The organism is Kitasatospora sp. NPDC054795, from assembly GCF_053611565.1.
The window spans coordinates 1-56,768 of sequence record NZ_JBSHAP010000029.1 but is presented as its reverse complement, the minus strand read 5'-3'; the positions used below and the strand labels follow the sequence as shown (position 1 = coordinate 56,768).

Annotated in this window: 51 protein-coding genes and 2 pseudogenes (1 of these 53 running past the window's edge); 38 read left to right on the top strand and 15 right to left on the bottom strand. The window is 73.7% G+C overall.

Going from position 1 to position 56,768, the window contains the following annotated elements; all coding sequences use genetic code 11:
* Positions 1-114: the 3' end of a DEAD/DEAH box helicase gene (locus ACWGJO_RS13595; RefSeq protein WP_452183570.1), read on the top strand. Its footprint begins 2,742 nt before the window's first position; 114 of the gene's 2,856 nt are visible here — the last part of the coding sequence; its start codon lies off the left edge, out of view; its stop codon occupies positions 112-114.
* Positions 115-269: 155 nt separating this feature from the next.
* On the opposite strand, the gene ACWGJO_RS13590 is transcribed toward ACWGJO_RS13595, so the two are convergent.
* The 5 genes from ACWGJO_RS13590 to ACWGJO_RS13570 form a co-directional block, all read right to left on the bottom strand.
* Positions 270-620: a winged helix-turn-helix domain-containing protein gene (locus ACWGJO_RS13590; RefSeq protein ID WP_380544592.1), complete on the bottom strand. Its 351-nt coding sequence runs from the start codon at positions 618-620 to the stop codon at positions 270-272.
* The gene (locus ACWGJO_RS13585) at positions 617-1,411 is read right to left on the bottom strand and encodes a hypothetical protein (RefSeq protein WP_452183557.1); all 795 of its coding nucleotides are present in this window, start codon (positions 1,409-1,411) and stop codon (positions 617-619) included. The genes ACWGJO_RS13590 and ACWGJO_RS13585 overlap by 4 nt, the downstream gene beginning before the upstream one ends.
* A gap of 157 nt (positions 1,412-1,568) precedes the next feature.
* A complete protein-coding gene (locus ACWGJO_RS13580) occupies positions 1,569-2,471 on the bottom strand; it encodes a 5'-3' exonuclease (protein ID WP_452183569.1) in 903 nt (300 codons plus the stop codon).
* A 59-nt stretch (positions 2,472-2,530) separates the two neighbouring features.
* Positions 2,531-3,604, bottom strand: coding sequence for a cation diffusion facilitator family transporter (locus ACWGJO_RS13575; RefSeq protein WP_452183556.1), 1,074 nt, complete (start codon positions 3,602-3,604; stop codon positions 2,531-2,533).
* Positions 3,605-3,798: 194 nt separating this feature from the next.
* Positions 3,799-4,527: a gamma-glutamyl-gamma-aminobutyrate hydrolase family protein gene (locus ACWGJO_RS13570; RefSeq protein ID WP_452183555.1), complete on the bottom strand. Its 729-nt coding sequence runs from the start codon at positions 4,525-4,527 to the stop codon at positions 3,799-3,801.
* Between the two features lie 165 nt (positions 4,528-4,692).
* Here ACWGJO_RS13570 and ACWGJO_RS13565 point away from each other — a divergent pair, with 165 nt between their 5' ends.
* From ACWGJO_RS13565 to ACWGJO_RS13550, 4 genes are all read left to right on the top strand, one after another.
* Entirely contained in the window at positions 4,693-6,087 is a 1,395-nt protein-coding gene (locus ACWGJO_RS13565; RefSeq protein ID WP_359905898.1) for a glutamine synthetase family protein, read from the top strand.
* Positions 6,088-6,090: 3 nt separating this feature from the next.
* Positions 6,091-7,470 (top strand): aldehyde dehydrogenase family protein, encoded by a 1,380-nt coding sequence (locus ACWGJO_RS13560; protein WP_452183554.1) that lies wholly within the window; start codon positions 6,091-6,093, stop codon positions 7,468-7,470.
* Between the two features lie 7 nt (positions 7,471-7,477).
* Entirely contained in the window at positions 7,478-8,278 is an 801-nt protein-coding gene (locus tag ACWGJO_RS13555) for a 3-oxoacyl-ACP reductase (protein WP_359905904.1), read from the top strand.
* Between the two features lie 131 nt (positions 8,279-8,409).
* A complete protein-coding gene (locus tag ACWGJO_RS13550; RefSeq protein WP_452183553.1) occupies positions 8,410-9,525 on the top strand; it encodes a DUF2510 domain-containing protein in 1,116 nt (371 codons plus the stop codon).
* Positions 9,526-9,660: 135 nt separating this feature from the next.
* Here the strand turns inward: ACWGJO_RS13550 and ACWGJO_RS13545 are convergent, their stop codons facing one another.
* The 3 genes from ACWGJO_RS13545 to ACWGJO_RS13535 form a co-directional block, all read right to left on the bottom strand.
* Entirely contained in the window at positions 9,661-10,575 is a 915-nt protein-coding gene (locus tag ACWGJO_RS13545; RefSeq protein WP_452183552.1) for a lytic polysaccharide monooxygenase auxiliary activity family 9 protein, read from the bottom strand.
* A gap of 244 nt (positions 10,576-10,819) precedes the next feature.
* Positions 10,820-11,236, bottom strand: a complete 417-nt coding sequence (locus ACWGJO_RS13540) for a hypothetical protein (protein ID WP_380552978.1) — start codon at positions 11,234-11,236, stop codon at positions 10,820-10,822.
* A 62-nt stretch (positions 11,237-11,298) separates the two neighbouring features.
* Positions 11,299-12,522 carry an amino acid deaminase/aldolase gene (locus ACWGJO_RS13535; RefSeq protein WP_452183551.1) on the bottom strand — a complete coding sequence of 408 codons (1,224 nt, stop codon included), beginning with the start codon at positions 12,520-12,522 and terminating at the stop codon, positions 11,299-11,301.
* Positions 12,523-12,624: 102 nt separating this feature from the next.
* Here ACWGJO_RS13535 and ACWGJO_RS13530 point away from each other — a divergent pair.
* A pseudogene (locus tag ACWGJO_RS13530) lies at positions 12,625-13,389 on the top strand (SseB family protein); the annotation flags it as partial.
* A 57-nt stretch (positions 13,390-13,446) separates the two neighbouring features.
* On the opposite strand, the gene ACWGJO_RS13525 reads toward ACWGJO_RS13530, so the two are convergent.
* Complete coding sequence (locus ACWGJO_RS13525; protein WP_380352725.1) at positions 13,447-13,863, bottom strand: DUF1844 domain-containing protein; 417 nt, start codon at positions 13,861-13,863, stop codon at positions 13,447-13,449.
* Positions 13,864-14,338: 475 nt separating this feature from the next.
* Between ACWGJO_RS13525 and infC the strand changes: the two genes are divergently transcribed.
* From infC to ACWGJO_RS13470, 11 genes are all read left to right on the top strand, one after another.
* Positions 14,339-15,097, top strand: coding sequence for a translation initiation factor IF-3 (gene infC, locus ACWGJO_RS13520; protein ID WP_452183568.1), 759 nt, complete (start codon positions 14,339-14,341; stop codon positions 15,095-15,097).
* 142 nt (positions 15,098-15,239) lie between these two features.
* Complete coding sequence (rpmI, locus tag ACWGJO_RS13515; protein ID WP_030055648.1) at positions 15,240-15,434, top strand: 50S ribosomal protein L35; 195 nt, start codon at positions 15,240-15,242, stop codon at positions 15,432-15,434.
* 109 nt (positions 15,435-15,543) lie between these two features.
* Complete coding sequence (gene rplT / locus ACWGJO_RS13510) at positions 15,544-15,939, top strand: 50S ribosomal protein L20 (protein WP_030055649.1); 396 nt, start codon at positions 15,544-15,546, stop codon at positions 15,937-15,939.
* Between the two features lie 98 nt (positions 15,940-16,037).
* Entirely contained in the window at positions 16,038-16,904 is an 867-nt protein-coding gene (locus ACWGJO_RS13505) for a TrmH family RNA methyltransferase (protein ID WP_452183550.1), read from the top strand.
* Positions 16,905-17,019: 115 nt separating this feature from the next.
* The gene (locus ACWGJO_RS13500) at positions 17,020-18,123 is read left to right on the top strand and encodes an ATP-binding protein (protein WP_452183549.1); all 1,104 of its coding nucleotides are present in this window, start codon (positions 17,020-17,022) and stop codon (positions 18,121-18,123) included.
* Between the two features lie 204 nt (positions 18,124-18,327).
* Positions 18,328-19,449, top strand: coding sequence for a phenylalanine--tRNA ligase subunit alpha (pheS, locus tag ACWGJO_RS13495; RefSeq protein WP_188299334.1), 1,122 nt, complete (start codon positions 18,328-18,330; stop codon positions 19,447-19,449).
* Positions 19,449-21,950 carry a phenylalanine--tRNA ligase subunit beta gene (gene pheT, locus ACWGJO_RS13490; protein ID WP_452183548.1) on the top strand — a complete coding sequence of 834 codons (2,502 nt, stop codon included), beginning with the start codon at positions 19,449-19,451 and terminating at the stop codon, positions 21,948-21,950. The genes pheS and pheT overlap by 1 nt, the downstream gene beginning before the upstream one ends.
* Positions 21,951-22,092: 142 nt before the next feature.
* Complete coding sequence (locus ACWGJO_RS13485; RefSeq protein ID WP_452183547.1) at positions 22,093-22,533, top strand: GntR family transcriptional regulator; 441 nt, start codon at positions 22,093-22,095, stop codon at positions 22,531-22,533.
* Positions 22,533-23,459, top strand: a complete 927-nt coding sequence (locus tag ACWGJO_RS13480) for an ATP-binding cassette domain-containing protein (protein WP_452183546.1) — start codon at positions 22,533-22,535, stop codon at positions 23,457-23,459. The genes ACWGJO_RS13485 and ACWGJO_RS13480 overlap by 1 nt, the downstream gene beginning before the upstream one ends.
* Positions 23,456-24,421 carry a hypothetical protein gene (locus ACWGJO_RS13475; RefSeq protein WP_452183545.1) on the top strand — a complete coding sequence of 322 codons (966 nt, stop codon included), beginning with the start codon at positions 23,456-23,458 and terminating at the stop codon, positions 24,419-24,421. The genes ACWGJO_RS13480 and ACWGJO_RS13475 overlap by 4 nt, the downstream gene beginning before the upstream one ends.
* A 121-nt stretch (positions 24,422-24,542) precedes the next feature.
* A complete protein-coding gene (locus tag ACWGJO_RS13470; RefSeq protein ID WP_359905939.1) occupies positions 24,543-25,385 on the top strand; it encodes a chitosanase in 843 nt (280 codons plus the stop codon).
* Positions 25,386-25,462: 77 nt separating this feature from the next.
* On the opposite strand, the gene ACWGJO_RS13465 is transcribed toward ACWGJO_RS13470, so the two are convergent.
* Positions 25,463-26,332, bottom strand: coding sequence for a 3-hydroxybutyryl-CoA dehydrogenase (locus ACWGJO_RS13465; RefSeq protein ID WP_359905942.1), 870 nt, complete (start codon positions 26,330-26,332; stop codon positions 25,463-25,465).
* Positions 26,333-26,638: 306 nt separating this feature from the next.
* Here ACWGJO_RS13465 and ACWGJO_RS13460 point away from each other — a divergent pair, with 306 nt between their 5' ends.
* On the top strand, positions 26,639-27,457 hold the full coding sequence (locus ACWGJO_RS13460) for an SDR family NAD(P)-dependent oxidoreductase (protein WP_452183544.1): 819 nt from the start codon (positions 26,639-26,641) through the stop codon (positions 27,455-27,457).
* Between the two features lie 9 nt (positions 27,458-27,466).
* Here the strand turns inward: ACWGJO_RS13460 and ACWGJO_RS13455 are convergent, their stop codons facing one another.
* Positions 27,467-28,381 carry a polysaccharide deacetylase family protein gene (locus ACWGJO_RS13455; RefSeq protein ID WP_452183543.1) on the bottom strand — a complete coding sequence of 305 codons (915 nt, stop codon included), beginning with the start codon at positions 28,379-28,381 and terminating at the stop codon, positions 27,467-27,469.
* Positions 28,382-28,593: 212 nt separating this feature from the next.
* Between ACWGJO_RS13455 and ACWGJO_RS13450 the strand changes: the two genes are divergently transcribed.
* The 3 genes from ACWGJO_RS13450 (at position 28,594) to ACWGJO_RS13440 (ending at position 30,699) form a co-directional block, all read left to right on the top strand.
* Positions 28,594-29,478 (top strand): SAM-dependent methyltransferase, encoded by an 885-nt coding sequence (locus ACWGJO_RS13450; protein ID WP_452183542.1) that lies wholly within the window; start codon positions 28,594-28,596, stop codon positions 29,476-29,478.
* A 114-nt stretch (positions 29,479-29,592) separates the two neighbouring features.
* Entirely contained in the window at positions 29,593-30,147 is a 555-nt protein-coding gene (locus ACWGJO_RS13445; RefSeq protein ID WP_387693113.1) for an HD domain-containing protein, read from the top strand.
* 45 nt (positions 30,148-30,192) lie between these two features.
* A complete protein-coding gene (locus tag ACWGJO_RS13440; RefSeq protein ID WP_387736205.1) occupies positions 30,193-30,699 on the top strand; it encodes an FBP domain-containing protein in 507 nt (168 codons plus the stop codon).
* 78 nt (positions 30,700-30,777) lie between these two features.
* On the opposite strand, the gene ACWGJO_RS13435 is transcribed toward ACWGJO_RS13440, so the two are convergent.
* Positions 30,778-31,152 carry an RNA-binding S4 domain-containing protein gene (locus ACWGJO_RS13435; protein WP_380549367.1) on the bottom strand — a complete coding sequence of 125 codons (375 nt, stop codon included), beginning with the start codon at positions 31,150-31,152 and terminating at the stop codon, positions 30,778-30,780.
* A gap of 30 nt (positions 31,153-31,182) precedes the next feature.
* Positions 31,183-31,593: a VOC family protein gene (locus tag ACWGJO_RS13430; protein WP_452183541.1), complete on the bottom strand. Its 411-nt coding sequence runs from the start codon at positions 31,591-31,593 to the stop codon at positions 31,183-31,185.
* Positions 31,594-31,719: 126 nt separating this feature from the next.
* Between ACWGJO_RS13430 and ACWGJO_RS13425 the strand changes: the two genes are divergently transcribed.
* The 16 genes from ACWGJO_RS13425 to cobA all read left to right on the top strand — a co-directional run bounded on the left by ACWGJO_RS13425 (position 31,720) and on the right by cobA (position 51,993).
* Positions 31,720-32,886, top strand: a complete 1,167-nt coding sequence (locus ACWGJO_RS13425; RefSeq protein WP_452183567.1) for a methyltransferase — start codon at positions 31,720-31,722, stop codon at positions 32,884-32,886.
* A 93-nt stretch (positions 32,887-32,979) separates the two neighbouring features.
* Positions 32,980-34,008 (top strand): N-acetyl-gamma-glutamyl-phosphate reductase, encoded by a 1,029-nt coding sequence (gene argC, locus ACWGJO_RS13420; RefSeq protein WP_452183540.1) that lies wholly within the window; start codon positions 32,980-32,982, stop codon positions 34,006-34,008.
* Positions 34,005-35,177 carry a bifunctional glutamate N-acetyltransferase/amino-acid acetyltransferase ArgJ gene (argJ, locus tag ACWGJO_RS13415; RefSeq protein ID WP_452183539.1) on the top strand — a complete coding sequence of 391 codons (1,173 nt, stop codon included), beginning with the start codon at positions 34,005-34,007 and terminating at the stop codon, positions 35,175-35,177. Before argC ends, argJ begins: the two co-directional genes overlap by 4 nt.
* Before the next feature lie 188 nt (positions 35,178-35,365).
* Positions 35,366-36,241 carry an acetylglutamate kinase gene (argB, locus tag ACWGJO_RS13410; protein WP_359906023.1) on the top strand — a complete coding sequence of 292 codons (876 nt, stop codon included), beginning with the start codon at positions 35,366-35,368 and terminating at the stop codon, positions 36,239-36,241.
* Positions 36,238-37,479 carry an acetylornithine transaminase gene (locus ACWGJO_RS13405; RefSeq protein WP_452183538.1) on the top strand — a complete coding sequence of 414 codons (1,242 nt, stop codon included), beginning with the start codon at positions 36,238-36,240 and terminating at the stop codon, positions 37,477-37,479. The genes argB and ACWGJO_RS13405 overlap by 4 nt, the downstream gene beginning before the upstream one ends.
* Before the next feature lie 23 nt (positions 37,480-37,502).
* Positions 37,503-38,051, top strand: coding sequence for an arginine repressor (locus ACWGJO_RS13400; RefSeq protein ID WP_359905973.1), 549 nt, complete (start codon positions 37,503-37,505; stop codon positions 38,049-38,051).
* A gap of 125 nt (positions 38,052-38,176) precedes the next feature.
* Positions 38,177-39,601, top strand: a complete 1,425-nt coding sequence (gene argH, locus ACWGJO_RS13395) for an argininosuccinate lyase (RefSeq protein ID WP_452183537.1) — start codon at positions 38,177-38,179, stop codon at positions 39,599-39,601.
* A gap of 190 nt (positions 39,602-39,791) precedes the next feature.
* Positions 39,792-40,049: a sigma-70 RNA polymerase sigma factor region 4 domain-containing protein gene (locus ACWGJO_RS13390; protein ID WP_387693129.1), complete on the top strand. Its 258-nt coding sequence runs from the start codon at positions 39,792-39,794 to the stop codon at positions 40,047-40,049.
* 205 nt (positions 40,050-40,254) lie between these two features.
* Entirely contained in the window at positions 40,255-40,755 is a 501-nt protein-coding gene (locus ACWGJO_RS13385; protein WP_387693131.1) for a GNAT family N-acetyltransferase, read from the top strand.
* A 553-nt stretch (positions 40,756-41,308) separates the two neighbouring features.
* Complete coding sequence (locus ACWGJO_RS13380; protein ID WP_452183536.1) at positions 41,309-42,334, top strand: methionine ABC transporter ATP-binding protein; 1,026 nt, start codon at positions 41,309-41,311, stop codon at positions 42,332-42,334.
* Entirely contained in the window at positions 42,331-43,059 is a 729-nt protein-coding gene (locus ACWGJO_RS13375; protein WP_359905988.1) for a methionine ABC transporter permease, read from the top strand. The genes ACWGJO_RS13380 and ACWGJO_RS13375 overlap by 4 nt, the downstream gene beginning before the upstream one ends.
* 57 nt (positions 43,060-43,116) lie before the next feature.
* Positions 43,117-43,944, top strand: a complete 828-nt coding sequence (locus ACWGJO_RS13370) for a MetQ/NlpA family ABC transporter substrate-binding protein (RefSeq protein WP_401050890.1) — start codon at positions 43,117-43,119, stop codon at positions 43,942-43,944.
* Between the two features lie 198 nt (positions 43,945-44,142).
* Complete coding sequence (locus ACWGJO_RS13365) at positions 44,143-44,808, top strand: GNAT family N-acetyltransferase (protein ID WP_359905994.1); 666 nt, start codon at positions 44,143-44,145, stop codon at positions 44,806-44,808.
* Positions 44,809-44,944: 136 nt separating this feature from the next.
* Entirely contained in the window at positions 44,945-46,201 is a 1,257-nt protein-coding gene (cbiE, locus tag ACWGJO_RS13360; RefSeq protein ID WP_452183535.1) for a precorrin-6y C5,15-methyltransferase (decarboxylating) subunit CbiE, read from the top strand.
* A gap of 483 nt (positions 46,202-46,684) precedes the next feature.
* On the top strand, positions 46,685-50,644 hold the full coding sequence (gene cobT / locus ACWGJO_RS13355; protein WP_452183534.1) for a nicotinate-nucleotide--dimethylbenzimidazole phosphoribosyltransferase: 3,960 nt from the start codon (positions 46,685-46,687) through the stop codon (positions 50,642-50,644).
* 101 nt (positions 50,645-50,745) lie between these two features.
* Entirely contained in the window at positions 50,746-51,993 is a 1,248-nt protein-coding gene (gene cobA, locus ACWGJO_RS13350; protein ID WP_359906002.1) for a uroporphyrinogen-III C-methyltransferase, read from the top strand.
* A 97-nt stretch (positions 51,994-52,090) separates the two neighbouring features.
* On the opposite strand, the gene ACWGJO_RS13345 is transcribed toward cobA, so the two are convergent.
* Positions 52,091-54,832 carry a SpoIIE family protein phosphatase gene (locus tag ACWGJO_RS13345; RefSeq protein WP_452183533.1) on the bottom strand — a complete coding sequence of 914 codons (2,742 nt, stop codon included), beginning with the start codon at positions 54,830-54,832 and terminating at the stop codon, positions 52,091-52,093.
* Positions 54,833-54,921: 89 nt separating this feature from the next.
* Between ACWGJO_RS13345 and ACWGJO_RS13340 the strand changes: the two genes are divergently transcribed.
* Entirely contained in the window at positions 54,922-55,734 is an 813-nt protein-coding gene (locus ACWGJO_RS13340; RefSeq protein ID WP_380549340.1) for a TrmH family RNA methyltransferase, read from the top strand.
* A 119-nt stretch (positions 55,735-55,853) separates the two neighbouring features.
* Here the strand turns inward: ACWGJO_RS13340 and ACWGJO_RS13335 are convergent.
* A pseudogene (locus ACWGJO_RS13335) lies at positions 55,854-56,768 on the bottom strand (hypothetical protein); the annotation flags it as partial.

Here is a 56,768-nt window from a genome sequence, read left to right as displayed (position 1 = left end):
GTCCTCGGCCAGATCCAGGACGCCGCCGGCGAGGACGTCGAACTCCGCCGCACCGCCCGCAAGGCCGTCGACGGCCTCCGCCGCGGCATCATCGCCTACTCCTCCGTGGGCTAGCCGGACACCCGAAGGGGCCCGCCCGCTCACCCGAGCGCGCGGGCCCCTCGCTTTCCCGGTGACGAAGGGAACGGGGAGCCGCCCCCCATGGGCCCGGCGGCTCCCCAAGGATCAATTTGGGTGGGATTGCGCAGGAAGTCGGCCCGGCCGACTTCCTACGTCCGGGGGTGTCGGGGCCCGGCGGCGTCGAGGCGGCGGACGAGTTCGCGCAGGGCGCGCAGTTCGCGGTCCAGGGCTTCGGCGCCGCGGGCGGTGAGGGAGACCCAGGTGCGGGGGCGGCGTCCGACGTAGCCCTTGGCGACGGCGACGAGGCCGGAGTCCTCCAGGACCTTGAGGTGGCGGGACAGGTTGCCGTCGGTGGCGCCCAATTGCTCCTTGAGGAAGCCGAACTCGACCCGGTCGGCCTCGCGGGCGATGGTCAGGATGCCCAGCCGGACCCGCTGGTGGACGGTGTCGTCCAGGACCAGGGTCGGGTGCGGCTCCTCGGCTTCGTCGGCAACGCTCATGAGGTGACCGTACGGGATGCTCCCGGTGCGCGGCGGGCCGCCGTCCACTGCGCCAGCCCGGCGGCCAGCAGGACCGCCGCCAGCAGCAGGGCCTTCGGCTGCGGGCCGTCGGCCCAGCCGCCGTCGCCCCGGTCGAGCCACGGCAGCCAGCCGCTCTCCCACGGTGCCGCGAGGTAGGCGGTGAGCAGTGCCGTGTGGACGAGTCCGGCGGAGGCCACCAGGGGGCTGCGCTCGGTCAGCCCGAGGACGATCAGGCCGGCTCCGACCGCGTACCAGGGTGAGGCGTAGGCGTTCGCGAGCATGTCGAGCACGAACGGCACCCGGCGGACGGACAGCAGGGCTACCAGCACGGCGGCGACCAGGACGCCGGCGCCGACCGTGGTGGCGAGCCGGCCGACGCGGCGCGGGACGATCCCGCGGGCCTCGCCGCGCCGCCGGTACCAGCGGGCCAGTACCAGCCAGGCGAGCGGGATCAGCGCGTACCAGACGCCCCAGGCCAGGAAGCGGAGGACGGCTCCGTCGAACTCGCCGGCGAGGCAGGGGGCGTCCGGTGCGTGCGGGACGCAGAGGCCGATGAGCTCGGAGTACGCGAAGAGCGGATAGGACGTGACGGACCGCCCGTTGGCGCCGAAGTTGTAGGCCTGGCCGGAGATCGGCGCGGCGGCGAGGGCGAGCAGGCCGAACCCGAGCAGCGGCACCCCCGAGCCGCGCAGCCGGGTCCGGGCCCGGGCCCGGAGCCCTTCCGTCTCGGCGAGGAGTTCGGCCGGGCCGGCCCGGTGCTCTGTCGTCATGATCCACCCCTTGTCGCGCACGACCGCTTTGCTGTGCCATGAACTTTGCATTGCAAAGTAAGCTGCCGTCAAGGGAACTTGGGGCCGGCGGACTCCGGGAACGCCGAGGGGCCCGCACGTTCGCGTCGACCGTGCGGGCCCCTGAGAGGATTCGGGCTCAGCGGGTGGCGAGGGCCTCCAGGAGGCGGTCCAGGGAGGTGCCGAGGCCCCAGCGGGCGGAGAGCTCCTCCAGCGTCATCGGGTAGAGCGGCTCGCGGGGGAGGGCCGGGTCGAAGTCCGGCAGCGGGGCGTCGTCGGCGACGCGGACGACCTTGGGGGCGACATCGAGGTAGCCGGCGCCCTCCACGATGTTGCGGCGGCGGGCCGGGGTGAGCCGGGAGCCGAGGTCGAGGGCGGCGGTGCGGATGGCCGCGAGGTCGCCGTACTCGTTGATCAGCTGGGCGGCGGTCTTCTCGCCGATGCCCTTGACGCCGGGCAGGCCGTCCGACGCGTCTCCGCGCAGGGCGGCCATGTCGGCGTACTGGGCGCCGCGCACGCCGTACTTCTCCAGCAGCAGCGCGTCGTCGGTGACCTGGAGGTTGCCCATGCCCTTGACCGGGTAGAGCACCGTGATCCCGCGGGCGTCGTCCACCAGCTGGAAGAGGTCGCGGTCACCGGTGACGATCTGCACCGGCCCGGCGGCGCGGGCGGTGAGGGTGCCGATCACGTCGTCCGCCTCGTAGTCGGGGGAGCCGACCCGGGCGATGCCGAGCGCGTCCAGCACCTGCTCGATCACCGGGACCTGCGGGGCCAGCGTGTCGGGCACCTCCTCCTCGCCGTCCTCGGCCGCCTCGGCGACCCGGTGGGTCTTGTAGGAGGGGATGAGGTCCACCCGCCACTGGGGGCGCCAGTCGGCGTCCATGCAGGCCACCAACTGGTCGGGCCGGTGGTCGTGGACCAGTCTGGCGATGAAGTCCAGCAGCCCACGGACGGCGTTGACCGGCTCACCCTGCGGCGAGCGCAGGGTGTCCGGTACGCCGAAGTAGGCCCGGAAGTACAGGCTGGCGGAGTCGAGCAGCATCAGTCGCGGTGCGGTCACGACTCAGCATCATGCCGCACCGCGGTGACGGACGGGTGTTGTCAGTGCTCGTGCGGTCCGGCGCGGTGGACCGGGCCGTGGGCGTCGGCGCAGTGCTCGACGGTGGAGTCGGCCGGGGTGGTGATCTGCAGCAGCGCGCCCGCCTCGTCCTCGCCGACGTGGTCGACCTGGAGGGTGGAGTGGGTGATGCCGTACTCCTCCGAGAGCCGGCGCTGCAGGGAGCGCCGCACCGCGTGGCAGTCGCCGCCCGGGGTGACCAGGATGTGCGCGGACAGGGCCGGCTGGCCGGAGGTGATCTCCCAGATGTGCAGGTCGTGGATCTCCTCGACCAGCGGCTCGGTGACCATCCGGTCGGCCACCGCGTCCGGGTCGATCCCCGCCGGGGCGGCCTCCAGGAAGATCCGCCCGGAGTCCCGGACCAGCGCGATGCCGGCCTTGAGCATCAGCGCGACGACGATCAGCGAGGCGATCGAGTCGGCCCGGGCGAAGCCGGTGGTCAGTACGATCGCACCGGCGACGGCGGTGGCGATGAAGGCGTAGAGGTCGGTCAGTACGTGCTGGAAGGCGCCCTCGACGTTCAGCGAGCTGCGGTTGGCCTTGGACATGCACCAGGTGGCGGCGAGGTTGACCACGATCCCGACCAGTGCGGTGATCAGCACCAGTGAGCCGGTGACCTCCGGCGGTTCGAGCAGCCGGGTGATCGCCTCGTAGCCCAGCCAGGCCGACAGCACCAGCAGGGTGACCCCGTTGGCCTGCGCGGAGAGGATCTCGGCGCGCTTGAGGCCGTAGGTGTAGCCGCCGCGGGCCGGGCGGGCGGCGAGCCGCATGGCGATCAGCGCGAGCACGATCGAGGCGGCGTCGGTGAGCATGTGGGCCGCGTCCGAGATCAGGGCCAGGGACTGGGCGGCGAAGCCGACCACGACCTCGCCGGCCATGAAGACGACGATCAGGGCGAGGGCGCTGAGCAGCCAGCGGCGGTCCGCGTCGGCGGCTACGCCGTGCGAGTGGCCGCCGTGGCCATGCGCGTGGCCGTGCCCGCCGGAGCCGTGTGAGTGCGACGGCGAGTGCTCGTGGTCATGCGCATGATCATCGTGCGAATGCTCGTGCCCGGCCATGAAGGTCCTCTCTGGGCGCACGGGTGGGAAAGGGGGCGCGGCGCGACCGCCCCGCAACCGAAGTGAACCGCAGAATCGACAAAGATCCAAAGGTTGTACTGGTGACCGTTGTCGTTCCCGTCCGGGCGGCCGGACCCGGCGCACTCCGCAGCCGCCCGGCGGGCCGAACTCCCTTTCCCTCATGCCCAGTTGCGCTACCCCAGCGCCAGCGAGTCGAGGACCGCCGCGGTGGCCGCCCGGACCAGGGCCCGCATCAGCCGCAGGTCCTCCCCCTGCTCCGGATGCCACTGCACCCCGAGCGTGAACCCCGGACCCTCCACCGCCTCCACCGTCCCGTCCGGCGCGTGGGCGCTCACCCGCAGGCCGGCCCCCAGCCGGTCGACGGCCTGGTGGTGGAAGGTCGGTACCTCCAGCTCGCTCTCCGGCAGCAGCCCGCCCAGCAGCGTCCCCGGCACCGGCCGCACCGGGTGCGAGCCGTAGAGCCCGGGCGAGCCGCCGTGCACGTCCACCGGCACCACGTCCGGCAGGTGCTGCACCAGCGTCCCGCCGCACACCACGTTCAGGATCTGCATGCCCCGGCAGACCGCCAGCAGCGGCATGCCCGCCGCCAGCGCCGACCGCAGCAGCGCGACCTCCCAGGCATCCCGCTCCGGCGACTCGATCTCGGTCGCCGGATGGGCCGGCTGCCCGTAGTACGCCGGGTCGATGTCCGGCCCGCCCGCGATCACCAGGCCGTCCAGCCGGGCCAGCACCTCCGGGGCGCGCTCCGGGACGTCCGGCGGCAGCAGGACCGCGATCCCGCCCGAGTCCCGGACCTGCGCGGTGTACCGCTCGGGCAGCAGGGCCACCCGGCGGCCCCGCCAATCGCTCCAACTCGCGTCCACCAGGTAGGTGCTGACGCCGATCAAAGGCCTGCGATCCATGGCGGGCATTCTCCCCCCGGGGCACCTGATCCACCGTCAGCCACGCGCGTCGGCGCGCCACGGACACCCGACACCCACCCGCCCTCTTCCGCCCCGCGAGTCGCAGGCCGTACGGTTCGCTGTGACCGCTTGATCTCGAAGAGTGATCGAGGAGGAGGGTTCGGCATGTCCGAACTGCCCGAACAGGCCGCCGCCGGCTCGCCGGCCCGCCCGCCGCTGACCCTGGACGGGCTGCGGACCCTGGTGGACTCCGGCGAGGTGCACACCGTCGCGCTCGCCTTCACCGACATGCAGGGCCGCCTCCAGGGCAAGCGCTTCGCCGCCCGGTTCTTCCTCGACGAGGTCGCCGAGCACGGCGCCGAGGCCTGCGACTACCTGCTGGCCGTCGACGTCGACCTGAACACCGTGGACGGCTACGCCTTCTCCTCCTGGGCCACCGGCTACGGCGACTTCGCGATGCGCCCCGACCTCGGCACCCTGCGGCTGACCCCCTGGCAGCCCGGCACCGCCCAGGTCACCGCCGACCTCGCCCGGCACGGCGGCCACCCGGTGGACGCCGCCCCGCGCCAGCTGCTGCGCCGCCAGATCGCCCGGCTCGCCGAGCACGGCCTGGCCGCCGACATCGGCACCGAACTGGAGTTCCTGGTTTTCCGCGACACCTACGAGCAGGCCTGGCTGGGCGGCTACCGCGGCCTGACCCCGGCGAACCTCTACAACGTGGACTACTCGATGCTGGGCACCGCCCGGGTCGAGCCGCTGCTGTCCCGGATCCGCACCGAGATGGCCGGCGCCGGCCTGGTGGTGGAGTCCGCCAAGGGCGAGTGCAACCTCGGCCAGCACGAGATCGCCTTCCGCTACACCGACGCCCTCACCACCTGCGACCAGCACAGCGTCTACAAGACCGGCGCGAAGGAGATCGCCGCCCAGCTCGGCTGCGCGCTCACCTTCATGGCCAAGTACGACGAGCGCGAGGGCAACAGCTGCCACATCCACCTCTCGCTGCGCGACGCCGTCGGCGCCCCCGCCTTCGCCGACCGGGACGGCCGGATGACGGACACCATGCGGTACTTCCTGGCCGGCCAGCTGGTCGCGCTGCGCGAGTTCAGCCTCCTGTACGCGCCGAACATCAACTCCTACAAGCGCTACCGCCCCGGCTCCTTCGCCCCGACCGCCGTCGCCTGGGGCCGGGACAACCGCACCTGTGCCTACCGGGTGGTCGGCCACGGCCCCGGCCTGCGGATGGAGAACCGGGTGCCCGGCGGCGACGTCAACCCGTACCTCGCGGTGGCCGGGATGATCGCGGCCGGCCTGCACGGGCTGCAGCGCAAGCTGGACCTGCCCGCGCCCTGCCTCGGCAACGCCTACGCGGTCGAGGAGTACGTCCGGGTGCCCGGATCGCTGCGCGAGGCGGCCGAGCTGTGGGCGGACAGCGCACTGGCCCGCGAGGCCTTCGGCGACGACGTGGTCGAGCACTACCTGAACATGGCCCGGGTCGAGCAGGCCGCCTACGACGGGGCGGTCACCGACTGGGAGCGCTACCGATCCTTCGAACGGATGTGACGCATGACCGAGCCCGACGCGAGCGCCGGGAGCAGCACCGTCCGCAATCCCGCCACCGGCGAGGTGCTCGCCACCGTCCCCGACACCGCCCCCGAACGGCTGGACGCGGCCGTCCGGCTGGCGGTGACGGCCCAGGCCGGCTGGGCGGCGCTCGCCCCCGGCGAACGCGCCCGGCTGCTGCGCCGGTTCGCCGACCAGGTCGAGGCGCACGTCCCCGAGCTGGCCGCCCTGGAGGTGGCGGAGGCCGGCCACCTGCCGGCCAACGCCCACTGGGAAGCCGGCAACGTCCGGGACCTGCTGGAGTACGCGGCCGGGGGAGTGGAGCGGCTGACCGGCCGGCAGATCCCGGTGGCCGGCGGCCTGGACGTGACCTTCCACGAGCCGGTCGGCGTGGTCGGGGTGATCGCACCGTGGAACTTCCCGATGCCGATCGCCGCCTGGGGCTTCGCCCCCGCCCTCGCGGCCGGCAACGCCGTCCTGCTCAAGCCCGCCGAGGCCACCCCGCTGACCGCTCTGCGGCTGGCCGAACTCGGCCTTGCGGCGGGCCTGCCCGAGGGCCTGTTCCAGGTCGTCCCCGGCGCGGGCACCACCACCGGCCGGGCCCTGGTGGACCACCCGGCCGTCCGTAAGATCGTCTTCACCGGCTCGACCGTCGTCGGCAAGGAGGTCGCCGCCCGCTGCGCCGCCCGCGCCAAGCGGGTCACCCTGGAACTCGGCGGCAAGAGCCCCAGCATCGTCTTCGCCGACGCCGACCTGGCCCGCGCCGCCGACCCGATGTCCTTCGCCGACAACAGCGGCCAGGACTGCTGCGCCCGCAGCCGGATCCTGGTCCAGCGCGAGGTGTACGAGGACTTCCTCGCCCTGCTGCTGCCCGCCGTCGAGAGCCTGCGCACCGGCGACCCGACCGACCCGCAGACGGAGCTCGGCCCGCTGATCTCGGCCGCCCAGGTCCGCCGGGTGGCCTCCTACCTCACCCCCGACCTGCCGGTGCTGGCCCGCGGCAAGGTCCCGGACGGGCCCGGTTACTGGTACCCGCCGACGGTCGTCGGCCCCGAGGACCCGCAGGTCCCGGCCGTCACCGAGGAGATCTTCGGCCCGGTCGCCGCCGTCCTGCCGTTCACCGACGAGGCCGACGCGCTGCGCCTGGCCAACGCCACCCGCTACGGCCTGGCCGGCTCGATCTGGACCCGGGACGTCGGCCGGGCGCTGCGCCTGGCCCGCGGCGTACGGGCGGGCAACCTGTCGGTCAACTCGCACTCCTCGGTGCGCTACTGGACGCCCTTCGGCGGCTACGGCGAGTCCGGGGTGGGCCGTGAGCTGGGCCCGGACGCGCTGCGCCACTTCACCGAGACCAAGAACGTCTTCATCCACAGCGAGGAGTGACAGCCCGATGAGCGAGAAGCACGCCGCGCGGGACGAGGCCGTCTGCCGCCGGCTGGTCGGCCGCACCGCCGTGGTCACCGGCGCGGGCAGCGGGATCGGCCTGGCCGCCGCCCGCCGGCTCGCCTCGGAGGGGGCGAAGGTGGTCTGCGCCGACCTCGATGAGGAGACCGGGCGGGCCGCCGCCAAGGAGGTCGGCGGATTGTTCGTGCACACCGACGTCACCGACCCGTACATGGTGGAGGCGCTGTTCGACGAGGCGTACGAGACCTGCGGCAGCGTGGACGTCGCGTTCAACAACGCGGGCATCTCGCCGCCCGAGGACGACTCGATCCTGACCACCGGCCTGGACGCCTGGCGCAGGGTCCAGGAGGTCAACCTGACCTCGGTCTACCTGTGCTGCAAGGCCGCGCTGCCGTACATGCGCCGGCACGGGCGCGGCTCGATCATCAACACCGCCAGCTTCGTGGCCCGGATGGGCGCGGCCACCTCGCAGATCTCCTACACCGCCTCCAAGGGCGGGGTGCTGGCGATGTCCCGCGAGCTGGGCGTGCAGTTCGCCCGGGAGGGCATCCGGGTCAACGCGCTCTCGCCCGGACCGGTCGACACCCCGCTGCTGCGCGAGCTGTTCGCCGCGGACCCGGAGCGGGCCGCCCGCCGGCTGGTGCACATCCCGCTCGGCCGGTTCGCCCGGGCCGAGGAGATCGCCGCCGCGGTGGCCTTCCTGGCCAGCGACGACTCCTCCTTCATCACGGCGAGCGAGTTCCTGGTGGACGGCGGCATCTCCGGGGCGTACGTCACCCCGCTGTAGCCGCCGCCGGTGGGAATCCCGGCCGCGCCGGCCGCGCCGGACGGGGTTCTCACCGGAATCTCATCGAAAACGGCGGGAATTCCCGGCTGCGCTGATTTCGCGTTTATCCGGCTGCCTTTAGATTCTCTCCTGTGAGCGAGCAGATTCCCGCCGGGTGGTACCCGGATCCCAAGGACACCACGAGCGACCCGAGGCCGCAGCGGTGGTGGGACGGCAAGGGCTGGACGGCCGACACCCGGCCCGCACCCTCGGACGCCCCCGCCTCGGACACCCCTGCGCCGGGCGCGGCCGAGCAGCCCACCGTGCTGGAGGGCGAGGTGCTGGAGAGCGGCCCGACCGTCCGCTACCCGGAGCCACCGCCCTTCGGCGCCGCCTACGGCACGCCCGGCGGGCCGCCGCGCAAGGCCCGGCGCAAGCCCTCCAAGCTGGTGCTGGCGACCACCGTGGCCGCCCTGCTCGGCCTGGGCGTCGGCGCCGGGGTCACCTACCTCGCGACGGACGGCCACGGGGACCGCGCCCCGCGCAGCGCCCGCCCGGTCCCGCAGGGCGGCTACGGCCCGTGGGGCGGCGCCCCGGACTTCGGGGACCCCGGCAACGGCGGCAACGGCGGGAGCGGGAACGGCAAGGGCGGAAACGGCGGCAAGGGCGGGAACGGGGGCGGCCGGACCAGCCCGAACGCCGACAAGGCGATCGACGTGGTCAACCGGCTCACCCTGCCGGTCCCGGACGGCTGGGAGGCCGGCACCACCCAGGACGGCTACGCCTCGCTCAGCGTCGGCTCGTACACCTGCGCGGACGGCAAGAGCAGCTGCTCCCTCGGCGGCGTGAACACCGGCCGGATCAGCGGCGGCGGCACCGACGCTCAGGCAGCGGCCAAGGCCGACATCGCGACGGCCGCCAAGGACGCGTACGGCGACGTCACCGGGCACCAGGAGCTCAAGTCCGAGGCCGTGAAGGTCAACGGCCAGGACGGCTACCTGGTCCGCTGGAAGGTGGACGCGCCCAAGGGCAACAACGGCTACGTGCAGACCGTGGTCTTCCCGTCCGCCGACGGGAAGTCGCTGGTCTCGGTGCACTTCGGCTTCGACATCGCCGACAAGTCGCCCGACGTCGCGGTGATGGACACCGTCGTCCAGGGCATCTCCGTCTACAAGGGCAAGCTGCCGAGCATCCCCGGGCTGCCCGGGACGGGCTCCGGCTCCGGCGGGTCCGGTGCGGACGGCGGCGTCGGGGGCACCACCACCTGAGCACCGCGCTCCTCACACGGCGGCGCCCCACCCGGGTGGGAACCCTCCGGGTGGGCCGCCGTTCGTCGTCGTACGGGTGGTGCCACGGGAGCCGGGCCGGACGGGGGTGTGCCGGCCCGGCTCCCGTGCCCGGCGTCAGGAGTCGCGTCGAACAGCCTCGACGCGACGGCGCCGGAGCACCATGCCGGCCCAGCCGACACCGATCGCGGCAGCGCCCGCGAGCAGCAGCGGACCGGTGGCCGAGGTGCCGCCCACGGCCGCGGAGGCGGTCGGGACCACCTGGCCGGCCGGGGAGTCCGGGTCCCCGCCGTGGCCGTGGTGGGCGACCGTGGACTTGGACGCGTCGGCCGCGATCTGGGCGTCGCTGGGAGCGGCCGGGGCCTGGGCGGCGAGCGCCGACACGGCCGTGGCGGAGGCGCCGAAGTCGACGTCGGAGCAGGAGTAGAAGGCCTCCGGGCTGTCGCTGCGCTGCCACACCGTGTAGAGGACCTGGCGGCCGGTGCGCTGCGGCAGGGTGCCGGAGTAGGTGTAGGACCCGTTGACCGCGTTGCGGTCGACCTGCACCTTGGCCACCGGGGTCTGGTCGAGGTCCGACCACTTCAGCGGCTTGGTCGGGTCGTAGCCCGCCTTGGTGATGTAGACGGTCTGGGTGCCGACGTGCGGCGCGGTGGTGCGGAACTGGAAGGTGAAGGACCCGGCCTTCACCGCGGTGGCCGGCCAGTCGGTGCGCGGCCAGTCCAGCGCCGCGTACTTGTCGCGGTTGGCCGAGCAGAGCTTGCCGTCCGGGATCAGCGCCTGGTGGTTGCCGTTGGCGTTGGCGATGTTGACCTCGTTCCAGTCGTACAGCGGCTGGGTGCCGCTCGCGGCGACGAGGTCCTTGCAGACCTGGGACACCGGGTGCTCGGGGCCCTCGGCGTAGCAGGCGGCGACCCGGCTGACGGGGTTGGTCATCGTGCCGTGGGCGCTGGCGGTGCCGGCGGTGGCACCGGCCACCGCGAGGAGCGCGGCGCCGATCACGCCGACGGACAGGGCATTGCGCTTGATGGACATGGGGTGGGGACTCCTTGACCGTCGTTCCGGGCACGTGTGGGGGAGGAGCGGGCACGCCTGCCCGTTCGGGGGCCGCCGGCCCGGCGCACGGCCCCCGGCCAGAGCGTAGGATTGGTCTGGACCAGATGGCAATAGCCGCGCGTACTGTGCTTGTTGACGGACTGTAGGCCCCCGAGCAGCGCAAAGGCCCGACGGACGGCCGTGGTTAGCCGTTCCATCGGGCCCCGTTAAGGCTCCGGAAAGGTCAGCGCCGCATGTCGTGGATGATGCCGGCCTGGATCACGAGGTCGCTGTTGACGGTCGAGTTCCCGTCGATGGTGTTGATGATGTACGTCCCGCCCACCTTGTTGAACCGTCCGGGGGCGAACTCCGCGAGGATCTCGAAGAGTTCCTCGGCCGCCTGCGGCTCCGTCCGGAACAGTGTGCGCAGCCGGTTGCGCAGGGCGGCGGCCTGGTCGGCCAGGACCTCCTGGTCGCCGTCGGCCTCCAGCACCTCGGCGCGGATCACCTCCAGCTCGGCGCTCGCCTCCTCGTCCCGCTCGCCGCGCCCGAACAGCCGGGCGATCCGTGAACCGGCCTGATTCCAGGCGGCCGTGGCCATCAGGCCGGCCACGGAGGCCGCTCCGGACCTCACCATCTCCTGCACGAGCTCGGCATCCATGCGGCCCCTCCCGGTTCCAGCTTCAGTGTCGGTACCACGTTAGGGCAGAGCCGGACGAAGCGTCAGAGGAACGTCCTGCCCTCGCCCCGGTACGTCGGCACCGTCCGCACCACCCGGTCGTCCTCGATCAGGTGCAGCTCGGCGAAGCGTTCGCACAGCTCACCCGCCTTGGCGTGCCGGAACCAGACCCGGTCGCCGATCAGCAGGTCGTCCGCCGCGGAGCCGAGCAGCGGGGTCTGCACCTCCCCGGCGCCCTCCATCGGGTCGTAGCGCAGCCCGGCCGGCAGGTACGGCACCGGCGAGCGGTCCGGGCCGGCCGCGCCGGAGGCCGGGTAGCCGCCGCCGAGGACGGTCACCACGCCGACGCCGGGGCGGCGCACCACCGGCTGGCCGAAGAGCGCGGCCGGGCGGCCCCGGAACGTGCGGTAGTTGTCGAACAGCTGCGGCTGGTACAGCCCGGAGCCGGCCGCGACCTCGGTGACGGCGCGTTCGGCCACGGTGGACTCCACGCTGCCGGTGCCGCCGCCGTTGACGAACTCCAGGTCGGCCACCTGTCGCAGTCGCCGGACCGTCGCCGCGCGCCGCTCGGCCAGCTCGGCCCGGGCCTTGGCCTGCATCAGCCGGATCAGCCCGGAGCGCACCGGCCGGCCGGGCACCCGGTCGCCCACCCCGGCGACGTGCCCTTCGTACGCCATCAGGCCGACCACCCGGAAGCCCCGGCGGCGCTGGACGAGCTCGGCGAAGGCGCCGAGGTCCTCGGGGGTGCGCAGCGGGGAGCGCCGGGCGCCCACCCGGACCCGGCCGCCGAGCAGGTGCAGAGAGGTGTCCAGCTCCAGGCAGACCCGCACCTCGGCGTCGCCGCCGCGGGCCCGGTCGATCAGGTCCAGCTGGGCCGGGTCGTCCAGCACCACGGTGATCTCGCGGGCGGCCCCGGGGTCGGCGGTGAGATCGGCGAAGCCGGCCCGGTCGGCGGAGGGGTAGGCGAGCAGGATGTCGCGGACGCCGGTGCGGGCCAGCCAGAGCGACTCGTCCAGGGTGAAGCTCATCACCCCGAGGAAGCCGTCCACGGCCAGCGCCCGCTCCAGCAGCGCCCGGCAGCGGATCGACTTGCTGGCCAGCCGGATCGGTTTGCCGCCCGCCCGGCGGACCAGGTCGGCGGCGTTCGCGTCGAACGCGGCGAGGTCCACGACGGCCACCGGCCCGTCCAGGTGGGCGGTGGCGCGGTCGTACCGGAGGCGGTCGGAGACCGGGGCGGGAGCGGTCGCGGGTGCGTCGAGGATCACCATGGGCGCAGGGTGCCACACCGCGCTACCGGTGGGTAGGCCCCGCGTACGGGGAACGTGCGGGGAAATGGGGCCGCTCGCGCGCGGTGGCATAGGGTCGGGCGGGTGGACCGCAAAGACTTCTCCAACCCGGCGTTCGTCGGCAAGAGCATCCCGAACCCCGGCTTCTCCGACGACGACGGCACCGCCGACCCGGCGCTCACCGAGGCCCTCGCGCGCTGGTCGCAGGACGGCGCGGCCGAGTCGGAGGTGCTGGCGGCGCTGACCCCCACCCGGCTGATGGTCCCGATCGTCGCGATCCTCGGCGAGGTCGAGGTGGACGCGCACGGGCACCGGCACGAGAAGACCAGCGACATGGCCGTCCCGGTGCTGGAGGCCCCGGACGGGCGCCGCGCGCTGCCGGCCTTCACGTCGCTGGAGGCGCTGGCCCGCTGGCGCGCCGACGCCCGTCCGGCGCCGACGGCGGCCCCGCAGGCCGCGATGGTCGCCTTCTCGGAGCGGGCCGACACGCTGCTGATCGACCCGGCCGGGCCGGTGCCGTTCCAGCTGAGCGGCGCCCGGCTGCGGGCGCTGGCGGAGAACCGTCCGTTCCTGCCGCCGGCCCTGGACCCGGAGGTGCGCGAGGCGGTCCGCGGGCTGCTGGCGGCGGAGCCGCAGGTGGTCACCGGGCTGCTGGCGGGCTCGGAGGAATCGGACGGGGTGCTCGCGGTGGTGTTCGACCCGGCGCTGGACCAGGCGGGCCTGCAGGCGGCCGCGCAGCGGGTCGGGCGGGCGGTGGCCGCGGACCCGCTGCTGCGGGTGCGGCTGGACCGGGGGCTGGACCTCGCGGTGCTGCCGGCGAGCGCGGAGCTGCCGGGGTTGCCGCTCTTCTGGCTTTGTCTGTGCGGTAGGTCCGGCACGCGCGTGCCGGACCTCCCGCGAGCGGTCTCAGGAGTAGACCGGCCCGGTGAACTTCTCGCCCGGGCCCGCGCCCGGGGCGTCCGGGACGATCGAGGCCTCGCGGAAGGCGAGCTGGAGCGAGCGCAGCCCGTCGCGCAGCGGCGCGGCGTGGAAGTTGCTGATCTCCGGGGCGCCGGCGGTGACCAGTCCGGCCAGTGCGGTGATCAGCTTGCGGGCCTCGTCCAGGTCCTTGTCCTTGTCGCCGCCCTCGGCGAGACCGCACTTGACGGCGGCGGCGCTCATCAGGTGCACCGCGACGGTGGTGATCACCTCGACGGCCGGGACCTCGGCGATGTCGCGGGTGAGGTCGTCGAAGCCGATCGCGTCGTCGTCCGCGCCGGGGTTCTGGGTGGGCTCGCTGCTCAAGGTGGGCTCGTTCCATCGTGTCGGTCTGTCCGTACCCATGGAGCGTACAAGGGCCCCTTCGGTACCAGGACGCGGCCGTATCCGCGCCGGGAGGCGGCCGTTCCCGGCGCCGGGAGGAGGCCGCGCGAGGGGGCGGAATAGCGTTCGCCCCCCCGACGCTGTAAGCTTCGAGACTGACCGGCCGGGATCCCGTATGGGCACTCGGCCAGCAAGTGGAGGCTCCACTGAGGAGGCCCGAGAGGGCAACCGCGAAAGTCTCCCACCTGGTCGGCCTCAGGGTCGACGGGTCCCGGTCCGCGACGGGCGCCACTGGCGCCGAGTCGCCGCAGCGCCCCTCACCGGGTGTTGCCCCCGGTTGTGTGGAGCCCCGCTTGTACCGAGCGGGGCTTTTTTCGTGTGGCGGTGTACGTACCGGACAGCGCAGCACGAATGAAGCCCCGCCCAGTGGTCGAGTCCACTACGTGCGACCGCCGTCCGACGGCCGCATCGCAGAAGGTGCAACCGAGGAGGCCCCATCAGCACCGAGCCCCGCATCAACGACCGGATTCGCGTCCCCGAGGTGCGACTCGTCGGTCCCAGCGGCGAGCAGGTCGGCATCGTGCCGCTTGCCAAGGCGCTGGAGCTCGCGCAGGAGTACGACCTCGACCTGGTCGAGGTCGCGGCGACCGCCCGGCCGCCGGTGTGCAAGCTCATGGACTACGGCAAGTTCAAGTACGAGTCGGCCATGAAGGCCCGTGAGGCGCGCAAGAACCAGGCGCACACGGTCATCAAGGAGATGAAGCTCCGGCCGAAGATCGACCCGCACGACTATGACACCAAGAAGGGTCACGTCGTCCGGTTCCTCAAGCAGGGCGACAAGGTCAAGATCACGATCATGTTCCGCGGTCGTGAGCAGTCCCGCCCCGAGCTGGGCTTCCGTCTGCTTCAGCGGCTCGCCGACGACGTCCAGGACCTGGGCTTCGTGGAGTCCTCGCCCAAGCAGGACGGCCGCAACATGATCATGGTCCTTGGCCCGCACAAGAAGAAGACCGAGGCGATGGCCGAGGCCCGCGCCCTCGCGGACGCCCGCAAGGCCGAGCGTCAGGGCCGCACCGCCGGCTCCGACGCCGCCGAGGAGACCGAGGACGAGGACGTCGTGACCGACCTCGATGTCGACGTCGAGGACGTCGAGGTCGAGGATGCCGCGACCGAGGCGCAGGACGCCCCGGCCGAGGCGCCGGCCGTCGAGGCCGACGCTCCGGTCGAGCAGCCGGCCGCCTCCCAGGGCGCCTGAGCCCTCACCGGCCAGGAGGCCCGGGAGACCGGCCCCCAGGGTGACGGGGCGGCCCGCCCGGTCACCGCAGATCCATCCAGTTCACGCCCGCGCGGCGCACGTCGCGCGGGCGCGGACGGGACTGACGAGGAGATACGGCGAAATGCCGAAGCAGAAGACGCACAGTGGCGCCAGCAAGCGCTTCAAGATCAGTGGCTCTGGCAAGGTGCTGCGCGAGCGCGCCGGCCGCCGCCACCTCCTGGAGCACAAGCCCTCGACGCTGACCCGCAAGCTGGCCGGGACTGTCGAGCTGGCCCCCGCTGACGCCAAGAAGATCAAGAAGCTTCTCGGCAAGTGATCGCCCTCCCGCCCGGCGCGAGCCGCGAGCGGGGCAGCTGATCCTTCCCGACCCATTCGAATGACGGACCACGTGAAGTAGTCCGTGGTCCAACCCAAGGAGTAATCAAGTGGCACGCGTCAAGCGGGCAGTCAACGCCCACAAGAAGCGCCGGGTCATCCTGGAGCGCGCCAGCGGCTACCGTGGCCAGCGTTCGCGCCTGTACCGCAAGGCCAAGGAGCAGGTCACCCACTCGCTGGTCTACAACTTCAACGACCGCAAGAAGCGCAAGGGCGACTTCCGTCAGCTGTGGATCCAGCGCATCAACGCTGCGGCCCGTGCCAACGGCATCACCTACAACCGCTTCGTGCAGGGCCTGAAGGCCGCCAGCGTCGAGATCGACCGCAAGATGCTGGCCGACCTGGCCGTCAACGACCCGGGTGCGTTCGCCTCCCTGGTCGAGGTCGCCCAGAAGGCGCTGCCGGCCGACGTGAACGCCCCGAAGGCCGCCGCCGACGCCGCCTGATCTTCCGAGATCGGTTGAGCTCTGACCGGACCCGCAGGCTCGCCTGCGGGTCCGGTCCTGCTTTTCCCCCTCCTTCAGCGCCTCCGGAGAACGAGACCATGCCGAGCACCGACACCCCCCTGCTGACCTCCCTGCGCTCGCCGCGCGTCGTGGCCGCCCGCCGGCTGGCCAAGCGCAACCAGCGCACCAAGGAGCGCCGCTTCCTGGCCGAGGGCCCGCAGGCCGTCCGGGAGGCCATCTCCTTCGGCAGGCTGCCGGGCAGCGGCGAGCACGCCGTGGTCGAGGTCTACGCGACCCCGGAGGCCGCCGAGCGGCACGCCGGCATCGTCGAGGCCGCCCTGGTCGAGGGACTGCCGGTGCTGACCGCCACCGACGAGGTGATCGCCGAGATCTGCGACACGGTGACGCCGCAGGGCATCGTGGCGCTCTGCCGCTTCATCGACACCCCGTTCGCCGAGGTGCTCAAGGCCCGTCCGAAGCTGGTCGCGATCCTCGCCCACGTGCGCGACCCCGGGAACGCCGGCACGGTGCTGCGCACCGCCGACGCGGCCGGTGCGGACGCCGTGGTGCTCACCGACGCCTCGGTGGACCTCTACAACCCGAAGGCCGTCCGGGCCTCCGTGGGCAGCCTGTTCCACCTGCCGGTGGCGGTCGGGGTACCGGTCGAGGAGGCCGTCGGCAGGCTGCGCGAGGCCGGCGTCCGGGTGCTCGCCGCGGACGGCGCGGGGGAGCGCGACCTGGACCAGGAGCTCGACGAGGGCACCCTGGGGGCGCCCGGCGCATGGGTGTTCGGCAACGAGGCCTGGGGGCTTCCGGAGGAGACCCGCGCGCTCACCGACGAGGTCGTGCGCGTCCCGATCCACGGTCACGCCGAGAGCCTCAACCTGGCCACCGCGGCGGCGGTCTGCCTGTACGCCTCCGCGCGCGCCCAGCGCTCGCCCGGCGGCTGCCGTTCGAACGCCTGACGCACCCGGGGGCGCGTCAGGATCCACGCGGCAAGCCCTACTGCACGGGCCTGGGAGGCGCTAGGGTCTGCCTCGGTGGGGGGAACGGCACGGTGGGTAATCGGGGAGGCAACCCATGGTCGGCAGCGGACCCGAGCTCGACCCGGACGACCTGCCGGACGGCCTGGTGGTCGCCGACGCGCTGGGCCGGGTGGTCTGCTTCAACCGGGCCGCGGCCCGGCTCACCGGCGTGCTCCCGCAGGCCGCGCTCGGCAGCGGACTGGAGGACGTCCTCCCGCTGGAGGACCTGGACGGCCGCCGCTGGTGGCCGCTGACCGACCCGTACGGCGGTCTGGCCACCCGCACCCGTCAGCCGGAGCGCAACCTGCTGCTGCCCGGGGGGCGCGAGGTGCTGGTCTCCGCCCGGTACGTGCGCAGCGCGCCGGGCGGGCCGCTGGAGCGCCTGGTGATCGCCCTGCGCGGCACCGAGGCCCGGCGCCGCACCGAGCGCAGCCACGCCGAGCTGATCGCCACCGTGGCGCACGAGCTGCGCTCCCCGCTGACCAGCGTCAAGGGCTTCACGGCGACGCTGCTGGCCAAGTGGGAGCGGTTCACCGACGGGCAGAAGCGGCTGATGCTGGAGACCGTGGACGCGGACGCCGACCGGGTCACCCGGCTGATCGCCGAGCTGCTGGACATCTCCCGGATCGACTCCGGCCGGCTGGAGCTGCGCAAGCAGGTGGTCGACCTGGCCGCGGCGGTGCGCCGGCACGTCGAGCGCAAGGTCGCCACCGGCATCCCCGAGGACCGCTTCGACATCCGGATCGGCGAACCGCTGACCGTCCTGTGGGCCGACCCGGACAAGGTCGACCAGGTGCTGGCCAACCTGCTGGAAAACGCGGTGCGGCACGGCGAGGGAACTGTCACCATCGAGGTGGCACCGGCCAAGGAGGTCGTCGAGGCGCCCGTCTGGGAGCGCGGCGGCACCCCGCCCCGCATCGTGGAAGGCACAGCGGTCACCGTGAGCGACGAAGGCAGCGGCATCCCCGAGGAGTCGATGCCCCGCGTCTTCACCCGCTTCTGGCGCGGCTCCAAGCGCGGCGGCACGGGCCTGGGCCTCTACATCGTCAAGGGCATCGTGGAGGCCCACGGCGGCTCGATCCGCGTCGACCGCGCGCCCGGCGGCGGCGCCCGGTTCCGATTTATCCTGCCCGCCGGGGTGCCCGACTTCATGCTCTGAAGGAGCATGAACGACGAGCACGGCATGCTCTGAAGGAGCATGCACGGCAGGCGCACCGCATGCTCGGAGTTCCCGAGCAGGTCGGACGTCGTCTCCCCGGACGGGCTTCGCGGCAGCGGTGATACCCGCTGCGACTACACTCGACCTTTGGCGTTGGCCCAAAGACCTTGAGCACGGACGAGCAGGAGCACGGGAAAGATAGAGATGTCGGCACCCAACAAGTCGTACGACCCGGTCGAGGTCGAGGCCCTCAAGCCCGAGGTGGTGGAGCAGGCGCGGGACGAGGCGATCGCCGCGTTCGCCGCCGCCGGCTCCCTGGACGAACTGAAGCAGGCCAAGGTCGCCCACACCGGCGACCGCTCCGCGCTCTCGCTCGCCAATCGCGAGATCGGCGCTCTGCCCCCGCACGCGAAGGCGGCGGCCGGAAAGCTGATCGGCCAGGCCCGCGGGGCGGTCAACCAGGCCCTTGCCAAGCGGCAGGCCGAGCTGGAGGCGGAGCGCGACGCCCGCGTGCTGGTCGAGGAGGCGGTGGACGTCACGCTGCCGTACGACCGCGCCCCGCGCGGCGCCCGGCACCCGCTGACCACCATGGCCGAGCGCATCGAGGACACCTTCGTCGCGATGGGCTACCAGGTCGCGGAGGGCCCCGAGGTCGAGGCCGAGTGGCTCAACTTCGACGCCCTCAACCTGGGCCCGGACCACCCGGCCCGCTCGATGCAGGACACCTTCTTCGTCCAGGCCCCGGACGGCTCCGCCGACTCCGGCGTGGTGCTGCGCACCCAGACCTCCCCGGTCCAGGCCCGCACCATGCTCGACCGCGAGCCCCCCGTCTACGTGGTCTGCCCGGGCCGGGTCTACCGGACCGACGAGCTGGACGCCACCCACACCCCGGTCTTCCGGCAGGTCGAGGGCCTCGCGGTGGACGAGGGCATCACCTTTGCCGACCTCAAGGGCACCATCGAGGTGCTGGTCGAGAAGCTGATCGGTGGCGGCCTGGAGCTGCGCTGGCGCCCGTCCTACTTCCCGTTCACCGAGCCGAGCGCGGAGATCGACCTCCAGTGCTTCGTGTGCCGCGGTGCGAGCGTCGGCAACCCGGACCGGCCGTGCCGGACCTGTTCCTCCGAGGGCTGGATCGAGCTCGGCGGCTGCGGCGTGGTCAACCCGCGGGTGCTGGTCGCCTGCGGCGTCGACCCCAACCGCTACAGCGGCTTCGCCTTCGGCCTGGGCCTGGAGCGGATCCTGATGAATCGTCACAACGTCGCCGACATGCGCGACATGGTCGAGGGTGACGTCCGCTTCACCCTCCCGTTCGGGATGGAGATCTGATGCGCGTCCCGCTTTCCTGGCTGCGCGAGTACGTCGACCTGCCGGCCGGCGAGACCGGCCGTGACGTCGCGGAGCGCCTGGTCCGGGCCGGCCTGGAGGTCGAGACCGTCGAGCAGATCGGCACGGACCTCAAGGGTCCGCTGGTGGTCGGCGAGGTGCTCTCCATCGAGGAGCTGTCCGGCTTCAAGAAGCCGATCCGGCACTGCTTCGTGAACGTCGGCGACGCCAACGGCACCGGCGAGCCGCAGGAGATCGTCTGCGGCGCGACCAACTTCGCCGTCGGCGACAAGGTCGTGGTCGTGCTCCCGGGCGCCGTGCTGCCCGGCCCGTTCCCGATCGCGGCCCGCAAGACCTACGGCCACACCTCGGCCGGCATGATCTGCTCCGCCCGCGAGCTGGGCATGGGCGACGACCACGACGGCATCATCGTGCTCCCGCCGGAGTTCGAGCCCGGCACCGACGCCATCGAGCTGCTCCAGCTCGTCGACGAGGTGCTCGACATCGCCGTCACCCCGGACCGCGGCTACTGCCTGTCCATGCGCGGCGTGGCCCGTGAGGCCGCCGCCGCGTACGGGCTGCCGCTGGCCGACCCGGCGCTGCTCGACGTGCCGCCGGCGAACTCCTTCGGCTACCTGGTGAAGGTCAACGACCAGACCGGCTGCGACCGCTTCGTGGCCCGTACGGTCGTCGGCGTCGACCCGAACGCCAAGTCCCCGATCTGGCTGCAGCGCCGGCTCCAGAAGTCGGGCATCCGCCCGATCTCGCTGACCGTCGACATCACCAACTACGTGATGCTGGAGGTCGGCCAGCCGCTGCACGCCTACGACAAGCAGCGCGTGTCGGGCCCGATCACGGTCCGCCGGGCGGAGCAGGGCGAGAGCCTCACCACCCTCGACGGGGTCGAGCGCAAGCTCTCCGCCGAGGACCTGCTGATCTGCGACAACAGCGGCCCGATCGGCCTGGCCGGTGTGATGGGCGGCGCCTCCACCGAGATCCTTGACCCGGCCGCGGGGCCGGGCACCACCGAGGTGATCATCGAGGCGGCGCACTTCGACGCGGTCGCCATCGCCCGCAGCGCCAAGCGGCACAAGCTGCCCTCCGAGGCGTCCAAGCGCTTCGAGCGCGGCGTCGACCCGGAGGCCGCCCGCGCCGCCGCGCAGCGCGCCGTCGACCTGCTGGTCCTGATCGCCGGCGGCACCGCCGAGGCCGGGGTCACCGACATCGCGGCCCCGCACCCGGTGCGCACCATCACCATCGCCGCCGACCTGCCCGACCGGGTGGCCGGCACCGGGTACGGCCGCGAGACCGTCACCCGGCGCCTGCAGGAGATCGGCTGCTCGGTCTCCGGCGCCGACGTCCTGGAGGTCACCCCGCCGACCTGGCGCCCGGACCTCACCGACCCGTACGACCTCGCGGAGGAGGTCATCCGGCTGGAGGGCTACGACAACGTCCCCGCCCGGATGCCCGACGTTCCCCCGGGCAAGGGCCTGACCGAGGCCCAGCGGGTGCACCGCCGGATCGGCGTCGCGCTGGCCGGGGCCGGCTACGTCGAGGTCAACAACTACCCGTTCCTCGGCGAGACCGCCTTCGATGCGCTCGGCCTGGAGGCGGACGACCGGCGCCGCCGCACGGTGAAGCTGGTCAACCCGCTGAACGACGAGGAGCCGGCGCTGCGCACCACGCTGCTGCCGGGCCTGCTCGGCGCGCTGCGCCGCAACGTCGGCCGGGGCAACACCGACCTGGCGATCTTCGAGACCGGCACCGTCTTCCTGCCCAAGGACGAGCTGAGCGTGGCCCCGCGTCCGGCGGTCGACCACCGGCCCAGCAACGAGGAGCTGGCCGCGCTGGACGCCGCGCTGCCGGACCAGCCGCGTCGGATCGCCGTCGCCCTCGCGGGTGAGCGGCTGCCGTCGGGCTGGTGGGGCAAGGGCGCCCAGGCCTTCTGGGCGGACGCCGTCGAGGCAGCCCGCACGGTGGCCCGGGCGGCCGGCATCGAGCTGACCGTCCGGCAGGGCCAGCTGGCCCCGTGGCACCCGGGCCGTTGCGCCGAGCTGCTGGTGGCCGGCACCGACCGGGTGGTCGGCCACGCCGGTGAGCTGCACCCGCGGGTGGTCAAGGCGCTCGGGCTGCCGGCCCGCACCGTCGCGATGGAGATCGACATCGACCTGCTCACCGCCGACGGCGCCGAGCGGGTCGGCGGCCCGACCGTCTCCGGTTTCCCGGTGGCGACCCAGGACGTCGCGCTGATCGTCGACACCGCTGTCCCGGCCGCCGAGGTCGAGGCCGCGCTGCGCTCCGGCGCGGGCGAACTGCTGGAGGCCATCCGGCTGTTCGACGTGTTCACCGGTGAGCAGGTCGGCGAGGGCAAGAAGTCGCTGGCGTACGCGCTGCGCTTCCGCGCGACCGACCGCACCCTGACCGCCGACGAGGCGACCGCCGCCCGCGAGGCGGCCGTCGCCGAGGCCGTCGCCCGCACCGGCGCGGTGCTGCGCGGCGTCTGACGCGGCCGTAGTACCCAGGAGGGCCCCGCCCCGGACCACGAGTCCGGGGCGGGGCCCTTTCCGCTTCCCCGGGTTGACACTTCCCCGGGCTGACGGTGCCCCGGGTTGACGGTGCGTCGGTCCATCGTTTATCTCTTTACCTATGGAAGTAGATAAAGACGATGCCGACCAGCCCTCCCCGATCGAGTTCCGCCTGGACCCGGTCTCCGGCGTCCCGACCTACCTGCAGCTCGTGCAGCAGGTCGAACAGGCGCTGCGGATGGGCTGGTTGACCGAGGGGGACCGGCTGCCCCGGGTGCGCGAGGTGGTGGCCGGGCTGGCGATCAACCCGAACACCGTGCTCAAGGCGTACCGCGAACTGGAGCACCGCGGCCTCGCGGCCGGCCGCCGGGGCCAGGGCACCTTCGTGCGGGGCCTGCCCGCCGGGGTGGTGCCGCTGCGCGAGCGGGCCGAGCTGCGCCGAGGGCTGCTGGACTGGATGCGCTCGGCGCGGACCGCCGGGCTGGACGAGGAGGGGATGGCCGCGGTGTTCGAGGACGCGCTGCGCGACCTGCGCGAGGACCGGGACGGGGTGGTGGCCTGATGGCCGTGGACACGGTGATCGACTGCGCCGGGCTCGGCAAGCGCTACCGGCGCTCCTGGGCGCTGCGGGACTGCCGACTCGCCGTCCCCGCCGGGCACGTGGTGGCCCTGGTCGGTCCCAACGGCGCCGGCAAGACCACGCTGCTCAGCCTGGCCGCCGGACTGACCCTGCCGAGCGAGGGCGCGCTGACCGTCCTCGGCGACCAGCTGCCCGGCTCCCCGCGCGCGTTGGACCGGATCGGCTTCGTCGCCCAGAACGCCGCGCTCTACCCCGGCGTGCCCGTGCGCGACCTGCTGGCGATGGGCCGTCACCTCAACCGCCGCTGGGACGACGCCCGGGCCCGTACCCACCTGGACGGTCTCGGCATCCCGCTGGACCGCAAGTACGGCCGCCTCTCCGGCGGCCAGCAGGCCCAGGTCTCGCTCGCGCTGGCACTCGCCAAGCGTCCCGAACTCCTGCTGCTGGACGAGCCCCTGGCCGCTCTCGACCCGCTCGCGCGGCACGACTTCATGGCCGTGCTGCTGACCGCGGTGGCCGAGGACGGGATGTCGGTGGTGTTCTCCTCGCACGCCGTCAACGAGCTGGAGCAGAGCTGCGACTACTTGGTGGTGCTCGGCGCCGGCCGGGTCCAGGTCGCGGGGGAGGTGGACGACCTGCTGGCCGGCCACCGGATGCTCACCGGCCCGACCGCCGAGGCCGACCGGGTGGCCGGGCAGCTGCCGGTGGTCCGCGACCGCCGGGCCGGCGCCCAGTCCCACCTGCTGGTCCGCACCGGCGGCGTGGACGCCCCGGTCTCCGGCTCCTGGCACCAACAGCGCGTCGGGCTGGTGGAGTTGGTGCTCTCCTATCTGCGCGAGCCGGCCGCCTCCGCCCTCCCCGGCCCGCGCGGGGCCGTCACCCCGAACGAGAAGGTGCTGCTGCCGTGAGCTCCCTGTCCCTCGCCCCGCCCCGCTCCGCCGTCCTGCGGGCGGCCGGGCTGCGGCACCGGCCCGCACTGCTGACCCTGCTGACGGTGATGGCCGCGATCTCCCTCGGACTGCTGGTCCACGGCTGGTACCTGCACGACGGCCTGGCCCGCACCGGCGCCGCCTCCTGCGACCCGGCCACCGACGCCTGCATGGCCATGTACAAGCAGTTCCTGCGCGAGTACGGCGACGGCCTGCTGGCGCTCGACTCCGTGTTCTACGTCCTCGGCGGGGCCTTCGGGGCCTTCCTCGGAGGCCCGCTGCTGGCACGGGAGTTCGAGCACGGCACGGTGCGTTTCGCCTGGACCCAGGGCGCCGGGCGGACCCGCTGGACGGTGGGAGGCCTGGTCATGGGCGGCGCGGTGCTGGCCGTCGTGGCGGTGCTGTTCGGACTGCTGCTGCGCTGGTGGAGTGGTCCGTTGACGCTCCGGGTCGGGGGGTTCAGCCCGGAGGTCTTCGTGCAGAATCCGCCGGTGCTGGTCGGACGGGTGCTGGTGGCCTTCGGGGCCGCGGTGCTGGCCGGTGCGGTGCTCCGCCGTACGGTGGTCGCGGTGGGGGCCGGCCTGCTGGCCTCGGTCGCGCTGCCGTTCCTCGCCCACTCCGTGCGCGCGCACTACCTGCCTCCGCTGGAGGACGCGGTGCACTCCATGAAGCCCATGGCGCTGGACGACCGCTGGGTGCTGAACGTCTGGTTCTCCGACCCGGCCGGGAAGCGGATCCCGACCGGCGCCTTCTACGACATCGGCGGGGACTTCGCCCACCTCCAGGAGCTGGTGCGCGACGGCGGCTACACCGCGCACGAGGTGTACCAGCCGGCGAGCAGGTTCTGGCCGTTCCAGTTCATCGAGTTCGGCTGGACGCTCCTGCTCGCGGTGGCGCTGTGCGCGGCGGCGGTCTGGTGGGTGCGGCGCCGGGCGTTCTGAGCCCCGGCGGTCAAGATCTCTTGAAGAGGTTCTGTCAAAACCCTTGCGGGAGTGCGGCGTCAGGGCTTTTCCTTTTTCTCGTTAGGAAAGTTTCCTAACCCACGAGGAATCGGAGCGTCCCATGCGCCCTCAGCCCCGTCGTGCCCTCCGCATCGCCCTCGCCGCCGCCCTGGTGGCCGCGCCGCTGACCGTCGCGGCCACCTCGGCGGCCCAGGCCGCCCCGTCGCCGGCCGCCGCCGTCCAGTTCAAGGGGGTCGGGCTGGACGACCCGCACAAGAAGGACATCGCCATGCAGCTGGTGTCCAGCGCGGAGAACTCGTCGCTGGACTGGAAGGCCCAGTACAAGTACATCGAGGACATCAAGGACGGCCGCGGCTACACCGCCGGCATCATCGGCTTCTGCTCCGGTACCGGTGACATGCTGGACCTGGTCCAGCACTACACCGACCTCAAGCCCGGCAACATCCTGGCCAAGTACCTGCCGGCCCTGAAGAAGGTCAACGGCAGCGAATCGCACGCCGGCCTCGGCTCCGCCTTCGAGAAGGACTGGGCCACCGCCGCCAAGGACACCGTCTTCCAACAGGCCCAGAACGACGAGCGCGACCGGGTGTACTTCAACCCCGCCGTCAACCAGGCGAAGAGCGACGGTCTGCGCGCGCTCGGCCAGTTCGCCTACTACGACGCCATCGTCATGCACGGTCCGGGCAACAGCTCGGACAGCTTCGGCGGCATCCGCGCCGCCGCCATGAAGAAGGCCAGGACGCCCGCCCAGGGCGGCGACGAGGCCACCTACCTCAAGGCCTTCCTGGACGCCCGCAAGGTGGTCATGAAGAAGGAGGAGGCGCACTCGGACACCAGCCGGGTCGACACCGAGCAGCTGGTCTTCCTCAACGCCAAGAACTTCGACCTCAACCCGCCGCTGAAGTGGAAGGTCTACGGCGACAGCTACGCCATCAACAGCTGACGCCCCGGCAGGCGAAAGGGCCGGGCCCGGCGGCCGTGAACCGGCCGCCGGGCCCGCCGTCCGTCCCGCCGCGGGTGTCAGGCGCTCGCGGTGTAGTCGTAGAAGCCCCGGCCGGACTTGCGGCCCAGCAGGCCGGCGTCGACCATCCGGGAGAGCAGCGGGGGAGCGGCGTACAGCGGCTCCTTGTACTCGTCGTACATCGACTCGGCGATCGAGACGATGGTGTCCAGGCCGATCAGGTCGCACAGCCGCAGCGGGCCCATCGGGTGGGCGCAGCCGGCCTCCATGCCCTTGTCGATGTCCGAAGCGGTGGCCACGCCCGTCTCGAACATCCGCACCGCGGACAGCAGGTACGGCACGAGCAGCGCGTTGACCACGAAGCCGGCCCGGTCACGGGCGCGGATCGGCTCCTTGCCGAGCACCTGGGAGGCGAACGCCTCGACCCGCTCGGTGGTGGTCGCCGAGGTGGTCAGGGTCGGGATGACCTCGACCAGCTTCTGCACCGGCGCCGGGTTGAAGAAGTGCAGGCCGATCACCTGCTCCGGGCGGCTGGTGGCGGCGGCCAGCTTCACGATCGGGATCGAGGAGGTGTTGGAGGCGAGGATCGCGTCGCGGCGCTCGACCACCCGGTCCAGGGTCTCGAAGATCCGGACCTTGATGTCCTCGCGCTCGGCGACGGCCTCGACCACCAGGTCGCGGTCGGCGAAGTCGGACAGCTCGACGGTGAAGGACAGCCGGGCCAGCGCCTCGTCCCGCTCCTCGGGCGTCAGCTTGCCCCGCTTGACGGCCGTCTCCAGGGAGTTGGTCAGCCGGGTGCGGCCGAACTCCAGCGCCTCACCGCTGGCCTCAGACACCAGGACGTCCAGCCCGGCCCGGGCGAAGACCTCGGCGATTCCCGACCCCATCAGGCCGCAGCCGATCACTCCGACGCGCGCGATGTCACTCACTCAGTTGCCCTTCGACGGTGCTGGGGGTCGCCCAGCCAGCGGGTGGCCCAGCGAGCTGCTGGACAACGGGCCGGTGCGCCGGAATGGGTGCACCGGTCACCGTCCCGACGACGTTACTACTCCGTACCGGCCAGTAGGTCACCCCCTCCCCGGCAGGGTGCCACGGTCGGGAGTCCCCCGAACGAGTGAGGCGGCGACCCCGGACCCGTGTGCCCGGGCCCGGCTCCGCCCGGCGCCCGACAGAATGCCGCAGACGGGGGCCGGGGGCGGAAGAGGACAGGGCCGGGCACGCGAAGGGAGTACGGGGTGTCGACGGGATCGCTCGCAGGACAGGTCGCCCTGATCACCGGGGCCGGCCGGGGCATCGGCCGGGAACTCGCCATCGGCCTGGCCGCCGAGGGGATGTCCGTCGGCCTGGTCGGCCGCACCCACGAGACACTGACCGAGACCCTCAAGGAGTGCGTCAGGCGCGGCTCCCGGGGCGTCGCCGTGACCGCCGACGTCACCCGCCCCGGCTCGGTGCGCGAGGCGGTCCGGCTGGTCGAGCGCGACCTCGGGCCGATCGACCTGCTGGTCAACAACGCCGGCCTGGTCGACCGCGCCGAGGTGCCGCTCTGGGAGACCGACGCCAACCAGTGGTGGCAGGTGATCGAGACCAACCTGCGCGGCCCCTACAACCTGCTGCGCTGCGTGCTCCCCGGCATGGTCGCCCGCCGGCGCGGCCGGGTGATCAACCTCAACTCCGGCTTCGCGCTGCGCCCGGACGGCGACTACACCGCGTACGCCACCTCCAAGGGCGCGCTGCTCCAGCTCTCGGACAACATGGCGGACTCGCTGGCCCGCAACGGCGTCGTCGTCCTGGACATCAGCCCGGGCGCGGTGGCCACCGACATGACCGCCGGGATGCCGATGTTCAAGGGCACCACGGACTGGGGCTCCATCCCGTACATGGTCGCGGTCACCGTGGACGCGGCCCGCGGCCGCTTCGACGGGCTGCACGGGCGCTTCATCCACGCCGGCCGGGACGACCTGGAGGAACTGGTCAACCGGGCCGACGCGATCCGCGCCGCGGACGCCCGCACGCTGCGGCTGCGCCCGTACAAGGACGACGACCCGATGCTCTGACCGGGGCGTTCAGGCGCAGAGCTGGCTGGCGGTCACCGGCTTCAGCCCCGCCTTGGCCAGGCCGTCCAGGATGCCGGGCAGTGCGTCCACCGTGCACTGGTGCCCCATGTGCAGCGCCACCACCGAGCCGCCGCGCACCGAGTTCAGCACCCGGCGCTGCAGCTCGGCGGCCGAGGGGTCGTTGTAGTCGCGCGGATCCACGTCGAAGGACAGCACGTGCTCGTACCCGACCGCCCTGGCCTGCTCGCGCACCATCGGGGTGGCGTACTGCGCGGCGGAGGGGCGGAACCAGCGGCCGATCGAGCCGGTGAGCCGCTGCAGGCACTCGGCGCACTGGGCGATCTCGGCACGCGCCTGGTCGGGCGCCATGGCCGAGATGTTGAGGTGGTTCTGGGTGTGGTTGCCCAGCTCGTGGCCGCCGTCCAGGATCCGCCGGGCCATCTGCGGCTGCTGGTCGAGCCAGCTGCCGACGACCATCACAGTCACCCTGGCGCCGCGCTGCTCGGCGGCCTCCAGCAGGGCGGTGGCCAGCTTCGGGTCGCCGCTGCCGTGGAAGGTGAGCGCCACGTTCCTCCCGGTGCGCGGGCCGTACGCGACCTCGGCCGGGGTGCCGGGCGCGAGCGGCGGCAGCACGGGCGGGGCCGGCGGGGCGGAGGGCTGGGCGGCGGCCGCGGCGGCGGTCGGCCCACCGTCGGGCCCGGGCTCCGCCGGGGCGGTGGGCGCGGGGGAGGCCGGGCCCTCCGCGCCGTTCCAGGCCGGGTCGGTGGTGTGCTGCGGGTCCACGGTCCCGGGGTGCGCGGCGAATGCCCCCGGGTCGGCCCGGCGGAGCGTTCCGGTGCCGCAGGCGGTGAGCAGGCCGCCGGTGGCGGCGAGGGCGGCGATCCGGGCGGTGGCGCGCAGTACGGTGCGGCGGTCGGCAGTCATCGGCAGCCAGCATAGAGAGGACGGCTCCGGCGGGCGATCCGACCCGACCGGGCCCGCACCGGCTTTGACGTGCACACACTCTGTGATCGGGTGTTGCGTAAACCTGAACTCCCGCTGTTTCCGCGGCGTGTCCTTGGATACGATCACCGCACACCGCGAGTTGACCGGCGGTGGCCAAACTCTTCCGGCATTGCGCATTGGGGGCGGACAGGATGTACGAGGACGGCGCGGCGACCGGCCGGAGCACGGACACCGAGTGGGACTGGGCCAGAGCCGAGGACTGGCAGCCCCCGAGCGAGCTGGACACCGGCGTCCCGCACACCGCCCGGATGTACGACTACTACCTCGGCGGCAAGGACAACTTCGAGGCCGACCGCAAGGCCGCCCAGGCCGCGATATCCGCCTACCCCGCGCTGCCGCTGCTGGCCCGCACCAACCGGCAGTTCCTCGGCCGCGCCGTGGAGCTCGTCGCGAGCCGGGGCGTGCGCCAGTTCGTCGACATCGGCACCGGCATCCCGGCGGTCGGCTCCACCAACGAGGTCGCCCAGCGGGTCGCCCCGGACGCCCGGGTGGTGTACGTGGACAACGACCCGATCGTCGCCACCCACGCCCGCGCCCTGCTGGCCGGCCACCCCACCGGGCACACCTCGGTGATCGAGGCCGACCTGCGCGACCCGGCCGCGATCCTCGGCCACCCCGCGCTGGCCGGCGCCGTCGACCTCTCCCGGCCGGTCGCGCTGATGCTGGTCGCCGTGCTGCACTTCATCCGCGACGAGGAGGGTGCGCAGCAGATCGTCCGCACCCTGCGCGACGCGCTCGCCCCGGGCAGCGCGCTGATCCTCTCCCACGGCAGCCCCGACTTCGCCTCCCGCGAGAGCGCCTCCGAGGGCACCCGCATCTACCGCAGCGCCAGCGCCCCGCTCGTGCTGCGCCCGCGGTCCGGCGTCGAACCCTTCTTCGGCGACTTCGAGTTCGCCGGCCCCGGGCTCGTCCAGCTCCCGCTCTGGCGCCCCGTCGCGGGCCACGTGCCCACCTCCGAACTCCCCGAGGGCTGGCAGGACGTCTCGGCGTACGCCGGTGTCGCCTTCAAGAAGTAGCCCCGAGCGTCCGTCGGGGTCCGGTCCCGGCGCCTCCCTCCTGCGCCGGGACCGGACCGTCGAAGCCTGGGAATCACCACTGACAGTCCCTCGCCGCCGCGGGTACCCTGCGGCGTGACCACCACCGACCTGCCCCCGCTGCCCCCCGGCGTCGCCGAACTGCTGCGGGCCGTCGACGCCCCGCCCCGCCTGGTCGCCCACCTCGCCCTGGTGCACGAGGTGGCCGGGGAGATCGTCGGCTTCTGCGCCCGCGCGGGCCTGGCCTTCGACCACGAGGCCGTCCTGTACGGCGCCGCCACCCACGACATCGGCAAGACCGTCCACCCCGAGGAGCTCTCCGCCCCCGGCTCCCTGCACGAGCCCGCCGGGTACGCCCTGCTGCTCGCCCGCGGCGTCCCCGAGCACCTCGCCCGCTTCGCCCGCGGCCACGCGAGCTGGGACGGACCCGGCGTCACCGTCGAGTCTCTGCTGGTCAGCCTGGCCGACAAGGCCTGGAAGAACAAGCGGGTCCCGGACCTGGAGGACCTGGTGGTCGAGCGCCTCGCCGCCGCCGGCGGGCAGGAACGCTGGGAAGCCTTCCTCGCCCTGGACGACCTGCTCACCCGGATCGGCGAGGACGCCCCGCGGCGGCTCGCCGTCCAGGCCGCCCACCCGGTGCGGACCGGGTGAAAATCGGCGCGACACGACGGGCGGGCCGGTGTTAGCTTCCGCGACATGGAACCCCTGAGCGAGAACGAGATCCGCGCGTCCTTCGTCAACTGCTCCAAGGGCGAGGCCCGCCGGCTCAACCTGCCCCGGGGCCTGGCGGAGCTGCCCTGGGAGCACCTGGACTTCCTCGGCTGGCGGGACCAGGGCGCGCCCGACCGGGCGTACCTGGTGGCGCCGTACCAGGGCGAGCCGGTCGGCCTGACGCTGCGCTCGCCGGTGATCCGGCGCAGCCTGACCAAGACCAACGTGTGCTCGCTGTGCATCACCGCGCACGCCGGGTCCGGGGTCGCGCTGCTCGCCGCCCGCCGGGCCGGGGCGGCCGGGCGCGAGGGCAACACGGTCGGCACCTACATCTGCGCCGACCTCGCCTGCTCCCTCTACGTGCGCGGGCTGAAGAAGTCCACCCTGGTCACCCGGCCCGACGAGTCGCTGCCGCTGGAGCTGCAGATCGACCGGACGGTGGGCAACCTCGGCGGCTTCCTCGCCAAGGTGCTCGCCACCGCTGCCGTGTAACGGCTCCGGGCCTGTCCGTGCCCGCACCTCTCCGTGCCCGCGGGGCTCGGCGCCCGTACGGTTCGCTGCCCGCGCTGCTCAGGTCCCGCGCAGCTGGTCCAGCTCGCGGCGCTCCCGCTTGGTCGGCCGCCCGGCCCCCCGGTCCCGCGTCCCGGCCGCCGCGACGAACTCGCGCGGCGGCCGCGGCGGGCTGTTGTCGACCAGGCACTGCGCCGCGACCTCGGCGCCGACCCGCTTGCGGATCAGCTTCTGCACCACCACGACCCGTTCGTGGCCCTCCTCGCGGACCCGCACCTCGTCCCCGGGCTTCAGCGCCTGGGCCGGCTTGGCCCGCTCGCCGTTCACCTTGACGTGCCCGGCCCGGCAGGCGGCCGCGGCCAGCGCCCGCGTCTTGACCAGCCGGACCGACCAGATCCAGCTGTCCACCCGCACACTTCCCTCGTGTTCAGCCATTCCCGGAGCCTACCCAAGGCCGGCCGCCGGTCAGCCCCGGGCGGCGCCCGGCGCCTCCTGGACCGCCCAGCCGTTCCCGTCCGGGTCGTTGAAGAACACGAAGTTGTTCCATGCCTCGCCGTGCCCGTCCGCGCGGCCCCCCGCCACGAAGTGCTGGACCGGGCTGACCGCCACGCCCCGCGCCGCCAGTTCGGCGTGCGCCTTCTCGATGTCCGGCACCACCAGCTGGAGCCCCTTGACCGATCCGGGCGGAGAGTCGATCACCCCCTTGCCCACCACGATGGAGCAGGACGAGCCGGGGGGCGTCAGCTGGACGACCCGGATCCCGTCCCGCAGCAGGGTGTCGTGGTCGACGGTGAACCCGGCCTGCTCCTCGTAGAAGAGCTTCGAGCGGTCCACGTCCGACACCGGGACCACCACGACTTCGAGTTTCCACTCCATCGCCCTCACCCCTCTCGGTCGGGCTCTTCCAGTATCCGTCCGTAATCGCTCCCGGGGGCCGTCGGATAGCCTGAGAACACGATGAATCCCCAGACCACGCCCGCCGCGACCCCGCCGGACACCGCTTTGGCCACCCCGTGGGGCGCCTTCGAGTTCACCCGTTTCCCCGTGGACCCGCGCGAGCGGCTGCGGGCCTGGGACGCCGCCGACGAGTACCTGCTGCGCCACCTGGCGGGCGAGGCCGACAGCGCGGCCGGCGCCGCGACGGAGCTGGCCGGCCGCACGGTCGCCGTCCTCGGCGACCGCTGGGGCGCGCTGACCACCGCGCTCGCCGAGTACCGGCCGGTCCAGATCACCGACTCCCACCTCGGCCGGCAGGCCACCCTGGTCAATCTGGCCCGGGCCGGCGCCGCCGTCGACGAGACCCGGCTGCTCACCACCCGGGACGCCCCGCCGGAGCGGATCGACGTGCTGCTGGTGCGCGTTCCCAAGAGCCTGGCCCTGCTGGAGGACCAGCTGCACCGGCTCGCCCCCGCGCTCCACGAGGGCACCGTGGTGATCGGCTCCGGCATGGTCACCGAGATCCACACCTCCACGCTCCAGCTCTTCGAGCGGATCCTCGGGCCGACCCGCACCTCACTGGCCGTGCGCAAGGCCCGGCTGATCCTCTGCACCCCGGACCGGGCGCTCGACGCCGGTCCCAACCCGTGGCCGCACCGCTACGCGCTGCCGTCGGACATCGGTGCCGCCTCCGGCCGTACGGTCGTCAACCACGCGGGCACCTTCTGCGCCGACCGGCTGGACATCGGCACCCGCTTCTTCCTGGCCCACCTGCCCGTCCCCGCCCCCGGCGCCCGGGTGGTGGACCTCGGCTGCGGCAACGGAGTGGTCGGTACGGCCGCCGCGCTGGCCGGGCCCGGCGCGGAGCTGGTCTTCGTGGACGAGTCGCACCAGGCGGTGGCCTCCGCCGAGGAGACCTTCCGCACCAACCTGGGCCCGGACGCCCCGGCCGGGTTCCTGGCCGCCGACGCCCTGGCTCCGGACGTGGTCGCCGCCGGCTCGGTGGACCTGGTGCTCAACAACCCGCCGTTCCACTCCCACCAGGCCACCACCGACGCCACCGCCTGGCGGATGTTCACCGGTGCCAAGCGGGCGCTGCGGCCCGGCGGGGAACTCTGGGTGGTCGGCAATCGCCACCTCGGTTACCACGTCAAGCTGCGCCGCCTCTTCGGCAACTGCCAACTCGTCGCCGGTAACCCCAAGTTCGTGGTGCTGCGGGCCGTCAAGCGCTGACCGGGCCGCCCCGCCCCGGCGGGGTCCGGCACGCACTCCTTGCATGAATTTTCCGCCACGCGTATATTCATGCCACGACTAAGGAGGAACGCCATGGCATTGCGAGTCGCCGTCGCCGGCGCGAGCGGATATGCGGGCGGCGAGGTGCTGCGCCTGCTGCTCGGCCACCCGGAGATCGAGATCGGGGCGCTGACCGGCGGCTCGAACGCGGGCACCAGGCTGGGCGCGCTCCAGCCGCATCTCCTCCCGCTCGCCGACCGCGTCCTGGAGGCCACCACCCCCGAGGTGCTGGCCGACCACGACGTGGTGTTCCTGGCGCTGCCGCACGGCCAGTCCGCCGCCGTCGCCGAGGAGCTCGGCCCGAACGTCCTGGTGATCGACTGCGGCGCCGACTTCCGGCTCAGGGCCGCCGCCGACTGGGAGCAGTTCTACGGCTCCGCGCACGCCGGCACCTGGCCCTACGGCCTGCCCGAACTCCCCGGCCACCGCGCCGCGTTGAAGGGCAGCAACCGGATCGCCGTGCCCGGCTGCTACCCGACGGCCGTCTCCCTGGCGCTGTTCCCCGCCTACGCCGCGCGGCTCGCCGAGCCGGAGGCCGTGGTGGTCGCCGCCTCCGGCACCTCCGGCGCCGGCAAGGCCGCCAAGCCGCACCTGCTGGGCAGTGAGGTGATGGGCAGCGTCAGCCCGTACGGCGTCGGCGGCGTCCACCGGCACACCCCGGAGATGGCGCAGAACCTCACCCCGCTCGCGGGCGAGCCGGTCTCCGTCTCCTTCACCCCCACCCTCGTCCCGATGCCGCGCGGCATCCTCGCCACCTGCTCGGCCAAGGCCCGGCCGGGAGTGACGGCGCAGAGCCTGCGCGCCGCCTACACCGAGGCGTTCGCGGACGAGCCCTTCGTCCACCTGCTGCCCGAGGGGCAGTGGCCGCAGACCAGCAGCGTCTACGGCGCCAACACCGCCCTGGTCCAGGTCGCCCTGGACGCCGCCGCCGGGCGGATCATCGCGATCAGCGCGATCGACAACCTGGTCAAGGGCACCGCCGGCGGCGCGGTGCAGAGCATGAACATCGCCCTCGGCCTGCCCGAGGAGCTCGGCCTTCCCGTGAACGGAGTCGCACCGTGAGCACGACCACCAACGTCGGAGTGACCGCAGCCAAGGGCTTCCGCGCCGCCGGCGTGACCGCCGGCATCAAGGCCTCCGGCACTCCCGACCTCGCCCTGGTGGTCAACGACGGCCCCTCGCTCGCGGCCGCCGGCGTCTTCACCGCCAACCGGGTCAAGGCCGCGCCGGTGCTCTGGTCCGAGCAGGTCCTCAAGGGCGGCCGGGTCTCCGCGGTCGTCCTCAACTCCGGTGGCGCCAACGCCTGCACCGGCCCGCTCGGCTTCCAGGACACCCACGCCACCGCGGAGAAGGTCGCCGCGGAGCTGGGCCTCGGCGCGGGCGAGGTCGCCGTCGCCTCCACCGGCCTGATCGGGGTACGGCTGCCGATGGACATCCTGCTGCCCGGGGTCGCCCTGGCCGCCGGCGAGCTTGGCGAGGCCGGCGGCGAGGCCGCCGCGATCGCCATCAAGACCACCGACACGGTGCACAAGACCGCCCAGTACACCAGCCCGGCCGGCTGGACGGTCGGCGGCATGGCCAAGGGCGCGGGCATGCTCGCCCCGAGCCTCGCCACCATGCTGGTCGTCCTCACCACCGACGCCGACCTGGACAGCGCCGCCCTGGACGAAGCGCTGCGCGGCGCAACCCGCACCACCTTCGACCGGATCGACTCCGACGGCTGCATGTCGACCAACGACACCGTGCTGCTGCTGGCCTCCGCCGCCTCCGGCACCACCCCGGAGCGGGCCGAGTTCGCCGAGGCCGTCCGCACGGTCAGCGCCGACCTGGCCCGTCAGCTGATCGGCGACGCGGAGGGCGCGAGCAAGGAGATCCGGATCGACGTCACCGGCGCCGCCACCGAGGACGAGGCGGTCGAGGTCGCCCGGACGATCAGCCGCAACAACCTGCTCAAGTGCGCCATCCACGGCGAGGACCCCAACTGGGGCCGGGTGCTGGCCGCGATCGGCACCACCTCCGCCGCCTTCGACCCGAACGAGCTGGACGTCGCCATCAACGGCGTCTGGGTCTGCAGGGCCGGCGGCGTGGGCGAGGACCGCGACCTGGTGGACATGAAGGGCCGCGAGGTCGTCATCACCGCGAACCTCAACGCCGGTACGGCGGGCGCCACGCTGTGGACCAACGACCTGACGGCCGACTACGTTCACGAGAACAGCGCCTACTCGACCTGATCCGCGTCACTTCGTCCGCGACACCCTGAGCCGCGACACCCTGAGCCGCGGCAGCCCGAGCCGCGGCACCTGATCCGCGACATCCTCCCCCAGCCCGCGGCCGGGGGGACCCCCATCGACGAGGGAATTCCGTGCAGATCGCACCCAAGGGCGAACAGGCCCGCAACAACACCGCGTTGCCCAAGGCCATGACGCTGATCGAGGCGCTGCCGTGGCTGGAGCGCTTCCACGGCAAGACCGTCGTGATCAAGTTCGGTGGCAACGCGATGGTGGACGAGAGCCTCAAGGCCGCCTTCGCCCAGGACGTCGTCTTCCTGCGCTACGCCGGTCTGCACCCGGTCGTGGTGCACGGCGGCGGCCCCCAGATCAGCGCCCAACTCGACCGGCTGGGCCTGGAGTCGAGCTTCACCAACGGCCTGCGGGTCACCACCCCGGAGACCATGGACGTGGTCCGGATGGTGCTCGCCGGCCAGGTGCAGCGCGAGCTGGTCGGTCTGCTCAACGGGCACGGCCCGTTCGCGGTCGGCATGACCGGCGAGGACGCCCACACCATGACGGCGGTCAAGCGCTACGCGGTGGTGGACGGTGAGCAGGTCGACATCGGCCTGGTCGGCGACATCGTCAACATCGAGTCCGGCGCGGTGAAGGCGATGATCGCCGACGGCCGCATCCCGGTCATCTCCTCGATCGCCCGCGGTACCGACGGCCACGTCTACAACATCAACGCCGACACCGCCGCCTCCGCCCTCGCGGTCGCGCTGGGCGCCGAGATGCTCGTCGTCCTCACCGACGTCGAGGGCCTCTACAAGGACTGGCCGAACTCGGACGACGTGATCAGCCAGCTCACCGCGAGCGAGCTGGAGGAGCTGCTGCCCGACCTGGCCAGCGGCATGCTCCCCAAGATGGAGGGCTGCCTGCGCGCCGTCCGCTCCGGCGTGGGCACCGCCCGCGTGCTGGACGGCCGGGTCCAGCACAGCCTGCTGCTGGAGATCTTCACCGACGAGGGCATCGGCACGATGGTCGTGCCGGACGACGAAGCGACCGTGACCGGGGGACTGGCATGACCGGCGGGACCGACATGACCGACGTGACCGACGTGACGCACAACGAGCAGCTCGCCCAACGGTGGCAGCACTCCTTCACCGACAACTACGGCACCCCCCGCATCCCGCTGGTGCGCGGCGAGGGCAGCAAGCTCTGGGACGCCGACGGCAAGGAGTACACCGACCTGCTCGGCGGCATCGCCGTCAACGCCCTCGGCACCGCCCACCCGGCCGTCGTCGAGGCCGTGAGCCGGCAGATCGCCACCCTCGGCCACGTCTCCAACCTCTTCATGGCCGAACCCACCATCGCCCTCGCCGAGCGGCTGCTGGAGCTGGACGGCCGCCAGGGCGGCCGGGTGTTCTTCTGCAACTCCGGCGCCGAGGCCAACGAGGCCGCCTTCAAGATCAGCCGGCGGACCGGCCGCACCCACCTGGTCGCCCTCCAGGGCGCGTTCCACGGCCGCACCATGGGTGCCCTCGCGCTCACCGGCCAGCCCGCCAAGCAGGACCCGTTCCGGCCGCTGCCCGGCGACGTCACCCACGTCCCGTTCGGCGACGTCGAGGCGCTGCGCGCGGCCGTCACCACCGGGACCGCCGCCGTCTTCCTGGAGCCGATCCAGGGCGAGAACGGCGCTGTCCCGCTGCCCGAGGGCTACCTGCGGGCGGCGCGCGAGATCACCCGGGCCACCGGCACCCTGCTGGTCCTGGACGAGATCCAGACCGGTGTCGGCCGAACCGGCCACTGGTTCGCCCACCAGGCGTACGAGGGCGTGGAGCCGGACGTGGTCACCCTGGCCAAGGCGCTTGGCGGCGGTCTGCCGATGGGCGCGGTGCTCGCCTTCGGGCCGGCCGCCGAACTACTCACCCCGGGCCAGCACGGCACCACCTTCGGCGGCAACCCGGTGGCCGCCGCGGCCGGGCTCGCGGTGCTGGACACCATCGAGTCCGAGGGCCTGCTGGAGCACACCCGGAAGCTGAGCGAGCGGCTGCGGCACGGAATCGAGGCGCTCGGCGACCCGCTGGTCTCGCACGTGCGCGGGGCGGGCCTGCTGCTCGGCATCGTGCTCACCGAGCCGGTCTCGGCGCGGGTCCAGGCCGCCGCGCAGGAGGCGGGCTACCTGGTCAACGCGGCCGTTCCGGACGCCGTCCGGCTGGCCCCGCCGCTGGTGCTGACCGAGCGGGAGGCGGACGCCTTCCTGGCCGCGCTGCCGGGCATCCTCCGGACGGTGCGCGAGAGCGCCCCGGCCGATGCGAGTTGACCGTCGTCCGGGAGAATAATCACATGACCGCTTCCCGCTCCGGTTCGTCCGCCGCCGGCCCGACGCCGCAGGTCCCGCAGACCCGCACCGCGCGCCACCGGCGGATCGTGGACCTGCTCACCCGCCAGCCCGTGCGTTCGCAGAGCCAGCTCGCCAAGCTGCTCGCCGACGATGGACTCGTGGTGACCCAGGCCACCCTCTCCCGGGACCTGGACGAGCTGGGCGCGGTCAAGATCCGCAACCGGGACGGCGCGCTGATCTACGCCGTCCCGGCCGAGGGCGGCGACCGCACGCCGCGCGCGCCGATGGGGGAGTCGGCCAGCGAGGGCCGGATGGCCCGGCTGGCCGGCGAACTCATGGTCTCCGCGACGGCCTCCGGCAACCTGGTGGTGCTGCGCACCCCGCCGGGCGCCGCCCAGTTCCTGGCCTCGGCGATCGACCAGGCCGAGGTCTTCGAGATCATCGGCACCATCGCCGGCGACGACACCGTGCTGCTGATCAGCCGCGACCCGGCCGGCGGCCAGGCGCTCGCCGACCACCTCATGCAACTCGCCCAGGCGAAGGCGCAGTAGCGCCGCGCGGCGCCTGACCTCGACGAACCCCGGCCGACGGAGAGCCCTCCGGCCGGGGTTTTGTGTTTCATACGGCATCGTGCATACTTATGCCGTCCACTGCACATGCATGAAGGAGTCACGCGATGACCGCCGAGCAGCCCTCCGACGTCCGCCTCTGGGGCGCGCGCTTCGCCGACGGCCCGTCCGAGGCGCTCGCCCGGCTCTCGGCCTCGGTCCACTTCGACTGGCGCCTCGCGCCGTACGACATCGCCGGCTCCAAGGCCCATGCCCGGGTCCTGCACAAGGCCGACCTGCTCTCCGACGAGGAGCTGGCCGGCATGCTGGACGGCCTGGACCGGCTGCTGGCCGACGTCCGGGCGGGCACCTTCACCGGCACCGTCGCCGACGAGGACGTGCACACCGCCCTGGAGCGCGGCCTGCTGGAGCTCCTCGGCCCCGACCTCGGCGGCAAGCTGCGGGCCGGACGCTCGCGCAACGACCAGATCGCCACCCTGTTCCGGATGTACCTGCGGGACCACGCGAAGACCATCGGCAGCCTGCTGCTCGACCTCCAGCAGGCCCTCGTCGGCCTCGCCGAGGCGCACCCGGACACCGCGATGCCGGGCCGCACCCACCTCCAGCACGCCCAGCCGGTGCTCTTCGCCCACCACGTCCTCGCGCACGTGCAGGCCCTCGGCCGGGATGCCGAGCGGCTGCGCCAGTGGGACGCCCGCACCGCCGTCTCGCCGTACGGCTCCGGCGCGCTGGCCGGCTCCTCGCTCGGCCTCGACCCGCAGGCCGTCGCCGCCGAGCTCGGCTTCGAGGGCGGCTCGGTCGGCAATTCCATCGACGGCACCGCCTCGCGCGACTTCGTCGCCGAGTTCGCCTTCGTGACCGCGATGGTCGGCGTCAACCTCTCCCGGATCGCGGAGGAGGTGATCATCTGGAACACCAAGGAGTTCGGCTTCATCACGCTGCACGACGCCTTCTCCACCGGCTCCTCGATCATGCCGCAGAAGAAGAACCCGGACATCGCCGAGCTCGCCCGCGGCAAGTCCGGCCGGCTGATCGGCAACCTGACCGGCCTGCTGGCCACCCTCAAGGCGCTGCCGCTCGCCTACAACCGGGACCTCCAGGAGGACAAGGAGCCGGTCTTCGACTCCTGCGACACGCTGGAGGTGCTGCTGCCCGCGTTCACCGGGATGATGGCCACCCTCACCGTGCACCGGGAGCGGCTGGAGGAGCTGGCCCCGGCCGGCTTCTCGCTCGCCACCGACATCGCCGAGTGGCTGGTCAAGCAGGGCGTGCCGTTCCGGGTCGCGCACGAGGTGGCCGGCGCCTGCGTCAAGGTCTGCGAGGCCGAGGGCATCGAACTGTCCGACCTGACGGACGGGCAGTTCGCCGCGATCTCGGAGCACCTGACGCCCGAGGTGCGCTCGGTGCTCAGCGTCCACGGCGCCATCGCCTCCCGCGACGGGCGCGGCGGAACGGCCCCCTCTGCGGTCGCGGTCCAGCTCGCAGAGGTGAAGGCGGACCTGGCGCGGCAGCAGGAGTGGGTCCAGGGCTGACCCCGCGCGGGCGGCCGGTCCGCCGACGGAGGGGGCGACCCCCGGCGCGGTCGGGATCGATGCCCGGGCGCGACGGGATCGACCCCCGGTGCGACAGGGGAGGGGCGCGGCGGTTCGACCGGCGCGCCCCTCCCCTGTCCGTGCCCCGGCCCGGGCGTAACCGGCCCCGCCCCGGGCCGTCATGCACGGTGTGTGCACTCCCCTCCGACCCGCCCCCTCCGCCGAGGACGTCTACCTCGCCGAAGCCCGCCGCCGCGCGGTCCGCGAGACCGTCGCCGCCCTGCCCGGCCGCTGTCCGCAGCTGATCGCCGCGCTCGCCGAGGACCCGCCGCCCACGTACCGTGAGCTCTCCGAGCGGCTCGGCATGCCGCGCGGCTCGATCGGCCCCACCCGCTCGCGCTGCCTGGCCTGCCTGCGGATGCTGCTCCACGCGGAGCGCTACCCCTGAGCGCGGGCCCGTGCGACCGGGCGGAACCCGTGCGGCACGGGAGGTGACCCTGCTCACGTCCGCCCCCGCGAAGGTTGAGCGGAGCTGACACCCGGGTAGAGCGCTGGCGAACGCAGCTCTTGACGGTGGTGCGATCGCTCGGATACTGAGCGTGAGCGCGCCACCCTCTGCGCGCCGGGCACGACGACTGGGGAGGCCCCTCCACATGGGCATGAGCGTGATCATCTCGGCTGCGGAGGCCGAGGACGCGGAGCAGATCCTCAAGCTCCAGTACCTCGGCTACCAGCCCGAGGCCGAGCTGTACGGCGACTGGGCGATCGAGCCCCTGACGCAGAGCCTGGAGAGCCTGCGCGCCGAACTGTCCGAGGACCACTTCCTGGTCGCCCGACTGGGCGACGAGGTGGTCGGCACCGTCCGCGGCCGCGTCGGCGACGACGGCGTCGCCCGGATAGGGCGCCTGGTCGTCCACCCGCGGATGCAGCGCCACGGCCTCGGCGGCCGCCTGCTGGACGCGCTGGAGCGCCGCATGGCCCAGGAGGGCCCGGTGAGCGCCTACCGGCTGTCCACCGGCCACCGCAGCCTCGGCAACCTGCGGCTGTACGCTCGGCAGGGGTACCGCCAGACCGGGGTCGAGCAGATCACCAGCCGGCTGAGCTACGTGCACCTGGAGAAGGCCGCCGCGACGCCGCTCGCGGCGACGGCCTGATCCCGCCGCCCCGCGCACGTTTTCCGGCGCCGCCACCATCCGGACCACCGGTGGCGGCGCCGAGCCGTATCCATGCAGGCCACAGGGGTATGTGTCCGCATTGCGGACAGCTCCGCCAAACAATTGGGCGGAATTCGACCCATCTGTTTTACTGGCTCACATGACTGCGACGACGAACTGGACCCCCACCGGCACCCTGCCGGCAGGTGAGCGTGCCATGTGTCGTCGAATGTGTCACTGCTGAGGGCCACCGCCCCCGGCGCCCCGCTGAGGGCGCCTCCCCCTCGCGCCCCGAAGCGAGACTCCGGCAGCGCTCCCGCCCGTGCGAGCGCGCCCCTCCTCCCGGACCCCTTCCCCCGTCGTGCCCGCATCCGCGCGGGTGCCGTTGACCTGTTAGGGCCACGCCGTCGCGCGGCCCCGGCGTCCAACGGCCACGATCGAGGGACGCCAGGTCCGGACCCTCCTGGCGCAGCGCCGTGAGGTCGCCCCGCCGACCGCAAGCAGGTCGGGCGGTCGACCCGCGCCGCCCGCCCCCGACCCACGGAAAGCCGCTGTGATCACCACCACGGACCTGACGAAGGTCTACCGTTCCCGAGGCCGCGAGGTGACCGCCCTCGCCGGTGTCGACCTGCACGTCCGCCCGGGCGAGGTCTACGGAGTCGTCGGCACCAGCGGTGCCGGCAAGTCCACCCTCATCCGCTGCGTGAACATGCTGGAGCGCCCGTCCTCCGGCACGGTCACCGTGGACGGGGTCGAGCTGACCGCGCTGGCCGGCGGCGAGAACCGGGCCGGCAAGGAGCTGCGCGAGGCCCGCCGCCGGATCGGCATGGTCTTCCAGCACTTCAACCTGCTCTCCTCGCGGACGGTGCAGCAGAACGTCGAGCTCCCGCTGGAGATCATCGGCCTGGACCGCACCGAGCGCCGCCGCAAGGCCGCCGAGCTGCTCGACCTGGTCGGCCTGGGCGACAAGGCCCGCAGCTACCCCAACCAGCTCTCCGGCGGCCAGAAGCAGCGCGTCGGCATCGCCCGGGCGCTGGCCGGCGACCCCAAGGTGCTGCTCTCCGACGAGGCCACCTCGGCGCTCGACCCGGAGACCACCCGGTCGATCCTCAAGCTGCTGCGCGAGCTCAACCAGCAGCTGGGCCTCACCGTCCTGCTGATCACCCACGAGATGGACGTCATCAAGTCCGTCTGCGACTCCGCCGCCCTGATGCGCGGCGGCCGGGTGGTCGAGTCCGGCGAGCTCACCGACCTGCTCGCCAGGCCCGGCTCCGAGCTGGCCCGCGAACTGTTCCCGCTCAGCGAGTTCGGCACCGGCCACCCCGGCTCCACCGTGCTGGAGATCACCTTCCAGGGCGACAGCTCGGCCCAGCCCTTCGTCTCCCAGCTCGCCCGCACCTACCAGATCGACATCAACATCCTCGGCGCCGCGGTGGAGACCATCGCCGGCCGGATGGTCGGCCGGATGCGGGTCGAGCTGACCGGCGGCCACCAGGACAACGTGGTGCCGATCGGCTACCTGCGCGAGCAGGGCCTGCAGGTGGACGTGATCGGTGCGACGGACGGAGCGGTGGCATGACCTGGGACGAGATGTGGGCCCTGATGGGGCCCGCCACGCAGGAGACCTTCCAGATGGTCGGGGTGTCCGCGGTCGTCACCGTCCTGCTCGGCCTGCCGCTGGGCGTGCTGCTGGTGCTCACCGACAAGGGCGGCCTGCTGGCCAACCGGGCCGTCAACAAGAGCATCGGCTTCGTCGTGAACCTCGCCCGGTCAGTGCCGTTCATCATCCTGATGATCGCGCTGATCTCCTTCACCCGCTGGCTGGTCGGCACCTCCATCGGCTGGCAGGCGGCGACCGTGCCGCTGACCATCGGCGCCATCCCGTTCTTCGCCCGCCTGGTCGAGACCTCCGTCCGCGAGGTCGACCGGGGCCTGGTCGAGGCGGTCCAGTCGATGGGCGGCAGCACCTGGACGATCGTCCGCAAGACCCTGCTGCCCGAGGCCCTGCCCGGCATCGTGGCCTCGGTCACCACCACGGTCATCACCCTGATCAGCTACTCCGCGATGGCCGGCACGGTCGGCGGCGGCGGCCTCGGCACCCTCGCCGTCAACTACGGCTACCAGCGCTTCGAGACCACCTTCATGTGGGTCATCGTGGCCGAGCTGGTGATCATCGTCACCGCCGTCCAGCTGATCGGCGACTTCGTCGTCCAGCGGCTCTCCCACCGCGGGCGCACCGGCGGCCGGACCCGGCTGCTCGGCCGCTCCCGGACGACGCCCGACGAGGACCTCGTCGCCTCCTAGACCTCCCCCGTCCGACCCCGGGCGCGGCTCCCCGTTCCACGCAGAAAGGCACTTTTCGTGCGCAACGTTCTGAAGTTCACCAGCATCCTCGCCACCGCCGGCGTCGCCCTCTCGCTCGCCGCCTGCGGCAGCTCCGGGTCCTCCTCCTCGTCGGACGCGAACGCGCCGCTCAAGGTCGTGGCCAGCCCCACCCCGCACGGTCAGATCCTGAAGTTCGTCAAGGACAACCTCGCGGAGAAGGCGGGCCTCAAGCTCGACATCAAGGAGGTCACCGACTACGTGACCCCCAACACGGCGGTGCAGGACGGTTCGGCCGACGCCAACTACTTCCAGCACGTCCCGTACCTGGAGGACTTCAACAAGAAGCGCGGCACCGACATCGTGTCGGTCGAGCCCGTGCACCTGGAGCCGCTGGGCGTCTACTCCAAGAAGGTCAAGGCGATCGCCGACCTGCCGGACGGCGCCACCATCGGTCTGCCGAACGACGCCACCAACGAGGGCCGCGCGCTCAAGCTGCTCGCCGACAACAAGCTGATCACCCTCAAGGACGGCGTCACCACCGCCGCCACCCCGGCGGACGTGACCGGCAACCCGAAGAACTTCAAGTGGAAGGAGCTGGAGGCCGCCCAGCTGCCCCGCTCCGTCGCCGACCTCGACGCCGCCGTCATCAACGGCAACTACGCGATCGACTCCGGCCTGAAGCCGGCCACCGACGCCCTGGTGCTGGAGAAGGCCGAGGGCAACCCGTACGCCAACATCCTGGCCGTCAAGAAGGGCAAGGAGAACGACCCGCGGGTCAAGAAGCTGGCCGAGCTGCTGCACTCCGACGAGGTCAAGAAGTACATCAACGACACCTTCCAGGGTTCGGTCGTCCCGGCCTTCTGAGCCGCGGTCCGCTCGACACCCTGATCCCGACCGGGCCCCCGCCGCACCTCGGCGGGGGCCCGGTCGGGCAGTATGCGGCAGGGACACTCCGGCCGACCGCGTTCTGACGTACCGTCGTGCGGGCAGCGCACCGCGTGGCACCCGGGGCACGACGGAGGCGTACGGTGTTGTGTTCACGACCCGGCGAGGAGAGACGGCATGGCAGCGAGCTTCCCCGAGACCGCCATCAGCACCGAACGGCTGCTGCTTCGGCCCCTGGCGGAGGACGACGCCCCCGGGCTGGCCACCATGATGGCCGACGACCTCGTCCTCGCCTGGACGGACCTGCCGCACCCCTTCACCGAGGAGTACGCGGCCGAGCTCGCCCGCACCCTCGCCCCCGCCCATCGGGCCGCCGGGCGCGGCATCGTCTTCGCCGTCACCGAGAACCTGACCCAGCGCCTGGTCGGCCTGGTCGAGCTGCGCAACACCGACTGGCGGCTGCGCAGCACCGAGATCTCCTACGTCACCGCCGTCTGGGCGCGCGGCGAGGGCTACGCCCCGGAGGCCGTCCTCGGCGTCGCCCAGTGGCTGTTCGAGGACCGCGGCTTCCTGCGCCTGGAGCTGCGCACCGCCGCCGGGAACACCGCCGCCCAGCAGGTCGCCCAGAAGATCGGCGGCATCAGCGAGGGCGTGCTGCGCAGCGCCTGGATAGTCCGGGGAGAGTCCGGCGAGGCGGTGCCGGAGGCATCTCCCGGCGGCCGGACCGGGGGAGAGAGCCGCAGCGACCTCATTCTGTGGAGCCTGCTCCCGGAGGACCTGGAGTCGCCCGAGCCGCTCCGCGGGGGCTGGCACGGCGACCAGCGCTACGTGCTCCGCGACTGAGCCCCGAAGCCCCTGACCCGGCGTGGACATGTGTGCGAGATGTCGGGGTCCGGGGTACCGCACCCGGTAGCCTCTGGACCGGCACCGCACGACGGCGGATCGAGTGGCGCACCGAGGCGAGGGAGAACGGCCGCAGATGGCTGACCGGATCACGGTCATCGGGTGGGACGGCACACCGCTGACCGAGGCCGCCGGCGCGGCCCTGGCCGCGGCGACCCTGGTGGCGGGAGCCCCCTACCAACTGAACGCCCTCCCGGTGCCGGAGGCCGCTGAGCGGATCACCCTCGGCAACGTCCGGCAGGCCGCCCGCCGGATCGCCGAGCACCGCGGCGCCGCCGTCGTGGTCGCCGAGGGCGACCCGGGCTTCTTCGGGGTGGTGCGCACCCTGCGCCGCCCCGAGTACGGCCTCGAACTGGAGGTGCTGCCCGCCGTCTCCTCGGTGGCCGCCGCCTTCGCCCGGGCCGGCATGCCCTGGGAGGACGCCCGGGTGGTCAGCGTCCACGGCGGACGGCTGCGCCGTGCGGCCAACATCTGCCGGGCCCACCCCAAGGTCGCGGTGCTCACCGCGCCCGGCGCCGGGCCCGCCGAACTCGCCCTGATGCTGCGCGGGGTGCACCGGACCTTCGTGGTCTGCGAGGCCCTCGGCACCCCGGACGAGGACGTCACCGTCCTCACCTCCGACCGGATCGCCGACCACGTGTGGCGCGACCCGAACGTGGTGCTGGTGATCGGCGGCGGCGCCCAGGCCTCCGCCGTGGACGAGGCGGCCGGCTGGCTCGCGGGGCGCCCGGTCGGCTACCCCGGCGCGGAACGCGGCTGGGCGCTCCCCGGTGACGCCTATGCGGGCGCCGGGCGCACGGACGGTGAGCCGGGCGCACCGGAGGCGCTCCCCGCCCATGTGCGCGCCCTGGTACTGGCCCGTCTGGGCGCACGCCCCGGGGACCTGGTCTGGTCGGTCGGCGCCGGCAGCGGCGCCCTCGCGGTGGAGGCGGCCCGCTTCGGCGCCGCCGTCGTCGCGGTCGAGGATTCCCGCTCGGCCTGCGCCCGGCTGACCGTCAACGCCCGCCGCTACGGCGTCGAGGTGGAGACGGTGTACGGGAGCGGCCCCGAGGTGCTGGGCGGCCTGCCGGAGCCGGACGCGGCGGTGGTGGAGTCCGGCGGCCTCGACGTGGTGCGCGCCGTCCTGGCCCGCCGTCCCGAGCGGTTCGTCGCGCTGCCCCGGACCCTCGCCGAGGCGCAGGAGGTCCACCGGGCGATCGCCGGGGCCGGTTACCGGGCGGACGGTGCGCTGCTCCAGGCGACCCCGTTGCGGCCGGTGGGGGAGGGCGACGGCCTGGCGCTGGGGGCCGGCGGAACCGGCGTGCTGGTGCTCTGGGGTGAGCAGATCGTGTGAAGGCCGTGGGCGCGTGCCGGGGCCGTCCGGTGGCGTCGACGGTGATCCAGGTCGCATCCGGACACCGATTCGAGAGGTGGCCGCGCCGTGCCGGTAGTGTGACGTCCTGGACGGCCGTATCGGTCGGCGACCCACCCGATTCGGTCGGTTTGTCACCTTTTTGACGCGGTGCAATTCGATTCCGCTCGGAGTGTGGGCAATTCGACGGGCCGTGTGCCGGACCTGGAGAATGCCGTAGGGTCCGGTGCGGTCGTGCCGGTTGCTCCGGGTTGTCGTTGTTTCAGACGATGTGCCGCCCCGTACGGGCGGTGCGCCGGGCCGGGGTGCCGCAGTGCGCCGGATGGACTTGGGCCGCAGCGCCACGGCGCGGCGGCCGCGTGTGGTTAGGGGCGGGCCGGTGCTGGTGCGGCCCGTGCGGATGGGCGCTGCGATCGGTGATCGTGTCGCCGAGGGCGCGGCAGCGGCCTGGAAGGAGCTTTGACAATGACCGATGGCGGCCACGTCCCGGGCGAGGGACTGCCGGAGCACCTGCACGCCGGGCATGACCCGCTCGGCGGACCGGAGGGCGTCGCGGGCGTTGCACCCCTCCAGGGCGTAGCGACGGACGGCGGTGCGATCCCGAACCCGGCTCCGGCCGGCGGCGTCCCCGGCGCGATGCCCCCGGGTGCGGGCGTCATCCCGCCGCAGGGCCAGCACGGCTACGGCGTTCCCGGCGTGCCCCAGCCCGGCCACCCCGGCGACGGCTGGGCCGTCGACCAGGGCGCCCCGCGCCCGGCCTTCCACTTCCTCGACCAGCCCGACACGCCGGACGGCCTGGACGACGATGACGACGTGCTGCTGATGCCCGGCCCGCAGGGCTCCTGGGGCGAGCCGGCCGTGCCGGCCGAGCAGATGCCGCTCGCGCCGCAGCAGGACGGCACGCCGGTCGAGCCGTCCTGGCCGCCGGTGGACCCGCCGGTGCTCGGCGCCGAGCACGCCGTTCAGCAGCAGCCCGTCCAGACACAGCCGCAGCAGCCGATGACGCAGGCTCAGCAGCCGCGCCGGCCGCTGCACGCCGGCCCGCCGATCCCGGACCCGTCGCTGATGACCGGCCAGGTGCCGGTCCGCTCGCTGGCCGACCGCGGTCCCTCGCAGGGCGGCACGCCCGCGCACGGCATCCCGGTGGTCGGCCGCCCGCCGATGGCCGAGGCCGTCGCCCCGGCGCACGCCGCCGCCCCGCAGGCCGTCCCGACGGCGCCGGTCGCCCCGGCGGCTGCCGGGGTTCCGGTCGTGGACGGGCAGCAGCTGCCGCAGGCGCAGGACTTCCAGCAGGTCCAGCACGCCCAGCAGGTGCCGCTGGCCGGGCCGCCGGTCGAGGTCGTGCTGGCCGTGGAGACGGTCGGGGCGATCGAGGTGATCGAGGTCGTCGAGACGCCGGAGGCCGTCCACGCCGACCCGGTCCAGCCCGTGCAGGACGTGACGGCCCAGGCCACCCAGGCCACTTCGCCTGCCGTGGAGGCCGTCGCCGTGGCGGCGCAGGCCGCCCCGGCCGAGTCCGCCCAGCCGGTGGCCGGGACGGCCGGTGCGCCCGTCGTCGTCGAGGCCGTCGTCGAGGCCGTTGCTGCCGAGGCCGTCGCCGCCGAGGGTGCTGCCGCCGACGGCGCCGCCGTGCCCGTCGAGCAGACCGAGGCCGCGGCCCCGGCCGGCCAGCCGCGCCGGATCTCCGCCTTCCTGGCCGCTCCCACCCCGCACGGCCTGCCCAAGGTCGAGAAGGCCGGGCAGGCCCAGGTCGTCGAGGAGACGGCTCCGCCGCAGCCCGCGCCCATAGCGGCCGCCGACGCGCCGCAGCCCGCGGCCGAGGCCGTCGAAGCTGTCGAGGCCGTCGAGGCCGTTGATTCCGCGCAGCCCGCCGAGGCCGTCGTGGGCGCCGAGTCCGGCCCGGTCGCCGTGGTGGCCGAGGCCGCCGAGCAGGCCCACCCGGCGGAGGCCGCGCCGGAGGCCGTCGCCGAGCCGGTCGCGGAGACCGCCGCGGGCACCGGTGAGATGCCCTCCGGCCAGGCCGTCGTCGAGCCCGCCGCGGAGGCCGAGCAGCCGCAGCAGCAGGCCGAGGTCCAGGCCGAGGCACCCGCCGGGCAGGCCGTGGAGCAGACCGCCGAGCAGGCCGTGGAGGCGCCCGCGGAGGCCGAGGCCGCCGAAGCCGTCGAGCCGGCCGCCGAGGCTCCGGCCGAGGCCGCCCCCGAGGCTCCGTCGGCACAGCCCGCCGAAGCCGCCGAGCAGCCCGTGGCCGAGGCCGTCGAGCCGGCCGGAGAGGCCGAGGAGGCCGCCCCCGCCGAGGCCGCCGCCGAGCAGCCCATCGCCGCCGTCGCGGAGGCCGAGGCCCCCGCGGAGCCGGCCGTCGAGCCGGCGCAGGTCCCGGCCGAGGCCGAACCCGCCGCCGTCGCGCAGACCGCCGCCGTCGCGGAGACCGCCGCCGCTCCGGAGGCGGAGCCCGCCCAGGAGCAGGCCGGCGAGGCGACCGCCGAAGCCGTCGAGCAGCCGCGGACCGAGCAGCCCGCCGCCGAGGCCGCTGAGGTGACCGGGGCCGCGGAGGTCCCTGAGGCCGCTGAGGCCCCTGAGGCCGCTGAGGCCCCTGAGGCCGCTGAGGGCACCGCCGTCGAGGAGGCGCAGGAGCGGCCCGAGCAGCAGCCGGAGGAGCCCGCCGAGCCGCGCGGCCCGGCCGCCCCCGGATACGACGAGGCCGGCCGCGAGGCCGTCCACCAGGTGATCCGCGAGCGTCGCGACGTGCGCAACGGCTTCCGCCCGGACCCGATCCCGCACGAGGTGCTGATCCGCGTCCTGGAGGCCGCCCACACCGCGCCCAGCGTCGGCTACTCGCAGCCCTGGGACTTCGTGGTGATCCGCTCGGCGAAGACCCGCAAGCGGATGCACGCCCTGGCCGAGCGCCAGCGCGAGGCGTACGCGGACTCGCTGCCCAAGGGCCGGGCCAAGCAGTTCAAGGAAATCAAGATCGAGGCCATCCTCGACACCCCGGTCAACATCGTGGTGACCTCCGACCGCACCCGCGGCGGCCGGCACACCCTGGGCCGGCACACCCAGCCGCAGATGGCCCCGTACTCGGCCGCGCTGGCCGTCGAGAACCTCTGGCTGGCCGCCCGCGCCGAGGGCCTGGGCGTCGGCTGGGTGAGCTTCTTCGACGACGAGCAGCTGGTCCGCGAACTCGGCCTGCCCGAGCACCTGGAGGTCGTCGCCTACCTGTGCGTCGGCTTCGTCGACGAGTTCCCGGACGAGCCCGAGCTGGAGCAGCAGGGCTGGGCCAAGAAGCGCCCGCTGTCCTGGGTCGTCCACGAGGAGCAGTACGGCAACCGCGCGCTGCCCGGCGAGGAGCCGCAGAGCCTGCTCGCCGAGACCCTGCGCGGCATCCGGCCGCTGGACGCCAAGGCGCTCGGCGAGGCCTGGGACCGTCAGAAGCGGATGACCAAGCCGGCCGGCTCGCTCGGCATGCTGGAGATCATCTCCGCCCAGCTGTGCGGCCTGTCGCGCAAGTGCCCGCCGCCGATCCCGGAGCCCGCCTGCGTGGCGATCTTCGCCGGGGACCACGGTGTGCACGCCCAGGGCGTCAGCCCCTGGCCGCAGGAGGTGACCGCCCAGATGGTCGCCAACTTCCTGGCCGGGGGAGCGGTGATCAACTCCTTCGCCAAGCAGATCGGCACCGAGGTCTGCGTGGTCGACGTCGGCGTCGCAGCCGAGCTGCCGGACGCCGTCCAGCAGGGCCGCGCCACCGGCCTGCTGCCGCGCAAGGTCCGCCCCGGCACCGCCGACATGACCCAGGGCCCCGCCATGACGCGGGAAGAGGTACTGAAGGCCGTCGAGGTCGGCATCGAGACCGCCCGCGACCTGGTCGCGGCGGGCAACAAGGCACTGGTCACCGGCGACATGGGGATCGCCAACACCACCGCCTCGGCCGCCCTGATCTCGGTGTTCACCGGCCTCGACCCGGCCGAGGTCACCGGCCGCGGCACCGGCATCGACGACGAGACCCACGCCCGCAAGATCGAGGTCATCCGCGCCGCGCTGGCCCTGCACCGGCCCGACCCGAGCGACCCGGTCGGCGTCCTCGCCGCCGTCGGCGGCCTGGAGCACGCGGCCCTGGCCGGCTTCCTGCTGGGCGCCGCCTCGCTGCGCACCCCGGTGGTGCTGGACGGCGTCATCGCCGGCTCGGCCGCGCTGGCCGCCAAGGCCATCGCCCCCGAGGTGCTGGCCGCCTGCATCGCCGGCCACCGCTCCGCCGAGCCCGGCCACCAGGCCGCGCTGGCGAAGCTCGGCCTGCGCCCGCTGATCGACCTGGACCTGCGGCTCGGCGAGGGCACCGGTGCCCTGCTGGCCCTGCCGCTGGTGCAGAGCGCGGCGCGGGCGATGCACGATGTAGCCACCTTCGACTCCGCCGGGGTCACCGAGAAGGCCTGACACACCCCGTCACCGCTCCGCGGACCGGCCCGAGGGCGCGCCGGACCGCGGAGCGGTGCCGTACCGTCCCACACCCTCACCCCCGATCAGGAGCACCGCCGATGAGCGCGCCCACCCCGCACCCGAGCACCGAGGGCCGTACCCCCTACCCGGTGGGCCTGCTGCTGGCCGGCCGCCGCGTCGTCGTGGTCGGCGGCGGCCAGGTCGCCCAGCGGCGGCTGCCGGCCCTGATCGCCTCCGGTGCCGATCTGCACCTGATATCGCCGGCCACCACCCCGGCCGTCCAGGCGATGGCCGACGCCGGCGAGCTCACCTGGCACGCCCGCCCGTACCGGGACGGCGACCTGGCCGGCACCTGGTACGCCCTGGTCGCCACCGACGACCCGGCCGTCAACGCGGCGGTCAGCGCCGAGGCCGAGCGCGAGCGGGTGTTCTGCTCCCGCAGCGACGACGCCGCCGCGGCCACCGCCTGGACCCCGGCCAGCGGCCGCGACGCGGGCGCCACCGTCGCCGTCCTCACCGGCGACCCGCGCCACTCCGCCGCCCTGCGCGACGCCATCGTCGACGGCCTGCGGGACGGCTCGCTGGCCGCCCGCCAGTACCGCGCGCACGGCGCCGGCGTGGCCCTGGTCGGCGGCGGCCCCGGCGACCCGGACCTGATCACCGTGCGCGGCCGCCGGCTGCTCGCCGACGCCGACGTGGTCGTCACCGACCGCCTCGCCCCGCGCGAGCTGCTCGCCGAACTGCCCGAGCACGTCGAGGTGATCGACGCCTCCAAGATCCCGTACGGCCGCTTCATGGCCCAGGAGGCGATCAACCGCACCCTGGTCGAGCACGCCAAGGCCGGCAAGTTCGTGGTCCGGCTCAAGGGCGGCGACCCGTACGTCTTCGGCCGCGGCGGCGAGGAGCTGCTGGCCTGCGCGGAGGCCGGGCTGCCGGTCACCGTGGTGCCCGGGATCTCCAGCTCGATCAGCGTCCCCGCGGCGGCCGGCGTCCCGGTGACCCACCGCGGCATGACCCACGAGTTCACCGTGATCTCCGGCCACGTCGGCCCGGACGACGAGCGCTCGCTCACCAACTGGGAGGCCGCCGCGAGGATGAGCGGCACCCTGGTGCTGCTGATGGCCGTGGACAAGATCGGCGCGATCGCCGCCCGACTGGTCGAGTACGGCCGGCCGGCGGACACCCCGGTCGCCGTCGTCCAGGAGGGCACCACCGCCGCCCAGCGCCGGGTGGACGCCACCCTCGGCACTGTCGCCGCGGTGGTCGAGGCCGAGGGGGTCAAGCCCCCGGCGGTCATCGTCATCGGCGACGTCGTCAACGTGCTGGCCGCGGCCTTCCAGCCGTAGGCCGGCGCGGACCCGCCGGAGCGAACGCGCCCGCAGCCAAGGCGCCGGAGTGGGAAGTCGGCCGGTCCGACCCTCCCGCTCCGCGGCCGTTCCGCGGCTACTCCAGCGGCTGCTCCGTCCAGATGACCTTCCCGGTCGCCGTGTAGCGCGTCCCCCAGCGGTCCGCGAACTGCGCGACCAGGAACAGCCCGCGCCCGCCCTCGTCCTCGGTCGCCGCGTACCGCAGGTGCGGCGAGGTGCTGCTGCCGTCCGACACCTCGCAGATCAGCGAACGGTCCCGCAGCAGCCGCACCCGGATCGGCCCGGAGCCGTACCGGATCGCGTTGGTCACCAGCTCGCTCAGGATCAGCTCGGTGACGAACGCGGCCTCCTCCAGCCCCCACGCCGTCAGCCGCTCCGCCACCGCGGCCCGGACCTCGCGCACCGCCGCCGGGTCGGAGGGCACCTCCCACTGCGCCACGTGGTCCGGGGCCAGCACCCTGGTCCGGGCCACCAGCAGGGCGATGTCGTCCTGAGGGTGCGCCGGCAGCATCGCCCCGAGCACGTCCGCGCAGGTCTGATCGGGCGTGCGCGGCGGCCCGGTCAGCGCCGCCCGCAGCAGCTCCAGCCCCTCGTCGATGTCCCGCTCCCGGTCCTCCACCAGCCCGTCCGTGTACAGCACCAGCCGACTGCCCTCGGCGAGCTCCAGCTCGGCGGTCTCGAACGGCAGCACCGCCAGCCCCAGCGGCGGCCCGGTCGGCAGCTCCGGGAACACCACCCGGCCGTGCGGGTCCACCACGGCCGGCGGCGGATGACCGGCGGTGGCCAGCGTGCAGCGCCGCGACACCGGGTCGTAGATCGCGTACAGGCAGGTCGCCCCGGCCAGCTCCGCGCGCCCGCCGCCCGCCGCCTCGTCCTGGTCGATCCGGTTCACCAGCTCGTCCAGGTGCCCCAGCAGCTCGTCCGGCGGCAGGTCCAGGGTCGAGAAGTTGTGGATCGCCGTGCGCAGCCGGCCCATCGTCGCCGCCGCGTGCAGCCCGTGCCCCACCACGTCCCCGACCACCAGCGCCACCCGCGCACCCGGCAGCGGGATCACGTCGAACCAGTCCCCGCCCACCCCGGCCTGCGCCGGCAGGTAGCGGTGCGCCACGTCCAGCGCCGTCTGCTCCGGCAGGTTGCGCGGCAGCAGGCTGTGCTGGAGCGTCACCGCCATGGTGTGCTCCCGGGTGTAGCGGCGGGCGTTGTCGATGCACACCGCCGCGTGCGCGACCAGCTCCTCCGCCAGCGCCAGGTCGTCCGCCTCGAACGGCTCGGCCCGCTGCGCCCGCCAGAACCGGGCCACCCCCAGCAGCACCCCGCGCGCCCGCAGCGGCACCCGCACCAGCGAGTGCACCCCGTACGCCAGCACCTGCGCCGACCGCTCCGGGTCCTGGTCCCGCCACGCGTCCGCCTGCGCCAAGTGCGGTTCGATGCCCGGCTCACCACTGTGCAGCACCCCGGCCAGCGGGGTCTCGGGCACCACGTCCAGCACCGTGCCGACCGGGTAGAACGGCGCGTCGTCCCGTACGCCCGCCACCGCGGCGCGGCGCATCCGCCCCAGCGACGGGCCCGGCGGCGGCTCCTCGCCGGTCAGCACCTGGTCCGCCAGGTCCACCGTGACGAAGTCCGCGAACCGCGGCACCGTGACCTGCGCCAGCTCCTCCGCCGTCCGCGTCACGTCCAGCGTGCTGCCCACCGTCACCCCGGCGTCGTACAGCAGCCGCAGCCGCCGCTGCGCGCGCTCGGCCCGGCCGGACAGCGCCGCCAGCTCGGTGGAGTCGCGCAGCGTGGCGACGCACCCGGGCAGTCCGCCCGGCCGGTCGATCAGCCGGACGTTCACCGCCAGCAGCCGCTCCCCGGCCAGCACCACCTCGTCGGTGACCTGGCGCTCGGTGGTCAACAGCTCCAGCGGCGCCTGCTCCAGGCCCAGCCCGGTCACCGGGCGGCCCTCGGCGTCCGGCGGCAGGTCCAGCAGCCGGCGCGCCTCGTCGTTGCAGAGCAGCAGCCGCCCGTCCCCGCCGATGATCATCACGCCCTCGCGCACCGCGTGCAGCACCGCCGCGTGGTGCTCGTACATCCTGGTCATCTCGACCGGGCCCAGCCCGTGCGTCTGGCGCCGCAGCCGCCGGCTGATCAGCGCCGTCCCCAGCGTGGCGAGCCCCACCGCGGCCGCCGCCGCGCCCAGCACCACCGGCAGCTGCCGCTGGCTGGCGCTGCTGATGTTCTTCAACGTGACGCCCGCCGAGACCGCCCCGACCACCGAGCCGTCCGGCGCGTACACCGGGACCACCGCCTGCACCAGGCGGCCGAGCGTGCCCGAGACCTGCTGCGTCACCACCTGCCCGTGCAGGGCGGGCTCGTAGACGCCGACGAACTTGTGGCCGATCCGGGCCGGGTTCGGATGGGTGTAACGGATGCCCTGGTCGTTCAGCACGACGATGAAGTCCACGCCAGAGGCGACCCGTGCGGCTTCCGCGCTCGGCTGCAGGAGGGCCGTCGGATCGGGGGAGCGCAGCGCGGCGACGATGCCCGGGGAGTTGGCGAAGGTCTGCGCCACCGCCACCGAACGGTTGCGGGCCTCGTGCGTGGCGTCGTTGCGCGACTGCACCACCAGTGCCACCGCGGCCGCCACCACGAGCAGCAGCACGACCAGCACCTGGAGTGCGAAGACCTGCCCCGCCACCGACCGGTGCCACACCGGCGACCGCCGCTTCGCGTGCGGCAGCTGTGGCCGACCGTGTGGGCGCTCACCGGAGGAGCCGGCGGAGCCAGTGGCGCCAGAGGCCGACGGAGCCCAGGATCGGCCCGGATTTCGGGCCATACGGTCATATTTGCACTACGACCAGCCGGGGACCACCCCGCTCCCTCCACCGTTTGGCCTTCCCCGCCCGGGCTTGGCAAGATCGCAGGGTGTCCGAACCCCGCACCATCACCGACCCGGCCGACCCCCGCCTCGCCGACTACACCGGCCTGACCGACGTCGAACTGCGCCGCCGCCGCGAACCCGCCGAGGGCCTCTTCATCGCCGAGGGGGAGAAGGTCATCCGCCGCGCCCTGGCCGCCGGCTACCGGATGCGGTCGATGCTGCTCACCCCCAAGTGGCTGGAGGTGATGGGCGACGTCATCGCCGAGGCCGACGCCCCCGTCCACGTGGTCGAGCCCGCGCTCGCCGAAGCCGTCACCGGCTACCACGTGCACCGCGGCGCCCTCGCCTCGATGGAGCGCAAGCCCCTCCCCGACGCCGCCGAGGTGCTCGCCGGGGCCCGCCGGGTCGCCGTGCTGGAGGGCCTCGTCGACCACACCAACCTCGGCGCCATCTTCCGCAGCGCCGCCGCCCTCGGCATGGACGCCGTCCTGCTCTCGCCCGACTGCGCCGACCCGCTCTACCGGCGCGCGGTCAAGGTCTCCATGGGCGCCGTCTTCGCGGTCCCGTACGCGCGCCTGGACCCCTGGCCCGCCGCCCTCGACACCGTCCGCGAGGCCGGCTTCACCCTGCTCGCCCTCACCCCCGCCGAGGCCGCGGTCGACCTCCACACCCTCACCCCGCACGGCCTCCCCAAGGCCGCCCTGATGCTCGGCGCCGAGGGCGACGGCCTCACCCCCCGCGCCATCGCCGCCGCCCACCACCCCGTCCGCATCCCCATGGCCCACGGCATCGACTCCCTCAACGTCGGCGCCGCCGCAGCCGTGGCCTTCTACGCCGTCACCACCCCCACCCCCTGACCGCCCGACTTCTCGCGTCCCGCCTCCGCCACTCGCCATTGGCCCGGCCGCTGCATCAGAAGTCGGCGGGCCCGACTTCTCGCGTCGGCCGTCGTGGTGCGGATGGGGCCCGGGTGACTTCAGCCGGTGGGGGAGGTGGGTGGGGCTGGGGCGGCGGCGGGGGGCGGGGTGGTGGCGCCGGGCCAGGATTCGTCGAGGGTGCCGTCGGGGCGGACGGTGTAGCGGGTGGAGGCGACGGCGCCGGTGACGGCCGAGCGTTCCTCGCGGACGACCGTGCTGCCGTCCAGTCGCCAGGTGGCCGCCGCCTGCGGGTCCGCCACCGAGGTGCGGGAGGTGGTGGCGACCGGGGTGTCCCCGGTGAAGGTGTAGAGCTGGACGAGGTCGACCTGGGTCGAACCCTCCGCCCGCCGCAGGACGACCACCGCGGCCGGCAGGCCCTTGTACCGGGCCGGCAGCACCGCGCTCAGCGTGATCTGCGGCCCGGCTCCGACCGAGTGCCCGTTCTGCAGGGCGACGGCCGGCCCGCCGGCCCCGTCGGGGTAGCTGCGGTTGGGCCAGTCCACCGGTGGCACGGGCGCCTGCGGGGGTGTCAGCCCACTGTCCGCGCCACTGCGCGCCGCTGCCGGGAGCGGCGCGGTCGAGGCCTGTGGCGCGGTCGAGGCCTGCGGCACGACGTCCGCCGAGGTCCCCGGCACCGCCTGTTCGCCGCCGGAGCCCGTATTCACCACCACCGCGCTCGGTGGCCGCACGCTCCGGTTGTCCCGGTTCTCGCAGCCCTGCGCCGCCGCGATGGCCAGCGCCACCCCGATGGTCACGGTGACGAAGACCACCAGCCGCTGCCGGAGCAGCCGCTGCCGGGCGGTGCCGGGCCGCCCGCCGGGGGCGGGGGTGTGCTGGCGGTCCCGGGGGCGTGCCCGGTCGTGGGGGCCGGGGCGGCCCGGGGGCGGGGTCTGCGGACGGTCCGGACGCGCCGGCAGCGGGCGGGTCACCGGCGTGGGTTCGGGCCGCGGCGCGGGCGCGGCCGGTCCCTGGGG

Coding starts and splice junctions, on each gene's coding strand:
- rpmI (WP_030055648.1), top strand. CDS start 15,240: ATGCCGAAGCAGAAGACGCACAGTGGCGCCAGCAAGCGCTTCAAGATC.
- ACWGJO_RS13585 (WP_452183557.1), bottom strand. CDS start 1,411: ATGACGACAGAGCACCGGGCCGGCCCGGCCGAACTCCTCGCCGAGACG.
- ACWGJO_RS13455 (WP_452183543.1), bottom strand. CDS start 28,381: ATGACTGCCGACCGCCGCACCGTACTGCGCGCCACCGCCCGGATCGCC.
- ACWGJO_RS13365 (WP_359905994.1), top strand. CDS start 44,143: ATGGCAGCGAGCTTCCCCGAGACCGCCATCAGCACCGAACGGCTGCTG.
- ACWGJO_RS13535 (WP_452183551.1), bottom strand. CDS start 12,522: ATGGTGATCCTCGACGCACCCGCGACCGCTCCCGCCCCGGTCTCCGAC.
- ACWGJO_RS13450 (WP_452183542.1), top strand. CDS start 28,594: ATGTACGAGGACGGCGCGGCGACCGGCCGGAGCACGGACACCGAGTGG.
- ACWGJO_RS13545 (WP_452183552.1), bottom strand. CDS start 10,575: ATGTCCATCAAGCGCAATGCCCTGTCCGTCGGCGTGATCGGCGCCGCG.
- cobA (WP_359906002.1), top strand. CDS start 50,746: ATGAGCGCGCCCACCCCGCACCCGAGCACCGAGGGCCGTACCCCCTAC.
- ACWGJO_RS13575 (WP_452183556.1), bottom strand. CDS start 3,604: ATGGCCGGGCACGAGCATTCGCACGATGATCATGCGCATGACCACGAG.
- ACWGJO_RS13525 (WP_380352725.1), bottom strand. CDS start 13,863: ATGGGTACGGACAGACCGACACGATGGAACGAGCCCACCTTGAGCAGC.
- ACWGJO_RS13405 (WP_452183538.1), top strand. CDS start 36,238: ATGACCGGCGGGACCGACATGACCGACGTGACCGACGTGACGCACAAC.
- ACWGJO_RS13375 (WP_359905988.1), top strand. CDS start 42,331: ATGACCTGGGACGAGATGTGGGCCCTGATGGGGCCCGCCACGCAGGAG.
- cobT (WP_452183534.1), top strand. CDS start 46,685: ATGACCGATGGCGGCCACGTCCCGGGCGAGGGACTGCCGGAGCACCTG.
- ACWGJO_RS13555 (WP_359905904.1), top strand. CDS start 7,478: ATGAGCGAGAAGCACGCCGCGCGGGACGAGGCCGTCTGCCGCCGGCTG.
- argC (WP_452183540.1), top strand. CDS start 32,980: ATGGCATTGCGAGTCGCCGTCGCCGGCGCGAGCGGATATGCGGGCGGC.
- ACWGJO_RS13385 (WP_387693131.1), top strand. CDS start 40,255: ATGGGCATGAGCGTGATCATCTCGGCTGCGGAGGCCGAGGACGCGGAG.
- ACWGJO_RS13565 (WP_359905898.1), top strand. CDS start 4,693: ATGTCCGAACTGCCCGAACAGGCCGCCGCCGGCTCGCCGGCCCGCCCG.
- ACWGJO_RS13470 (WP_359905939.1), top strand. CDS start 24,543: ATGCGCCCTCAGCCCCGTCGTGCCCTCCGCATCGCCCTCGCCGCCGCC.
- ACWGJO_RS13400 (WP_359905973.1), top strand. CDS start 37,503: ATGACCGCTTCCCGCTCCGGTTCGTCCGCCGCCGGCCCGACGCCGCAG.
- ACWGJO_RS13480 (WP_452183546.1), top strand. CDS start 22,533: ATGGCCGTGGACACGGTGATCGACTGCGCCGGGCTCGGCAAGCGCTAC.
- ACWGJO_RS13580 (WP_452183569.1), bottom strand. CDS start 2,471: ATGCTGCTCGACTCCGCCAGCCTGTACTTCCGGGCCTACTTCGGCGTA.
- ACWGJO_RS13540 (WP_380552978.1), bottom strand. CDS start 11,236: ATGGATGCCGAGCTCGTGCAGGAGATGGTGAGGTCCGGAGCGGCCTCC.
- ACWGJO_RS13505 (WP_452183550.1), top strand. CDS start 16,038: ATGCCGAGCACCGACACCCCCCTGCTGACCTCCCTGCGCTCGCCGCGC.
- cbiE (WP_452183535.1), top strand. CDS start 44,945: ATGGCTGACCGGATCACGGTCATCGGGTGGGACGGCACACCGCTGACC.
- pheT (WP_452183548.1), top strand. CDS start 19,449: ATGCGCGTCCCGCTTTCCTGGCTGCGCGAGTACGTCGACCTGCCGGCC.
- ACWGJO_RS13440 (WP_387736205.1), top strand. CDS start 30,193: ATGGAACCCCTGAGCGAGAACGAGATCCGCGCGTCCTTCGTCAACTGC.
- ACWGJO_RS13500 (WP_452183549.1), top strand. CDS start 17,020: ATGGTCGGCAGCGGACCCGAGCTCGACCCGGACGACCTGCCGGACGGC.
- ACWGJO_RS13570 (WP_452183555.1), bottom strand. CDS start 4,527: ATGGATCGCAGGCCTTTGATCGGCGTCAGCACCTACCTGGTGGACGCG.
- ACWGJO_RS13485 (WP_452183547.1), top strand. CDS start 22,093: ATGGAAGTAGATAAAGACGATGCCGACCAGCCCTCCCCGATCGAGTTC.
- ACWGJO_RS13590 (WP_380544592.1), bottom strand. CDS start 620: ATGAGCGTTGCCGACGAAGCCGAGGAGCCGCACCCGACCCTGGTCCTG.
- ACWGJO_RS13560 (WP_452183554.1), top strand. CDS start 6,091: ATGACCGAGCCCGACGCGAGCGCCGGGAGCAGCACCGTCCGCAATCCC.
- ACWGJO_RS13430 (WP_452183541.1), bottom strand. CDS start 31,593: ATGGAGTGGAAACTCGAAGTCGTGGTGGTCCCGGTGTCGGACGTGGAC.
- ACWGJO_RS13435 (WP_380549367.1), bottom strand. CDS start 31,152: ATGGCTGAACACGAGGGAAGTGTGCGGGTGGACAGCTGGATCTGGTCG.
- argB (WP_359906023.1), top strand. CDS start 35,366: ATGACGCTGATCGAGGCGCTGCCGTGGCTGGAGCGCTTCCACGGCAAG.
- argH (WP_452183537.1), top strand. CDS start 38,177: ATGACCGCCGAGCAGCCCTCCGACGTCCGCCTCTGGGGCGCGCGCTTC.
- pheS (WP_188299334.1), top strand. CDS start 18,328: ATGTCGGCACCCAACAAGTCGTACGACCCGGTCGAGGTCGAGGCCCTC.
- ACWGJO_RS13345 (WP_452183533.1), bottom strand. CDS start 54,832: ATGGCCCGAAATCCGGGCCGATCCTGGGCTCCGTCGGCCTCTGGCGCC.